This window comes from Chryseobacterium sp. Leaf404 (assembly GCF_001424145.1).
GTDB lineage: Bacteria > Bacteroidota > Bacteroidia > Flavobacteriales > Weeksellaceae > Chryseobacterium.
Window position 1 is genome coordinate 1 of sequence record NZ_LMQM01000010.1, and the last position, 57,671, is coordinate 57,671.

General features: G+C 35.7%; 52 protein-coding genes (1 of these 52 running past the window's edge). 43 read left to right on the forward strand and 9 right to left on the reverse strand.

From position 1 onward, the window contains the following. Positions 1–585 precede the first annotated feature (585 nt). From ASG31_RS05675 to ASG31_RS05790, 24 genes are all read left to right on the forward strand, one after another. Positions 586–2,547: a polysaccharide biosynthesis protein gene (locus ASG31_RS05675; RefSeq protein ID WP_056029065.1), complete on the forward strand. Its 1,962-nt coding sequence runs from the start codon at positions 586–588 to the stop codon at positions 2,545–2,547. A 91-nt stretch (positions 2,548–2,638) separates the two neighbouring features. Further along, positions 2,639–3,448 (forward strand): polysaccharide biosynthesis/export family protein, encoded by an 810-nt coding sequence (locus tag ASG31_RS05680; protein ID WP_056029067.1) that lies wholly within the window; start codon positions 2,639–2,641, stop codon positions 3,446–3,448. A gap of 69 nt (positions 3,449–3,517) precedes the next feature. Further along, positions 3,518–5,887 (forward strand): GumC family protein, encoded by a 2,370-nt coding sequence (locus tag ASG31_RS05685; protein ID WP_056029069.1) that lies wholly within the window; start codon positions 3,518–3,520, stop codon positions 5,885–5,887. 93 nt (positions 5,888–5,980) lie between these two features. Beyond that, positions 5,981–6,934, forward strand: a complete 954-nt coding sequence (locus ASG31_RS05690; RefSeq protein WP_056031283.1) for a GDP-L-fucose synthase family protein — start codon at positions 5,981–5,983, stop codon at positions 6,932–6,934. Between the two features lie 54 nt (positions 6,935–6,988). Beyond that, complete coding sequence (gene gmd, locus ASG31_RS05695; RefSeq protein WP_056031286.1) at positions 6,989–8,059, forward strand: GDP-mannose 4,6-dehydratase; 1,071 nt, start codon at positions 6,989–6,991, stop codon at positions 8,057–8,059. An 80-nt stretch (positions 8,060–8,139) separates the two neighbouring features. Beyond that, positions 8,140–9,189, forward strand: a complete 1,050-nt coding sequence (gene rfbB, locus ASG31_RS05700) for a dTDP-glucose 4,6-dehydratase (RefSeq protein WP_056029072.1) — start codon at positions 8,140–8,142, stop codon at positions 9,187–9,189. After that, entirely contained in the window at positions 9,189–9,746 is a 558-nt protein-coding gene (gene rfbC, locus ASG31_RS05705) for a dTDP-4-dehydrorhamnose 3,5-epimerase (RefSeq protein ID WP_056029074.1), read from the forward strand. The genes rfbB and rfbC overlap by 1 nt, the downstream gene beginning before the upstream one ends. A 7-nt stretch (positions 9,747–9,753) precedes the next feature. Next, positions 9,754–10,632 carry a glucose-1-phosphate thymidylyltransferase RfbA gene (gene rfbA / locus ASG31_RS05710; RefSeq protein WP_056031289.1) on the forward strand — a complete coding sequence of 293 codons (879 nt, stop codon included), beginning with the start codon at positions 9,754–9,756 and terminating at the stop codon, positions 10,630–10,632. A gap of 24 nt (positions 10,633–10,656) precedes the next feature. Next, positions 10,657–12,102: a lipopolysaccharide biosynthesis protein gene (locus tag ASG31_RS05715; RefSeq protein ID WP_056029076.1), complete on the forward strand. Its 1,446-nt coding sequence runs from the start codon at positions 10,657–10,659 to the stop codon at positions 12,100–12,102. Further along, complete coding sequence (locus ASG31_RS05720) at positions 12,086–13,168, forward strand: DegT/DnrJ/EryC1/StrS family aminotransferase (protein WP_056029079.1); 1,083 nt, start codon at positions 12,086–12,088, stop codon at positions 13,166–13,168. The genes ASG31_RS05715 and ASG31_RS05720 overlap by 17 nt, the downstream gene beginning before the upstream one ends. A 1-nt stretch (position 13,169) precedes the next feature. Continuing rightward, the gene (locus ASG31_RS05725) at positions 13,170–13,889 is read left to right on the forward strand and encodes a WbqC family protein (RefSeq protein WP_056029081.1); all 720 of its coding nucleotides are present in this window, start codon (positions 13,170–13,172) and stop codon (positions 13,887–13,889) included. Further along, positions 13,877–14,830, forward strand: a complete 954-nt coding sequence (locus tag ASG31_RS05730; RefSeq protein WP_056029083.1) for a hypothetical protein — start codon at positions 13,877–13,879, stop codon at positions 14,828–14,830. The genes ASG31_RS05725 and ASG31_RS05730 overlap by 13 nt, the downstream gene beginning before the upstream one ends. Then, a complete protein-coding gene (locus ASG31_RS05735) occupies positions 14,827–16,149 on the forward strand; it encodes a GNAT family N-acetyltransferase (protein WP_056029085.1) in 1,323 nt (440 codons plus the stop codon). Before ASG31_RS05730 ends, ASG31_RS05735 begins: the two co-directional genes overlap by 4 nt. Before the next feature lie 212 nt (positions 16,150–16,361). Then, entirely contained in the window at positions 16,362–17,270 is a 909-nt protein-coding gene (locus tag ASG31_RS05740) for a glycosyltransferase (RefSeq protein WP_056029087.1), read from the forward strand. A 190-nt stretch (positions 17,271–17,460) separates the two neighbouring features. Continuing rightward, positions 17,461–18,489, forward strand: coding sequence for an EpsG family protein (locus ASG31_RS05745; protein ID WP_056029089.1), 1,029 nt, complete (start codon positions 17,461–17,463; stop codon positions 18,487–18,489). Positions 18,490–18,499: 10 nt separating this feature from the next. Continuing rightward, a complete protein-coding gene (locus ASG31_RS05750) occupies positions 18,500–19,591 on the forward strand; it encodes a glycosyltransferase family 4 protein (protein WP_157844447.1) in 1,092 nt (363 codons plus the stop codon). Next, positions 19,592–20,386 (forward strand): glycosyltransferase family 2 protein, encoded by a 795-nt coding sequence (locus ASG31_RS05755; RefSeq protein ID WP_056029093.1) that lies wholly within the window; start codon positions 19,592–19,594, stop codon positions 20,384–20,386. A 1-nt stretch (position 20,387) separates the two neighbouring features. After that, entirely contained in the window at positions 20,388–20,963 is a 576-nt protein-coding gene (locus ASG31_RS05760; protein WP_056029095.1) for a DapH/DapD/GlmU-related protein, read from the forward strand. A 9-nt stretch (positions 20,964–20,972) separates the two neighbouring features. Beyond that, positions 20,973–22,106: an NAD-dependent epimerase/dehydratase family protein gene (locus ASG31_RS05765; RefSeq protein WP_056029098.1), complete on the forward strand. Its 1,134-nt coding sequence runs from the start codon at positions 20,973–20,975 to the stop codon at positions 22,104–22,106. Between the two features lie 52 nt (positions 22,107–22,158). Continuing rightward, positions 22,159–23,205, forward strand: a complete 1,047-nt coding sequence (locus ASG31_RS05770; protein WP_117585820.1) for a lipopolysaccharide biosynthesis protein — start codon at positions 22,159–22,161, stop codon at positions 23,203–23,205. Then, positions 23,202–24,098 (forward strand): NAD-dependent epimerase/dehydratase family protein, encoded by an 897-nt coding sequence (locus ASG31_RS05775; protein WP_185113197.1) that lies wholly within the window; start codon positions 23,202–23,204, stop codon positions 24,096–24,098. Before ASG31_RS05770 ends, ASG31_RS05775 begins: the two co-directional genes overlap by 4 nt. Positions 24,099–24,119: 21 nt before the next feature. Continuing rightward, the gene (locus tag ASG31_RS05780; RefSeq protein ID WP_056029102.1) at positions 24,120–24,671 is read left to right on the forward strand and encodes a sugar transferase; all 552 of its coding nucleotides are present in this window, start codon (positions 24,120–24,122) and stop codon (positions 24,669–24,671) included. Positions 24,672–24,734: 63 nt separating this feature from the next. Beyond that, positions 24,735–25,871, forward strand: a complete 1,137-nt coding sequence (locus ASG31_RS05785) for a DegT/DnrJ/EryC1/StrS family aminotransferase (protein ID WP_056029104.1) — start codon at positions 24,735–24,737, stop codon at positions 25,869–25,871. A 399-nt stretch (positions 25,872–26,270) separates the two neighbouring features. Further along, complete coding sequence (locus tag ASG31_RS05790) at positions 26,271–26,885, forward strand: DUF3575 domain-containing protein (RefSeq protein ID WP_056031295.1); 615 nt, start codon at positions 26,271–26,273, stop codon at positions 26,883–26,885. 197 nt (positions 26,886–27,082) lie between these two features. Here the strand turns inward: ASG31_RS05790 and ASG31_RS05795 are convergent, their stop codons facing one another. After that, positions 27,083–27,451, reverse strand: coding sequence for a hypothetical protein (locus ASG31_RS05795; RefSeq protein WP_056029106.1), 369 nt, complete (start codon positions 27,449–27,451; stop codon positions 27,083–27,085). Positions 27,452–27,855: 404 nt separating this feature from the next. Between ASG31_RS05795 and ASG31_RS05800 the strand changes: the two genes are divergently transcribed. The 19 genes from ASG31_RS05800 to ASG31_RS18860 all read left to right on the forward strand — a co-directional run bounded on the left by ASG31_RS05800 (position 27,856) and on the right by ASG31_RS18860 (position 47,905). Beyond that, positions 27,856–28,683, forward strand: coding sequence for a polysaccharide biosynthesis/export family protein (locus ASG31_RS05800; RefSeq protein ID WP_131725507.1), 828 nt, complete (start codon positions 27,856–27,858; stop codon positions 28,681–28,683). A gap of 108 nt (positions 28,684–28,791) precedes the next feature. Further along, positions 28,792–31,158 (forward strand): GumC family protein, encoded by a 2,367-nt coding sequence (locus tag ASG31_RS05805; RefSeq protein ID WP_056029110.1) that lies wholly within the window; start codon positions 28,792–28,794, stop codon positions 31,156–31,158. A 50-nt stretch (positions 31,159–31,208) separates the two neighbouring features. Beyond that, positions 31,209–32,507 carry a nucleotide sugar dehydrogenase gene (locus ASG31_RS05810; RefSeq protein ID WP_056029113.1) on the forward strand — a complete coding sequence of 433 codons (1,299 nt, stop codon included), beginning with the start codon at positions 31,209–31,211 and terminating at the stop codon, positions 32,505–32,507. A gap of 150 nt (positions 32,508–32,657) precedes the next feature. After that, positions 32,658–33,650: a mannose-1-phosphate guanylyltransferase gene (locus ASG31_RS05815; RefSeq protein ID WP_056029115.1), complete on the forward strand. Its 993-nt coding sequence runs from the start codon at positions 32,658–32,660 to the stop codon at positions 33,648–33,650. A gap of 260 nt (positions 33,651–33,910) precedes the next feature. Continuing rightward, positions 33,911–35,188: a flippase gene (locus ASG31_RS05820; protein WP_056029117.1), complete on the forward strand. Its 1,278-nt coding sequence runs from the start codon at positions 33,911–33,913 to the stop codon at positions 35,186–35,188. Between the two features lie 193 nt (positions 35,189–35,381). Then, positions 35,382–36,173: a hypothetical protein gene (locus ASG31_RS05825; protein WP_056029119.1), complete on the forward strand. Its 792-nt coding sequence runs from the start codon at positions 35,382–35,384 to the stop codon at positions 36,171–36,173. A 118-nt stretch (positions 36,174–36,291) separates the two neighbouring features. Continuing rightward, on the forward strand, positions 36,292–37,065 hold the full coding sequence (locus tag ASG31_RS05830; protein ID WP_056029121.1) for a glycosyltransferase family 2 protein: 774 nt from the start codon (positions 36,292–36,294) through the stop codon (positions 37,063–37,065). Beyond that, positions 37,055–38,248, forward strand: coding sequence for a hypothetical protein (locus tag ASG31_RS05835; RefSeq protein ID WP_056029123.1), 1,194 nt, complete (start codon positions 37,055–37,057; stop codon positions 38,246–38,248). Before ASG31_RS05830 ends, ASG31_RS05835 begins: the two co-directional genes overlap by 11 nt. A 66-nt stretch (positions 38,249–38,314) precedes the next feature. Beyond that, the gene (locus ASG31_RS05840) at positions 38,315–39,331 is read left to right on the forward strand and encodes a glycosyltransferase (protein ID WP_056029125.1); all 1,017 of its coding nucleotides are present in this window, start codon (positions 38,315–38,317) and stop codon (positions 39,329–39,331) included. 40 nt (positions 39,332–39,371) lie between these two features. Then, the gene (locus ASG31_RS05845) at positions 39,372–40,508 is read left to right on the forward strand and encodes an N-acetyl sugar amidotransferase (RefSeq protein WP_056029127.1); all 1,137 of its coding nucleotides are present in this window, start codon (positions 39,372–39,374) and stop codon (positions 40,506–40,508) included. Then, complete coding sequence (gene hisH / locus ASG31_RS05850; protein WP_056029129.1) at positions 40,505–41,119, forward strand: imidazole glycerol phosphate synthase subunit HisH; 615 nt, start codon at positions 40,505–40,507, stop codon at positions 41,117–41,119. The genes ASG31_RS05845 and hisH overlap by 4 nt, the downstream gene beginning before the upstream one ends. Positions 41,120–41,123: 4 nt before the next feature. After that, complete coding sequence (locus ASG31_RS05855) at positions 41,124–41,888, forward strand: AglZ/HisF2 family acetamidino modification protein (RefSeq protein ID WP_056029132.1); 765 nt, start codon at positions 41,124–41,126, stop codon at positions 41,886–41,888. Between the two features lie 2 nt (positions 41,889–41,890). After that, on the forward strand, positions 41,891–42,922 hold the full coding sequence (locus ASG31_RS05860) for a polysaccharide biosynthesis protein (protein ID WP_056029135.1): 1,032 nt from the start codon (positions 41,891–41,893) through the stop codon (positions 42,920–42,922). Positions 42,923–42,955: 33 nt separating this feature from the next. Beyond that, positions 42,956–44,077: a non-hydrolyzing UDP-N-acetylglucosamine 2-epimerase gene (gene wecB / locus ASG31_RS05865; protein ID WP_056029138.1), complete on the forward strand. Its 1,122-nt coding sequence runs from the start codon at positions 42,956–42,958 to the stop codon at positions 44,075–44,077. Beyond that, on the forward strand, positions 44,062–44,922 hold the full coding sequence (locus tag ASG31_RS05870) for a dTDP-4-dehydrorhamnose reductase family protein (protein WP_056029141.1): 861 nt from the start codon (positions 44,062–44,064) through the stop codon (positions 44,920–44,922). Before wecB ends, ASG31_RS05870 begins: the two co-directional genes overlap by 16 nt. Next, positions 44,922–46,133 (forward strand): glycosyltransferase family 4 protein, encoded by a 1,212-nt coding sequence (locus tag ASG31_RS05875; protein WP_056029144.1) that lies wholly within the window; start codon positions 44,922–44,924, stop codon positions 46,131–46,133. Before ASG31_RS05870 ends, ASG31_RS05875 begins: the two co-directional genes overlap by 1 nt. Then, positions 46,130–47,020, forward strand: coding sequence for an NAD-dependent epimerase/dehydratase family protein (locus ASG31_RS05880; RefSeq protein ID WP_056029147.1), 891 nt, complete (start codon positions 46,130–46,132; stop codon positions 47,018–47,020). The genes ASG31_RS05875 and ASG31_RS05880 overlap by 4 nt, the downstream gene beginning before the upstream one ends. A gap of 33 nt (positions 47,021–47,053) precedes the next feature. Continuing rightward, positions 47,054–47,608 (forward strand): sugar transferase, encoded by a 555-nt coding sequence (locus tag ASG31_RS05885; protein ID WP_056029150.1) that lies wholly within the window; start codon positions 47,054–47,056, stop codon positions 47,606–47,608. Positions 47,609–47,767: 159 nt separating this feature from the next. Continuing rightward, positions 47,768–47,905 (forward strand): hypothetical protein, encoded by a 138-nt coding sequence (locus tag ASG31_RS18860; RefSeq protein WP_262483840.1) that lies wholly within the window; start codon positions 47,768–47,770, stop codon positions 47,903–47,905. Positions 47,906–48,026: 121 nt separating this feature from the next. Here the strand turns inward: ASG31_RS18860 and ASG31_RS05890 are convergent, their stop codons facing one another. The 8 genes in view from ASG31_RS05890 to ASG31_RS05925 are tightly spaced (at most 38 nt apart) and all read right to left on the reverse strand, a layout consistent with a single transcriptional unit that may run on beyond the window. After that, complete coding sequence (locus ASG31_RS05890; RefSeq protein WP_056029154.1) at positions 48,027–49,295, reverse strand: ATP-binding protein; 1,269 nt, start codon at positions 49,293–49,295, stop codon at positions 48,027–48,029. Continuing rightward, positions 49,279–51,417 carry a DUF4157 domain-containing protein gene (locus tag ASG31_RS05895; protein ID WP_056029157.1) on the reverse strand — a complete coding sequence of 713 codons (2,139 nt, stop codon included), beginning with the start codon at positions 51,415–51,417 and terminating at the stop codon, positions 49,279–49,281. Before ASG31_RS05895 ends, ASG31_RS05890 begins: the two co-directional genes overlap by 17 nt. A gap of 38 nt (positions 51,418–51,455) precedes the next feature. Further along, on the reverse strand, positions 51,456–52,127 hold the full coding sequence (locus tag ASG31_RS05900; RefSeq protein WP_056029160.1) for a chitosanase: 672 nt from the start codon (positions 52,125–52,127) through the stop codon (positions 51,456–51,458). A 15-nt stretch (positions 52,128–52,142) separates the two neighbouring features. Continuing rightward, on the reverse strand, positions 52,143–52,964 hold the full coding sequence (locus tag ASG31_RS05905) for a peptidoglycan-binding domain-containing protein (RefSeq protein WP_056029163.1): 822 nt from the start codon (positions 52,962–52,964) through the stop codon (positions 52,143–52,145). A gap of 33 nt (positions 52,965–52,997) precedes the next feature. Next, positions 52,998–54,359, reverse strand: coding sequence for a contractile injection system tape measure protein (locus ASG31_RS05910; RefSeq protein ID WP_056029166.1), 1,362 nt, complete (start codon positions 54,357–54,359; stop codon positions 52,998–53,000). 3 nt (positions 54,360–54,362) lie between these two features. Next, positions 54,363–54,959 (reverse strand): hypothetical protein, encoded by a 597-nt coding sequence (locus ASG31_RS05915; protein ID WP_056029169.1) that lies wholly within the window; start codon positions 54,957–54,959, stop codon positions 54,363–54,365. Between the two features lie 18 nt (positions 54,960–54,977). Next, positions 54,978–57,434, reverse strand: coding sequence for a hypothetical protein (locus ASG31_RS05920; protein WP_056029172.1), 2,457 nt, complete (start codon positions 57,432–57,434; stop codon positions 54,978–54,980). Between the two features lie 10 nt (positions 57,435–57,444). Next, positions 57,445–57,671: the 3' end of a hypothetical protein gene (locus ASG31_RS05925; RefSeq protein WP_056029175.1), read on the reverse strand. 2,782 nt of this gene lie beyond the right edge of the window; 227 of the gene's 3,009 nt are visible here — the last part of the coding sequence; its start codon lies off the right edge, out of view — the gene reads right to left on this strand; its stop codon occupies positions 57,445–57,447.

Consider the following 57,671-nt stretch of genomic DNA (forward strand, 5'->3'; position numbering starts at 1 on the left):
AGAAGTTAAGCCCACCAGCGCCGATGGTACTGCGAAAGCGGGAGAGTAGGTCGCCGCCAGTTTTTATTCAAATCCTCAATCATTTATTTGATTGGGGATTTTTTGTGACCAAAACGCAAGAAGAGATTCAATATTCAAGATTTAAACAGATGATACGTGTATCTGCTGCAGGATAGGTGTTGCGGAGAGATATTTAAAATTCAAAATTCAAAATTTACAATTCAAGAGTTAAAACAGATGATACGTGTATCTGCTGCTGAAGGTAATGTTCCTAATGATGCTAATTCAGCAGGTATCTGTGACCCGTACTTTTTATATAAACTGTTTGATACCGAGCGTTTCAAAACTTTCTCTCGAAATTCAACATTAAAATTATACTGAAAAGAAAATGTTTTTTGACTGTAAAGTCATACAACTGAGAAAAATCATTAAAGTTTTACATTTAATTTTGTAATATGTATAAATTATTGATTATCAGTATTATTTAAAGCATTGCTTTTTAGAGCAAAATCAAACAAAAAATAGGAGAAACTGCAATAATATTCATACATTTGCCGCTTAACTAAAAGGAAAGAGAAAACTCTGATGAAAAATTTAAGCGATGGATTCAAAGCATTGTATAATGGTGATAATCTCTTGAAAATCACTCGGGTAAGATATATACCGAGATGGATGGTACTCTTTTTTGATATTGCCTTCGTCCTTTTTTCTGTATTGATTTCGTACTATTTCTTAACTCAATTACACGTAAAACTGAATTATCCGCACCTTTTGCCTCTTCAGGGGCTTATTATTGTTGTTGTAAATCTCATTTTTATGTTTATATTCCGTACCTACGCCGGAATAATCAGACATTCTACTTTTTTCGATTTTTCCAAAATCCTGCTTTCATCCGGAAGCACATTGATAACTCTCGTTATTTTCAATTATTTTTTCTACTTAATAAAAGGGAAGCCATTATATCTTTATCCTAATTTATTTTTATTCTTTTTCGTCTCTGTGTCTATCATGTTCTTCTTCAGAATGTTGACCAAAAGATTTTTCAGTCTGATGATAGAGTACAGAAGATCTCCTTCCAATCTGAATGTGGCGGTAATAGGAATTGAAGACGTTTCTGTAGCTCTTGCACGTGCAATTATGCATAATCCCAATTATCCTTACCGATTAGGCGGATTTGTTACCAACAGGACAGATTCCAAGCGGGCTGTATTACTGGGACATCATATTTACGGCAAAAATGAATTTTTCAACTCACCAAAACTTTTAAGGGAGTTCGATGCGGTGTTGATTATTAAGGAAATAATGAGCAAAAAAGAGCTGGAAGAATGGATGAATCTTTCTCTGGATAAAGGATTGAAGGTCTTGAAGGCACCTACCATTGGGAAAATGAGAGATCAGGATCTAGTGGGAGGAATCAGAAATCTTCAGATTGAAGATTTATTAAACAGAAGACCCATTAAGCTTGAAAATGAAGATGTAATGAAAAGACATTTTCATAAAAATGTGTTGATTACAGGAGGTGCAGGATCTATCGGGAGCGAAATTGTGCGTCAGGTTTCGGAATTCGCCCCTGCACTCATCGTTATTTTAGATCAGGCAGAATCTCCGCTTTATGAATTGGAAATGGAGCTTTCAGAAAAATTTCCAAATCAGAAATTTAAGTTTATATTGGCGGATATTTCCAATAGACACAGGCTCGAAAGGGTATTTGAAGAATACAGCTTTTCAATGGTCTATCATGCTGCAGCATACAAACATGTTCCGCTTATTGAAGATAACCCTCACGAAGCAATCTTCGTTAATATTTTGGGAACTAAGAATCTGGCATTGCTTTCAAAGAAATATAAAGTCAACCGTTTCGTAATGATTTCTACAGATAAGGCGGTAAATCCTACAAATGTAATGGGTGCCTCGAAAAGAGCTGCGGAACTTTTTGTTCAGTCTTTACAAAATACAGAAGGCAATACAACAAAATTCATTACAACGCGTTTTGGTAATGTTTTAGGCTCCAACGGCTCGGTTATTCCTCATTTTAAGAAGCAGATTCAGAAAGGTGGACCTGTTACAATTACACATCCCGACATCATCAGATATTTTATGACAATTCCAGAGGCTTGCGAACTCGTCTTACAGGCTGGAACTATGGGAGATGGAGGTGAAATTTATGTTTTTGATATGGGTGATCCTGTAAAAATTATAGATTTGGCAAGAAGGATGATTAAACTTTCCGGTTATATTCCGGATGAAGATATTAAAATTTCTTTCATTGGGCTTCGTCCGGGGGAAAAACTGTATGAGGAACTCCTGAGTGAGAATACCGTGAATATTCCTACTCACAATGAAAAAATTATGATCAGTAAAGATCTTTGCGAGGATTTTGAAACTGTAAATAAGTATTTTGAAAAAATTGTAAAATCTGCTGTGAAGAGAGACAAGTACGAAGTTGTGACCCTTTTAAAACAGTTGGTGCCAGAGTATATAAGTAATAATTCAGTTTTCGAAAAGTTGGATAAACCACGAAATGAGGAGTCACAAGATCAAAAATGATACTTATAGTGAATTTTAAATTCTATGATATTTAAACCACATACTTCAATTACTAAATAATAATCCTATTTTTGTGAAAATTTTAAACAGAATGAATTTCAGGAAATTCTTTTTTTATGCTTTTGCAGGTATTGTTATTTCATCATGCACTGCAAGGCAGGAAATCAATTATATGACCGACATTGATAATGTGGCACTTGATAATGCGATAAAAAACAGCCGCAGCACATTACAACCCGGTGACCAGCTGGTGGTGAATATTTCAGCGAGAGATCTTGATGCGGTTAAGCCCTTCAATCAGAATTACTCTTCATCTGCGACTGTAACTCAGTATTCTGTGCCAGGTTCGAACAGTTTACCGCAACAACTGCCGGTTTCAGGACCTACTTATTTGGTGGATACCGATTATAATATCACATTTCCCCAGTTAGGAAAAATCAGTACTAAAGGTGAGAATATAGAAACCTTTAGAGATAAAATGACCAGCTTGCTCAGTAAATACATCAAAGATCCTATTGTAGATGTAAAGCTTACTAATTTTAAAGTTTCTTTTGCCGGAGAAGTTGCAAGACCGGGTACTTATGTGATACCTGAGGGTAACACAAGTATTTTATCAGCACTGGCATTGGCAGGAGACGCTACGCCATACGGTATCAGACAGAATGTTTTACTGATCAGAAATGTAGACGGGCAGATTACCAAACATAGATTAGATCTTACAAAATCAGATTTCATCAATTCTCCTTACTACTATCTGAAACAGAATGACATCATCTACGTCCAGCCGAATGCCAACAGAGAAAAAGCAGCCAGGGTAGATCCAAATTTAGGACTGTACATTTCAGTTTCGTCTGTTGTAGCTTCATTGGTAATAGGAATTATTTCATTAACGAGAAGATAATTTAAGATAAATATTCGGTCAGATCCTGACTGGAAATCATTAGAATAACATCAAAGCAAAACATAAAGAGTGGATCAGAATTATTTAGAGGAACAAACGCAGGAAGAAACATTAGATTTGAGAGAGCAGTTCAGACCTTACCTTTTTAAATGGTATTGGTTTGTAGTAGGGGCAATTGCAGCGCTTGTGATTGCATGGTTTTTTTTAAGATATTCAGTGCCGGTGTACAGTACAGAATCAACGCTTCTCATCAAAGAAGTGAAAAAATCATCCGGTCAGCCTGAAATGTCTGTTCTTTCTGAGATCGGCGGTATTGGAAGCATGGGCGCAAACTCGGTTCTAAATGAAAAACAGATTTTAAAATCCACCAATTTAATGCTTTCTGTAGTAAAAGAATTAGGTTTAGAGACCAACATTTACTCTCAGGGAAAAATTAAAGAACTAGAACTGTATAAGGATTCAGCTCCGTTTACCGTAAGAGTGATCAGTGAGAAAAGGAAAGGTCAGTACCCTGGAAAACCGGTATTTGCAAAAATCGAGAAAAACGAAATTGTTCTGGAGTCTGAAAGTTTTAAAAAACCGATCAGAACACCTTTTAACAAAGCTTTATCTTTGCCGTTCGGTGTTGTAATGTTCCAGAGAAATACAGCTATAAACGAAGCATCAAATAACCGTTCACACATTTACAGATTAGGTTTTATGTCTGGTATGAACCGTGCAAAAGCCTATTCTGAAATGCTCGTTGTAGAAATAATTGAGAAGGAGACAACAGTTCTGAAAATGTCTATCAAGTATTCTGTAGCAGAAAAATCAGAGGATATTCTAAACAGGTTAGCTGTCAATTACAACAGAGAAGCTGTTTTGGATAAAAACTCGGAAGCACAGAAAACCGCTGAATTTATTGATGGCAGAGTTCGTTTGATTGGTGAAGAATTGGGCAGAGTAGAAGGTCAGAAAGAGGATTTTAAGGTTAAAAATAATATTGCAGATATTGGTACAGAGGCGGAACTTTCTCTGCAAACTTCTGCTAAAACCAGACAAAGCCAGATTGAAAATGAATCGCAGCTGGAAATTGTCAACAGTCTGCTGGGATATCTTAATACCCAAAATTCAAATCAGATTCTCCCTCTGAATATTGGTTTAAATGATTCTGAAACCTCCATGAATATGGGACTTTACAATCAGTTAATTACCGAGAGAGCAAGGCTTTTAGAAAGTTCAACCACATTAAACCCTGTAGTTCAGGATGTCACTAAACAGATAAGTAATCTACGTACTTCAATTGCGGGAAGCCTGAATAAAACGCGTACTGCACTGCAGATCAACAGAAATGCTATTCAGGGTGAGCAAAACAGACTGGCAGGGAGAATTTCCAAAGTCCCTTTTCAGGAAAAGATGTTCAGAAGTATTGAGAGACAGCAGACTATTAAAGAAGAACTGTATTTGTTACTGTTGCAGAAAAGAGAGGAAGCAGCTATATCTTTAGCCATTGCTGCGCCTAAAGCCAGAATTGTTGATTATGCTTTCACGGCACCTGCACCTGTATCTCCAAAGAGACAGATCATCTATCTCGGAGCTCTTATTCTTGGACTTTTAGTGCCATTCGCAGTCATTTATCTGAAATCACTTTTAAATAATAAAGTACGCTCTACCCAAGATTTGGATAAGCTCACAGGAAATAAACCTGTGATCGGGGAAATTCCATCCTTGGTAAAAGGAGAATCAGAACTGGTAAAAGTTAATGATCTTTCACCCATGGCCGAAGCGTTCAGAATTCTTATTACCAATATGGGATTCATGCTTCCTAAGAAAGATGAAGGCAAAGTGATCTTAGTGACTTCGACAGTAAAAGGTGAAGGGAAAACCTTCGTATCGGTAAATCTCGCTTTAACTTTAGCAACTCCAAGGATAAAAGTGATCATCATCGGTTCTGATATCAGAAATCCACAATTGCAGAGATATAATGAAGCGAGAAAAGGCCTTGCCGGAATTGCAGAGTTCATGTATGACAAAACAGTGAAGAAAGAAGATATCATTCATCAGACGTCTTTCAACCCGCACTGCGACGTCATCTATTCCGGAGCGATTACGCCAAACCCTACAGAGCTTTTATCAAACGGAAGATACCAGGAGCTGGTAGAAAGTCTAAAGGCAGACTACGACTATATTGTACTGGATACAGCGCCACTGATGCTGGTAACCGATTCATTGCTGATCGCAGATGTGGCAGATATGACTATATATGTTACAAGATCAAGATACACAGAAAAGAAACTTATAAGCTTTGCCAATACACAGGTAGAGCAGAATAAAATAAAAAATACAGGATTTGTCTTAAATGATGTAGACAACACCAACAGCAGCTATGGTTACGGTTATAAATATGGCTATGGCTACGGTGCTTCTGAAAAGGAAACCTGGAGAAATTGGTTTAAATAGATTAGAGTGATTTGGTTTAACTTTGCAGATCAGGAAAATGTTGTAGCGAATAGCGGTTCAATGATGAATTAGTTCTGAATTACTAAAAATATGATTACAAAAAAATCTAAAATATACATCGCAGGTCACCGTGGAATGGTAGGCTCAGCAATATGGAGACAGCTTTCAGATCAGGGCTACACCAATTTAATAGGCTTGACAAGTGCTGAACTGGATCTCAAAGATCAGCATGCGGTAAAGACTTTCTTTGACGAAAAGAAACCTGATGTCGTTATAGATGCAGCAGCAAGAGTAGGCGGTATTTTGGCGAACAACAGTTTTCCTTACCAGTTCTTAATGGAGAACATGCAGATTCAGAACAACCTGATTGATGCAGCATTGCAGAATGATGTGGAGAAATTTATTTTCCTGGGCTCATCATGCATCTATCCGAAACTGGCTCCTCAACCTTTAAAAGAAGAATACCTGTTAACAGATACACTGGAGCCTACCAATGAATGGTATGCAGTGGCGAAAATTACAGGAATCAAAACCTGTGAGGCCATTAGAAAACAGTTCGGCAAAGACTATGTTTCTTTAATGCCAACCAATCTGTACGGAACGCACGACAATTTCGACCTGAAAACGTCACACGTTCTCCCGGCAATGATCAGAAAGTTTCATGAAGCAAAAGAAAATGGCAATGTCGCAGTGACTTTATGGGGATCAGGTACACCGATGAGGGAATTCCTTTTCGTAGATGATATGGCAACATCTGTAATTTTTGCTTTGGAAAATGTACTTCCCGAACATTTGTATAATGTGGGAACGGGGGTAGATATGACCATCAGAGAACTGGCAGAGCTGATTCAGAAAGTGGTAGGCCATACAGGAGAAATCCTGTGGGATACTGAAAAACCTGATGGCACACCAAGAAAACTCATGGACGTCTCAAAAATGCACGATTTGGGATGGAAACACAAAGTAGAACTGGAACAAGGCATTACCAAAACCTACAATTGGTTTTTGGAAAACATTAACAACTTTAAGGAAGTAAAGATGAAGTAGATGAGTTTCTACAATCAATCATCAACCATCATTTATGAAAAATACATCGGAAAGATGAAAACAGCATTAATAACAGGGGTTACCGGACAGGACGGTTCTTATCTTGCTGAGCTTTTACTGGAGAAAGGATACAGAGTTCATGGGATCAAGAGAAGGGCCTCATCTTTTAATACACAGAGAATAGATCATCTCTATCAGGATCAACACGAGCAGAATGTAAATTTCACTCTGCACTACGGTGATTTAACTGATTCAATGAATATCATCAGAATCATACAGGAGGTACAGCCGGACGAGATTTACAATTTAGGAGCAATGTCTCACGTAAAGGTATCGTTTGATTCGCCCGAATATGTTGCGAACGTTGATGGCATTGGAACTCTAAGGATTCTTGAAGCGGTTCGTATTTTGGGATTGGAAAAGAAAACCAGAATTTATCAGGCCTCAACATCAGAATTATATGGTGGACTTCCTGAAAATAAAAATGCTGCAGGTTTTTATGATGAAAACTCGCCGTTTTATCCGCGTTCACCGTACGGAGCTGCAAAAATCTACGGTTTCTGGATTACCAAAAACTATCGTGAAGCGTATGGAATGTTTGCCTGCAACGGGATTCTGTTCAACCATGAATCGCCGAGAAGAGGGGAAACTTTCGTAACCCGTAAAATTACCATGGCTACAGCTGCCATTGCCAAAGGAAAGCAGGACTGCCTGTATTTAGGAAACTTGAATGCACTTCGTGACTGGGGACATGCCAAGGACTATGTAGAAGCCATGTGGAGAATCCTTCAGCAGGATAAACCTGAAGACTTTGTTATCGCTATGGGAGAAACCACTTCGGTTAGGGATTTTGTAAGAATGGCATTCTCTGAAATTGGAGTTGAATTATCTTTTGAAGGAGAGAATGAATCTGAAATTGCGAAAGTAGTTTCATGCAGCAATCCTTTATATCAGCTTGAAATTGGAAAAACAGTAGTTTCTGTAGATCCGGAATACTACCGTCCTACAGAAGTAGATTTGTTGATTGGTGACCCTACTAAATCTAAAACGCAGTTGGGATGGGTGCCGCAGTATGATTTGGCTGGATTGGTGAGAGAGATGATGGAGAGTGATTTGAGATTGTAATTAACGAATAATACTTATTTTAAAATATTAAAAATATTTACTGATTTATAGTCAGTTATTTATTGTCTAAAAGTTTTACAATGAAAAAAATACTGATAACAGGCGGTGCTGGTTTTATAGGCTCACATGTGGTGAGAGAATTTGTATTGAAATATCCAGAAGTTAAAATAATTAATCTCGATACTCTTACTTACGCTGGTAACCTGGAGAATTTAAAAGATATTGAAAATCATTCGAATTATCAGTTCATAAAAGCCGATATCGTAAATGAAAAACAGATTTCAGAAATATTTGAAGAACATTTACCTGATGGCGTCATTCACCTTGCTGCAGAATCGCATGTTGACCGCTCAATTACAAATCCGTTGGAATTTGTGATGACCAATGTAATCGGAACTGTAAATCTTTTAAATGCAGCAAATAAAATTTGGAAAAATAACTATGAGGGAAAAAGATTTCACCATGTGTCAACAGACGAGGTTTTCGGAACATTAGGGGAAGAAGGCTTCTTTACTGAAGAAACTTCTTATGAACCGCATTCTCCGTATTCTGCGTCTAAAGCGTCTTCAGATCATTTTGTGAGAGCTTATGCAGACACTTACGGGTTACCGGTTGTTATAACAAACTGTTCAAATAACTATGGGCCGAATCATTTTCCAGAAAAATTAATTCCTTTATGCCTTCATAATATTATTAATAATAAACCCCTACCCATTTATGGTGACGGAAAATTTACCAGAGACTGGCTTTTTGTCGTTGATCATGCAAAAGCAATTGACTTGGTTTTTCACAAAGGGAAAAATGGAGACTGTTACAATGTAGGAGGTTTTAATGAATGGCAGAATATAGATCTAATTAAAGAATTGTGTAGTCAAATGGATGAGAAGCTGGGGAATGAAGTTGGAACTTCTGAGCAACTTATTACATTTGTGAAAGATCGTCCAGGGCATGATTTAAGATATGCTATTGATGCAAATAAAATAAACAAGGAATTAGGATGGAAGCCAACCGTGACCTTTGAGCAAGGATTATCTAAAACAATAGATTGGTTTTTAGAAAATCAAGAGTGGCTGGAAAACGTTACTTCCGGGAATTATCAGAAATATTACGATACACAATACAAAGACTAATGAAAGCTACAGAAACAAAATTAAAAGGATGTTTTATTCTGGAACCGAGTAAATTTGGAGATAGTAGAGGATACTTCTTTGAAAGTTTTAATGCTAAAACCTTTAATAACCTTATCGGTGCAGAAGTAAATTTCGTACAGGATAATCAGTCATTTTCTTCGTTTGGTGTTCTGAGAGGTTTGCATGCGCAGGCTGGCGAGCACGCACAAGCAAAGCTCGTACGTGTGATTCAAGGGAAAGTATTGGATGTTGCAGTTGATGTACGTCCCGGATCAGAAACGTACGGTCAGTATGTAGCTGTTGAATTGTCTGAAGAAAATAATTTGCAGTTATTTATCCCGAGAGGATTTTTACATGGTTTTTCAGTTTTTTCAGAAAAGGCGACATTTTTTTATAAATGTGATAATAATTACAATAAAGACTCTGAGAATGGAGTAAATCCTCTGGATCTTGATTTAAAAATTGATTGGGGTATTCCTCACGAAAAAATGGTAATTTCAGACAAAGATATTAACGCTCAAATTTTTGAAGCTTTTAAAAGGAAAAACAACCAATAAGCAAATTATGAAAGGAATTATTCTTGCAGGTGGATCGGGTACACGTTTATATCCTCTGATAAAATCAGTTTCCAAGCAGATGATGGCAGTATACGATAAGCCAATTATATATTATCCTTTATCAGCACTGATGTTAGCGGGTATTTACGAAATTTTAATCATATCTACACCACACGATCTACCAAACTTTAAAAATCTTTTGGGAGATGGTAGTGATCTCGGTATCAGATTAGAATATGCCGAACAGCCCAACCCAGATGGGCTTGCACAAGCATTTATTATCGGAGAAAAGTTTATTAGATCAGACAGTGCCTGTCTTATTCTGGGTGATAATATCTTTCATGGGCATGGTCTCACTGAATTATTAAAAAAGGCAGTTAAGAATGTTGAAATTGAAAATAAAGCAACCGTTTTTGGCTACTACGTTCAGGATCCAGAACGCTGTGGTGTTGCAGAATTTGATAAATTAGGAAATGTAGTTTCTTTAGAAGAAAAGCCGGCAGACCCAAAAAGTAACTATGCCGTAGTTGGTCTGTATTTTTATCCAAATTCAGTTGTGGAAGTGGCAAAAGGAATTGAGCCCAGCGAAAGGGGCGAATTAGAGATTACGACAGTAAACCACGAATATCTTAAACAAAATAATTTAAAGGTTGAATTGATGGGACTCGGTTATGCTTGGCTGGATACTGGTACGCACGAATCGCTTCTTGAAGCATCAAATTTTATACAAACCATCGAAAAAAGACAAGGTCTTAAAGTAGCTTGTTTGGAAGAAATTGCATATGAAATGGGGTATATTTCAAGAGAAAAAGTGGTGGAGTTGGCAACGCCTTTGTGTAAAAATGAATACGGTAAGTATCTCTTACATCTTGCCAATAGAAAATAAAGCAGGGCTTTAATAAATATACTTATGTCGCTAAAAAAACAAGCCATTTCTGGAATGATTTGGACTTACTCTCAGCAGTTTGGTAGTCAGTTGATTACATTCGTAGTATCGCTTGTTTTAACAAGATTGATTCTTCCAGAAGAATTTGGTTTGATTGGGATGATTGCTATTTTTATGGGAATTGGTACGGCACTTTTTGACGGAGGTCTGACGAGTTCTTTGATTAGATCAAAAGATCTGAATCAGGATGATTATTCTACTGTTTTCTATTTTAATTTTGCAGGTAGTGTTATCATGTATTTAATTTTGTTTTTTATTGCTCCATTAATTGCTAAGTTTTATCATCAGCCTGCACTTATTAAGTTAACACGAGTATACGGAATAACTTTTATTTTAGCTGCTTTTGGTGCGGTACAAAATACCATTTTGACAAGTGAGTTAAAATTCAAAAAACAGGCGATGATTTCTCTTCCTGCGATAATAATAAGTAGTTCAGTTGGATTATGGATGGCCTATTATGATTATGGAGTTTGGAGTTTAGTGGGAACAGCTCTTATAAATGCGTTATTGACCAGTTTGTTTTTGTGGTTTAGTTCTTCATGGTATCCCACGATTACATTCAGTAAAGAAAAGTTTCGTAAACATTTTCATTATGGGTATAAACTAACACTTTCATCAGTGTTAGATATTATTTTCACGAATATATATCAAATCGTAATAGGACGATTTTATTCTGCTGCTCAGGTGGGATATTATACTCGTGCAAATACCTTAATGATGCTTCCTGTAGGAAACGTTTCAGCAGCTTTAAATAGGGTCGTATTTCCATTATTTGCGCAAGTACAAAACGATATTCCCAGATTTAAGAAAGCGTATAAACAAATTATGCAAATGGTTTTGTTCATTATAACGCCAGTCATCGTAATAATGGCATTTTTAGCAGAACCGCTCATTTTATTTCTTTTTGGACAAAACTGGCTGCCGGTAGTACCAATTTTTCAAATAATATGCTTTACAGGAATTTTGTATCCGATTCACCTCTATAATCTTTTGGTGTTGCAGGTTAAAGGACGTAGTGATTTGTTTTTGAAGCTTGAGGTCGCTAAGAAAATTCTTTTGTCAGTTATACTGGCAATATCTTTTTTCTTTGGATTTTATGCGTTACTTTGGGGACAGTTGATTTTTTCAATAGTAGCGTTAATAATTAATACACACTTCGCAGGAAATATGCTGATGTACAAAACTTCTGAGCAACTAAAAGATATTTTTCCTATATTTTTACTGATTATACCTATGGGATCAATATTGCTTATTTTTAACTATCTGTTAACTGAGTACAATCTGTTAATCCAACTTTTCGTTGGAGCATCAGCGGGTGCTATTTCTTATTTTGGTATAGCATGGCTATTTAAGTTTGAAACAATTAATGATATCAAAAACCTTATAAAAAAAAATGATACCAGTAACTAAACCTTTTCTTCCTAACATTGAAGAATATCAAAATTATTTGACGGGGATTTGGCAACGAAAATGGTTAACCAATATGGGGCCATTAGCAAGTGATTTAGAAATAAAACTTAAACAATATTTAGGGATTAACCATCTTCTTTTTGTAACGAACGGAACCGTTGCTTTGCAAATGGCCATAAAAGCTTTGGATCTAAAAGGAGAAATTATCACTACACCATTTTCTTTTGTTGCTACTACAAGCAGTATTGTTTGGGAAGGCTGTACCCCGATTTTTGTGGATATTGATAAAGAATCGTTAAATATAGACGCTTCTAAAATTGAGGCCAGTATTACTGAAAAAACAACTGCAATTTTAGCGACTCACGTTTATGGAAATCCATGTGATGTTGTAGCAATCGAAAAAATTGCCGCAAAACATGATCTAAAAGTGATTTATGATGGTGCACATGCGTTTGGAGTCACTATCCACGGTAAATCTATCTTTGAATACGGAGATATATCCACCTGTAGCCTTCATGCAACCAAACTGTATCACTCAATCGAAGGAGGTTTAGTCATTACCAAAAATGCAGAATTATTAAAAAAGTTAGCGTACATGCGTAACTTTGGATTTGATGGCCCAGAAGCTTTTGCAGAATTAGGAATTAATGGTAAAAATTCTGAATTTCATGCTGCGATGGGATTGGCAAATTATCCCCAAATTCAGACGATTCATGTAAAACGAAAAGAGTTAACAGAACAATATAATAAAAAATTAAAAAATTTAAAAGCGAAAAGGCCATCGTGGCATAGAGACGCTACGTTAAATTATGCATATTATCCTTTGGTTTTTGAAAGTAGCGAGTTGATGCTAAAATGTATGGAAGGTCTGAGAGGACATGAGATTTTTACACGCCGTTACTTTTATCCGTCATTGGCCAATACACTTCCTTATCTTGACAAAAAAAAATTTGAAGTAACGGATGATATCGCAGCAAGAGTTTTATGTTTGCCGCTTTACGTAGATTTAACTTATGAAGAAGTAGATTTAATTTGTAGATTATTATTAAGAATTCAAAACAATTAAGATGAAAATAGCAGTAATGCAACCTTATTTTTTTCCATATATAGGATATTTTTCGTTAATACATTCTGTTGAGCATTTCATGTTTTTTGATGATGTACAATACATAAAAAAATCCTGGATGTCCAGAAACCGATTGTTAAATATTGAAAAAGAGCAACCATATTTCGTTAGACCAACACTTATCAAGCCGGATTATAAAGCATTATTTACTACTGTGAAATTAGATAATTCTGATAATTGGAAAATCAAAATAATCGAACAGTTAAATGGGTACAAGAATAAAGCCCCTTTTTTCAATCAGGTCAAAGTATTGGTTGAAGAGATTTTAGAAAAAGATTGCGAGTATTTAACAACTTTTAATATTGATTCTACAATTACAATAAGCAAAGCACTAAGGTGCAAAACTAAGTTTGACAAATATACCGACCATAATTTTTGGTTTGATGTAAAGCCTGAGGAAGGAGACTGGGGAAGAGTAATAGCACATGAAATTGGCGCTACACACTATATAAATTCGCCGGGTGGTGAATCATTTATATTTCCCGAAAAATTCTCTGAATTAAATATAAAATTAGGATTTATTCAACCGCAGTTAAGACAGTATAATCAATTAACGAAGACATTTCTGCCAGGTCTTTCCATTATAGATGTGCTGTTATTCAATGGATTGGAAGAAACATCTGCAATGATTTCAGAATATAACATCGAATGGAAAAATTAAACCAAGCAATTGGTGGGTATTTTGAGCTGGACCTTAATGAAGGATCAGAATATTATCCTGATGCAATAGCTTTAAATACAGCTAGAAACGCTTTAGAATACATTTTGAAAGCTGAAAAATATGAAAAAGTCTTTATTCCGTTTTTTACATGCGACGTCGTCTTAGAGCCATTTCATAAATTAAATATCGATTTTGAATTTTATACGATCGATAATAATTTAGAACCGGTATTCGATTATGGAGTGCTCTCTGAAAATCAATGTTTTCTGTACACTAACTATTTTGGAATTAAAGATGCTTTTTGCGACGAACTGTCAAAAAAAATTAAAAATCTAATTGTTGACAATGCACAGGCTTTTTATGCGAAGCCGATAAAAAACGTTTCGACATTTTATTCTCCCAGAAAGTTTTTTGGGGTTAGTGATGGCTCATACCTTTACACTAGTAAAAAGTTAACTGATAGTTTTGAACAGGACATTTCCTTTGAGCGTATGTCACATTTGCTAACCAGAGCTGATACAAATGCAGAATATGGATACCAAAAATTTGTTGAAAATGACAGGATTTTAATAGGAGAACCTATAAAAAAAATGTCTGTACTTACAAAAAAAATATTGCAGTCGGTTGATTATGAGATCGCCAAGAATACGCGACTCGAAAATTTTAAATATTTGCACAAAGCGCTTAGAGACTTTAATTTACTTGATATCAATATTTCAAGTGAAAGTGTTCCCATGGTTTATCCGCTTTGGGCAAATAGCGGGTTGCGAAAGAAACTGTTGGAGAATCGAATATATGTGGCAAAGTATTGGCCCAATGTACATAATTGGTGTACTGCAGATAGTCTCGAATTTCAACTGACAGAGCATTTAATACACCTACCAATTGACCAGAGATATGGAAGGGAAGAGATGGATTTAATATTAAAAATTATAAGGTGAATATTTTAATAAGACCTTTGGAGGTCAAAGATGCTGCTGTATCATATAAATGGAGGAATGATGCTGATATTTGGAAATATACAGGCTCAAAACCAACTCTCGAAATAACAGAAATTATTGAAAGAGAATGGCTTATTAATACACTTCCGGATAAGACAAAATCAAGATTTGCTATAATAGTAGATGGTAATTATGTCGGAAACGTTCAACTAACAGATATTGTTTCTGAACAAAGTGCAGAATATCATATTTTTTTGGGCGAGAAAAATTTTTGGGGCAAAGGTGTGGCAGCAGAAGCAACGTATCAGATTCTTACCTATGCAAAAGAGTCGCTACGTCTTTCTGAGGTTTATCTGAATGTAAAAAGTGAAAATACAGCTGCAATTAAATCCTACAAAAAAAGTGGCTTTAAAATAATTGATGACGACAGTGAATCATTAAAAATGGTTTGTAAACTTGAGGAATTACCACCTCCGGTTGTAAGCATATTTTGTATGGTTTACAACCATGAAAAATTCTTAAAACAGACGTTGGACGGTTTTTTAATGCAAAACACCAATTTCAATACTTTAATAGTAATTGGTGAAGATTGTTCAACTGATAATTCAAGAAAAGTTCTTCTGGATTATTCAAATAAATATCCGGGAAAGTTTAAGATACTGTTGCATGACAAAAATATCGGAGCTAATGCAAATCAGCAGATTATTTTAGAAAATTGTAGAGGTAAATATGTTGCAATGTGTGAAGGAGATGATTACTGGACAGATCCGTTAAAACTGCAGAAGCAGATTGATTTTTTAGAAGAAAACTCCCAATATGTTATGTGCTTTCATAAAGTTAATGTTTTGAAAACCGATGGAGAAATAGTTGAAGATTTTTTGACTAAAGTTCCGGAAAAATACCAGGAAAGGGGGACACTTTTGGTAAAAGGAAATTATATACATACCCCGTCAGTTGTATTTAGGAATAATCTCATCAAGATCCCAGATATTTTTTATGAATCCCCGTTAGGTGATTTTTTAATATATGTTTTACTCACGGAATATGGGAAAATTGGTTATATACACGAGTCTATGGCGGTGTACCGGCATAATGTAGGCGTATTAAGAAAAACGGTTGATAATACTTTTAAGAATGCGCTGAAAATGAATCTAATCATGTTAAAGATTGTAGATAGCGAAGAAGATAATAAAATCGTAATAAAAAGAATTATAGATTTTGTTTTTCAATATATATTAAATTTACCATTGAATGTATTAAAAAACAATTTAAAAAACGTTCCGGTAAGGTTTCTCAGAAGATATTTAAAAAGACATTAAATTGAGGTATTAAAGAAGACGGTGAAGCGCTTTCAATACTTAAAAGTTCAAAAGTAATTCTTTTTGAGGCTTCTGTAAAAGAGAAAGTTTTGTTTTTAGTACCGTTAATGCGTTAATAAATTATCAGAGCTGATAAAAATCAAAAAAACTGATTGTAAACATCTCCAGAGAATTTGTAATCCGGGAATATATTACACTTTAAAAGATTAAATATGAAATTTGTTTTTGTTGTCCTACATTATTTAAGTTTTGAGGATACTTCTGAGTGCGTCAATTCAATTTTGACAAATGTAGAGTATTCAAATTATTCAATTGTTATTGTCGACAATGCCTCTCCTAATGACAGCAAATTTAGATTATCGCAGTTATATAATGGCAATATTAAGGTAACTTTATTAGAAAGTAATGATAACGTTGGTTTTGCAAAAGGCAACAATGTTGGCTTTCAGTATGCAAAGAATAAACTAGGGGCAGATTATATCATTTTAATAAATAATGATACTCTTATTGAACAGAAAGATTTTTTGAGCAATCTTATCAATATACACGAACGCACACATTTTAATATTCTAGGACCAGATATTGTTTCTACAAAAGATTTTTTACATCAAAATCCGCAAAGATTGGATGGCTTTTCGTATGCTGAATTAAAGTCTTTTATATTAAAATTGCAAATACTACGAGTTTTCAATTTTTTACGGGTAGAAAATTTATATGTAAAGATTAAGTCGTTGCTTCTGAGTAAAGAAGGAACTAATGGTTACGCAGGTGTTGACGATTGGAGACTAGAAAGGTTTAATGTGCAACTGCACGGTGCCTGTCTAATCTTTGATCCAATTTATGTGAAGAAATATAAGGGCTTGTATAGTGAAACATTCATGTATTGTGAAGAAGACATTCTAACCTTTGTAGCAGAAATTGAAAAGTTAAAAATTGTGTATTCGCCACATGCACAAATACTTCATAAAGAGGCATCTGCTACCGAAAAAACTTATGGTACAAATCGAAAAAAAAAAGCATTTATTTACAGAAATGTGCTGAGGTCTTTTAAGTTGCTTGTAAAACTAAGAGATGATAATTCTTTAGTGAGAGAAAATCTGATTGAGAAAAGTAGTAATTAAGTAATTTCTAAGAAGTTATTTAAAACTAAAATTTAGTACTTACCCACTATCTTAATTTACACTTTATATTTTATTTTAGATTAAAATAAGAAATTAGTATTATACTTTCTTTTTCCGATAAAAAACATCAGAATGGGTAAATATTTCAATCGGTTAAAAAAAAGATTGTGCATTAAAAGAAAATTAAATTATGATTTACATATTACTTGGATTAGTAATAATATTTATTGCGTATTTTGAAGTTTTCATTAAACAAAAATTCTCATCAAAGACGGTTTTAGGTTTTCTATGTGTGGTGCTGATATTATTCGCAGGATTAAGAAATAAAGTAGGCACAGACTGGAACTCGTATTACGAGTTTTATCAGTTGGGCGTTACTAATGTTGAAATCGGTTACGCAGAATTAAATAATTTTTTTCGGGGATTAGAAATTCATTATAACATATTTCTGATCATTCTAAATTCATTCTCGCTGTGGTTGATGTTTCAGTTTTTTAATAAAAATTCAGAATATAAAATAATTGCACTACTTATTTTCTTTTCTGATTTATTTCTATATTTTAATTTGAGTGGAATTCGTCAGGCAATTGCAACATCAATTACATGTTTTGCTTTTATCTATGCTAACAATCGTAAATACTACAGGTTTTTTATTTGTATTCTCATCGCCATGTTATTTCACTTGAGTGCCATTATATTTGCATTAGCATACTTTGTTCCCAGAACCAAATTAAAAATAAAACATTACGGAATTCTTTTAGTAGGTTTTTTAATGCTATCTCTTTCTTTTAGTTTTCTGACCGATTTCATAACTGCCAACACACAAAAAAATGCCGATGTCTATGTAAATGCTCTTGAAAATAGTTCAAATCTGCCAAAACTCTTTGCAATAGGTATATTAAAGCGCGTAGTTATAATTATTGTGGTTATTTACTTTTCTAAAAGTTTTTTTGTAAATAAATTTAGACATTATATTTTCAATATTTATTTATTTGGTTTCGCATTTTATTGCAGCACCTATTTAATATCACCAGACATCGGAGTTAGAATGAGTAGCTATTTTACTATTTTCGACACAATAGTTGCAGGAAATTTAATTATGGCACTCAAAAAAACCAGTGAAAGAATTATTATTGTTACTGTATTTTCTGCTATTGCTATTTATAAGCTGATGGGTTATATGGACAATGAATATTATATATATAATACAATTTTTTAAAAGAAGAAGTATGAAAATAATGTTTTATTTTAATTCAATGGCTCCGGCAGGCGGGATTGAGAGAGTGATATCGAAACATATTAAATTTTTAGCATTGGAGAACGAAGTTATTTTGTTGACAAATGATAGCAAACCCTCTTTTTACGATCTTCCAAATAATATTGTTCTCGATAATATAGAAGAAGTTTCGGAACTGAATATGAAATCTAGGGTTGCAAGATTCTATCAGATTTTTAAATCAATATTTCGTTCTTCATCTAAATTAAGAAATAAAATAAAATTACATAAGCCTGAAGTAATTTATGTAGCATCACCTTTAAACCTTTTGAAAATTTTTCTCGCAAATAAAAAATCTCATAATCTTTTGGTGACTGAACATGCATCGTTTAATGCTTATAATTTAATTTACAAATTAATTGTCAGGATATTATATGGAAAAGTTGGTCTTTTAACAGTACCTACTATAGATGATTCTAAGTTTTATGATTCAATAGGTATATCGAATATTTATCTTCCAAACCCACTGTCATTTTATCCGTCAAAGCATTCAACTCTTGATAGTAAAATAGTTTTGAACGTAGGCAGATTTACTGAAGATAAACAACACCATATTCTCATAAAATCATGGAAGCTAACAAATCAAAGGATTAATGGATGGAAATTACATATTTACGGTAAAGGAGAAAATGAGCAAGAAATAAAGAGATTAATAGAGGAATTGGATCTTGCTGAATCTGTATTTATTTTCCCACCAACTAAAGCAATTGAGGAAAAATTCATTGAGTCATCTATATTTGCACTTTCTTCAAGAACAGAGGGCTTTGGACTTGTATTGGCTGAAGCTATGGCCTGTGGAGTTCCATGTGTATCATTTGACTGCCCGACTGGGCCCAAAGATATAATTCTAAACGAAGTGAACGGCTTGCTCATCGAGCAAAATAATAAAAAATCATTTGCTGAAGCTTTAGATATTTTAATGAGTGATCGAGATTTACGGATAAAGTATGGAGCTCAAGCAAGACTAGACATTAAAAAGTTTGATGAAAAAATCGTTGGATATAAACTTAACGATTTAATTAATAAAAATTTTAAAAAAAATTAAGTGAAAATATCTGTAATAATACCTGTTTATAACGCGTCAAATACTGTCGAGAAAAGTATTTTATCTGTGTTGAATCAAACTTATCAAGGGGATTTAGAAATAATTGCAGTCAATGATGGGTCTAGAGATAACAGCTTGGCAATTTTAGAAAAACTGGAGTTAGGTTTAAAAAATTCTCGTTTTTCTTTTTTTATCGTTGATCAAGAAAATGGAGGAGTTTCAAAAGCAAGAAATGCAGGTATGAGAGTTTCTACTGGAGATTTTATTGCTTTATTAGACTCCGATGACGAGTGGCATCCAGAAAAATTAGAGAAGCAAATTGAAATATTTTTGCAAGGAAAAAATGTTGATTTTTTAGGATGTGGTAGAAATAATGAGGAACTGCGTATTTTTGGAAGAAAAATTACTTCACTACATAAAGCTACAGTAAAAGAATTATTAATAAAGATGTTTCCGCAAACCTCTACTGCTATATTTACTAGAGATGTTTATATGAGAAATGGCGGTTATAATGAAAATATGACGCATGGTGAAGATGGTGAATTTTGGATACGTATTTGCGCTAATTCTGATTTTTACTATTTACCCGAGTCGCTAGTTGTCACTGGTGACGGTAAGCCAAGTTTTGGCCATAGTGGTTTGTCCGCGAATCTAGAAGCAATGCAGGAAGGTAATGAGTATATAATTAAGTTAGCTCTTAAAAATAAGCTAATAGGTCATGGTTTTTATTCATTCTTATTGTTATTCTACAGAATTAAATATTATAGAAGAATTATTATCACTCAACTTAGATAAAATGTTATATAAAATTTATTGGGGAGTAGTAGCGTTATGCTATGCGCCATTCTTTAAAAAGTTTAGTTTTCCATCGCATATTGGTGTTCCAATATTCACATATGGTTTACGTAGTGTTTCAATTCATAAAAGAGTTAGAATTATGCCAGGCGTAAGGATTGAAACTCATAAAAATGGGACAATAGTTATTGAAGAAGATGTTTCAATAGGACAAAATTTTCATATAACATCAGCAGGTAACTTAACTGTGGGCAAGAATACAACAATCTCAGGAAATGTATTTGTGACCAATATAGATCATGAATATACTGAAATAAATGTCCATATTTTAGATCAGCCAATGATTATCAAAGAAACAAAAATTGGTTCGAACTGTTTTCTTGGATTTGGAGTTGCAATTCAGGCAGGAACAGTGTTAGGAAACCATTGTGTTGTGGGAGCAAGTTCTGTTGTTCGTGGGATCTTTCCTGACTATTCCGTTATTGTTGGCATACCTGCTCGAGTAGTTAAACGATACAATGTAGAAACCTTAAAGTGGGAAAAAACAAATGCTGACGGGTCATTCTTAAATATTTAAATAAACTTAATGAAAAACATACTTATTACCGGAGGAGCCGGCTTTATCGGTTCCAATTTGGCTTTAAAATTAATTACTAAAGGCTATACAGTTACCGTTTTAGATAATCTTTCACCACAGATTCATGGTGAAAATCCAAAAGAAACATCACCTTTATTTTTAAGCATCAAAGATAAAGTAAAATTCATCGAAGGTACCGTTACCAACATCGAAGATTGGAAAAAAGCTTTAGACGGTCAGGATGCTATCGTACATTACGCCGCTGAAACAGGAACCGGGCAATCGATGTATGAAGTACAGAAATATGTGGATGTGAATGTAAACGGAACTTCATTAATGCTTGATTTGCTGGTAAATGGCGAATATAATGTGAAAAAAGTAGTGGTGGCATCATCTCGCTCCATTTATGGGGAAGGAAAATACATCAGCACAGAATTAGGAGCTGTTTATCCCAAACACAGAGTTGCAGATGATATGGACAAAGGTGATTTTGAACCCAATTATGCAGGTGCATCTGAACTTACATTAGTTGCAACCGATGAAGATTCCAAAATTCATCCATCATCTGTGTACGGAATTACCAAGCAAAATCAGGAACAAATGGTTCTTACAGTTTGTCCGACAATTGGCATTGCGGGCGTAGCATTTCGTTATCAGAATGTTTACGGACCGGGACAGTCACTTAAAAATCCATATACGGGAATTCTCTCGATATTCTCTACTCAGATCAAAAACGGAAACGGGATCAATATTTTTGAAGACGGGAAAGAGAGTCGTGACTTTGTATTCATTGATGATGTTGTAGATGCTACAATTTTAGGATTGGAAAAGGAAGAAGCCAATAATCAGGTTTTTAATGTTGGTACGGGCATCGCAACAGACGTCATCACAGTTGCCAAGTCATTATCTAAAAACTACGGGGTTGAAGTTCCTATTACCATTTCTGGCAACTACAGATTGGGTGATATCCGTCATAATTTTGCTGATCTTACAAAAATCAATTCTGCACTGGGATTTTCACCAAAATTTAGTTTTGAAGAAGGCCTTCAACAATTTACAGATTGGGTAAACACTCAGGAAGTGCAGGAAGATAAATATCAAAAATCTATTGATGAGATGAAGGCTAAAGGTTTATACAAATAATTTTTGCATAAACTATCGTAACTTGATCAGATTAAATTAAATTGGAAAAAACGTGATTCTTAAAGATAAAATATCAGGAAAAAAAATACTTTTTTTCTCTGTACAGACTTTTAACCTCGAAAAAGAGATTAAAAATAAAATGGAAGAAAATGGAGCAATCGTTACCTACTATGATGAAAGGCCTTCGAACAGTAACTTTACAAAAGGAATTATTCGTTTGAAAAGAGATATTTACAAAAAAAAAATTGACAGTTATTATCAGGGCATTTTAGAGACAATAAAAGGTGAAACCTACGATTTCCTTTTTGTTAATCGGGGCGAAGTTGTAACCGAATATTTTTTAAAAGAATTCAGAAAACAACAACCATGTTGCGAAATGATTTTTTTTACCTGGGATTCTTTTACTAATCATACTCATCCTACAACTATCTTGCAGTATTTTGACAAGAGATTTACGTTTGACAGAGAAGACGCCGAAAAATTCAATATTGGTTTCAGGCCGTTGTTTTATTTAGACAAATACAAAAACATAAAAGAAGAGCAGATATCAAAACCAAAGTTTGATTTGTTATTTTTAGGAACAGCACATTCTGACCGTTATCTCATTAGTACGAAAGTTTCAGATTGGTGTGAAGAGAATGGCCTCAAGACATTTACTTATTACTATATGCACAGCAAAGCTGTATATTTATATCAAAAAACACTCGACAAAAGTTTCAAAGAATTTGATTATAAAAAACTTAGCTTCAAAAGCCTTTCTACCGATGAGATTGTTGCACTTTATCAGAACTCAAATGTAATTTTGGATATTAACCATCCTGGACAAAAGGGTCTTACAATGAGAACTTTTGAGGCAATTGGCGCAGGAAAAAAACTAATTACCACTAATTCGGAAGTTAAAAAATATCCGTTTTATAATCCGGCCAACTTTTATGTGATAGACAGAAATGATATTCAACTAGATGTTTCGTTTTTTCAATCAGATTATCAGCCAATTGATACAGATTTATACTTCAGAACTTCTATCGAAGGCTGGCTTTCAGATATTTTTCTGAAAGACGAAAAAAATGACTGGAAAAAAATAATGAATTCATTATGAAAATCACAATCACAGGATCCAGCGGTTTTGTCGGACAAAACCTTTTAACATACTTGGAGAGTGAAAATCACACAGTTCAATCATTATCGTTAAGAAATTCCTGGATTTTAGATAAGAATACCGATGCCGTCATTCACCTTGCAGGCAAGGCTCACGATACGGCAAATACTTCTGCAGCAGAAGATTATTTTAAAGTAAACACAGATTTAACCATTCAGCTTTTTGACGATTTTTTAAGTTCTGATTGTAGAGATTTTTTCTATTTCAGTTCTGTGAAAGCAACGGCAGATTCTGTCGATGGAGTTTTAGATGAAAATCACAACTCAGATCCAAAAACTCCTTACGGGAAATCAAAATTAGAGGCAGAAAACTATTTACGATCACGAAAATTACCTGAAAATAAAAGACTCTTCATCATTCGCCCATGTATGATTCATGGTCCCGGAAATAAAGGAAATCTTAATATTCTTTATAAAATTGTTGAAAAGGGAATTCCATGGCCACTGGCGGCTTTTGAGAATAATCGATCATTTTTAAGTATTGATAATCTCAATTTTTTGATAGGTCAGATGTTGGTTAATGAAGATTTACCATCCGGAATCTATAACTTTGCCGACGACAATGGTCTTTCTACTAACGATCTGATTAAAACTGTCAATAAGGCTCTCGATAAAAAATCAAGACTTTGGAAAATTTCAAAGCATTTAATCGAGAAAACTGCAATTCTGGGAGATAAATTGAAACTTCCGTTAAATTCGGAAAGACTTAAAAAGCTGACGGAATCTTACGAGGTAAGCAACCGAAAAATAAAATCTGCACTGGAAATTGAAAAACTTCCCCTTTCTGCAGAAGAAGGTCTTTTAAAAACCATCAAAAGTTTTAAAACAAAATAATTTAATATTTGAACTACGCATATGATACGCATATTTGATTTTCTTTTTTCATTCGTCGGACTTCTTTTTTTGTGGCCTGTTGGCGTAATCTTGTATATTATCGGCTTATTCGATACAGGATCCCCGATCTTTGTACAGGAAAGAGTAGGACGTTTTAAAAAACCTTTTAAGCTTTTGAAATTTCGTACAATGCCCGTAAACACAAAATCTGTTGCTACCCATCTTTCTAAAGATATCACAATCACAAAATTCGGAAGTTTCCTTCGTAAATCTAAGCTTGATGAATTGCCTCAGCTTGTGAATGTTTTACTTGGAGATATGAGCCTTGTAGGCCCAAGACCCAATTTGTATAATCAAACTGAACTGATTGAGCAAAGAGATAAAAGAGGCGTGTACAATGCAGTACCAGGAATTACAGGTTTAGCACAGATCAATGAGATTGACATGTCTACGCCGGTTGAATTGGCAGAGAAAGATGCAGAGATGCTTAAAAGTTTAACGATATCAGATTATTTTAGCTATATATTTTCAACAGTAGGAGGAAAAGGTCAGGGAGACAGAATAAAAAAATAGTTTTTTCTTTTTTTAAGCTATAAATATTTATTCCTTATTTTTGATTTTCAATCTACACTGTTGATGAAGAATAAAATTTGGCTTTCTCCACCTCACATGTCAGGCAATGAAATTTCTTTCATTGAAGATGCCTTAGAAAAGAACTGGGTGACTTCTATGGGGGAAAATATTGATGAATTTGAACAATCACTTTCACTATTTTTAAAAAATGATGTTAGAATTTGTGCTTTAAATTCTGCAACTTCTGCAATACATCTATCATTGATAATGCTGGGTGTACTTGCTGGTGATGAAGTGATAACATCCACTTTCAGTTTTTGCGCTTCTGCAAACCCAATTACTTACTGCGGTGCAACTCCAATTTTCATAGACTCAGAAAAAGAAACTTGGAATATGTGTCCGGTAGCTTTGGAAGAAGCGATTTCAGACAGAATCTCAAAAGGTAAAAAACCAAAAGCGATAATCGTAGTTCATCTTTATGGAATGCCTGCAAAAATGGATCAGATCATTTCAATTGCAGGGAAATATGAAATTGCTGTTATTGAAGACGCAGCTGAGGCATTAGGTTCACTTTACAAAGGAAAACCATGCGGTACCTTCGGACGCTTCGGTATTTTATCTTTTAATGGAAATAAAATCATTACGACTTCGGGTGGAGGAGCCTTGGTTTGTCATTCGCAGGAAGATAAAGACAAAGCGGTGTTCCTTTCCACTCAGGCGAGAGATAATGCTCCTCATTACCAACATTCGCAGATTGGGTACAATTACCGCATGAGCAACATTGTAGCAGGAATTGGCCGCGGACAGATGGAAGTTCTGAATGACAGAGTGGAAGCGCGCAGAAAAATGCATGATTTTTACGTAGACATCTTCAAAGATATTGATGGAGTGGTGGTCTTTTCTGAACCTTCAGAAGATTATTTTTCCAATCATTGGTTATCTGTCATCGAAATTGATGAAACTGTTGCCGGGAAAAACAGGGAAGGGCTTCGTCTGGCATTCCTTGAAGATCACATAGAATCCCGTCCGCTATGGAAGCCTATGCATTTGCAGCCGGTTTTCCAGGATTCACCTTTTTATGGGGGAAAAGTATCTGAAACCTTATTTGAAAACGGTTTGTGTTTGCCCTCAGGGTCTAACCTGAACGATGAGGAGCGAAACCGAATTGAAAAGGTAATCAGAACATTTTTTGAAATATAGAAGTTAAGTTTTTTCTTGCTAAGTTGTGCTGCAACCCCAGCGAACTAAGGTATAGCGTGACGGTTATTAGAGCCTTGTCAAAATGTTTTAAAAACAGATTTTTATTAACTTTTTTCTTTTCCTCAAATTTAAAGAGAGTAAAAAAGCTACAGAAATTCATTAAAATTACATGATTTGGGACTGGCGGAATTAATTTTCATCAGATTTAAAGAGACTCTTATTGAAAAATAAAGTATTTAAAAGGATAAGTCTACTATTGAGGAAAATTGTATATGTCTTTTCCCACATCTTTAAAAGTAAGTGAGATAATATAGTTTTCCACAATTTTCAGTATACGCCGTTCTGTAACAGTTGTTGATCATTTAATAAAATTGCATGACATCAGGATTAAAAACATCAATGAAAAACAAATTAGCAATCTTCATCATCATTATTCATTCGGTATTCCTGAAAGCCCAGACGGAAGTGAAAGTCAATACTTTATTTCTCCCGGTTGGAGTTGTAAATGCAGCGTCTGAACAGAAATTAACCAAACATATTACCGTACAGGAAGAACTTTTTATCTCCCCATGGAAATCTGTTTCCGGAAGACATCTGCAGATCTATATGGCAACTTTGGAGGGTAGGTATTACTTTACAGAATCCATGAAAAAATGGTATGTAGGTGCTTATTTCTCGGTGGCAAATTTTAATCTTCAAAAATGGAACTACTGGAACGATATGGTGGTTCTGGATGAAAATGATCAACCGGAAATTCTTGCAGATGGCTCCACACGCGTAACCAGTCGCTATCAAAAAGGATATTCTTTCATATTCGGAATCAGCGGAGGATATCACTTTATAATCAACCAAAAATTAGGTTTGGATATTTTTGCCGGGATCGGCTCATCACAAGGTCTGTATAAAGGTTATTTCAAAGACAATAATCAAAGGTACGATCAGCCACACGGCTGGAACAAAAGTGGTGAAATCATCCCAACAAGAGGAGGATTGATGCTCACCTACAAACTGTAAACTGCAGTTTTTCAGTTTCTGTCTCAATTCTTCCGGTTAAATGACTTTAATGGGGGAAAATTGCTGCCTCGTTTTCAGACAAATTTGAAAAGAATTCAGACAGTCTGATGAAAATCCATAATTGAATTACCGTGATTTAGAGTAAAATTGAAACTTTAAACGAATTATCTATTGACAGAATATTTTGACCGGAAAAACTACAATATAGAATTGATGTCATAATTTGCGATCAGAATCAAAAGCAGAAAATCGATGTAATTCTGCTCAACTTCTTTCGGATTAACCAGTCTTCTTCTGTATTCGTATGAGCGCAGCGATTTACTCAGCCGTGCGTACTCTGTAAATTTTCTGTCTCTGAGGATTACGCGCCCGTTTCCTGTTTTGCCTTTGATTAGTATATTATCCAAAGTCCGGACTTTGATAATGGTTTCAAGCAGTTTTAAAGGAGCATTTTGATTTTCATGATAACGCTCGATAATATTAATTTTGAACGTACTGAAGATTAGATTATGAAAAACGATATTATGTGTTGATCCTTCAGTGTTGAGTTCGAGTTTGTATTCCATAAAAATTTCAATATATAAGTCAACTTACAAATGCTATGCCTGTCATAAGATTTGTTATCCGCAAAATCCGCTGACTTTCAGTCATGTTCTGCATATCCTTTTTCAGGGAGTTTACTGTATAGCTGTTTCAAGTCATAAATATACTAAATTCCGCAGGATTTCACAGCCTGAAAGTCCTGATAGTTTAAAATTCCTGAGATTAGTATGAATATATTCAAAGTTTGACTGCTATTGAAATATGATTTTTAAATGTTAATACAAATCAAAAGTTATTTATTAATATTTTTGCACGGTTTCTATTTGGTTCAAAATTAAGAGACAGGCACTGTTTTATTTCCTGTGTAATAATATTAACAGTTAATTTAAGCCTCAGATTTTAATTTATAAATAATAATCCTATTTTTGTGAAAATTTTAAACAGAATGATTGGTAAAAAATTCTTTATCTATGGTTTTGCAGCTGTTGTGACGGCATCATGCACAGCAAAGCAGGAGATCAATTACATGACTGATATAGACAATGTAACATTGGATAATGCTGTAAAAAACAGCCGCAGTACTTTGCAGCCTGGCGATCAGTTGGTAGTGAATATTTCTGCGCGCGATCTGGATGCAGTGAAGCCATTCAACCAAAACTATTCTTCATCTGCTACAGTGACTCAGTATTCTGCTCCCAGCTCAAACAGCTTGCCGCAGCAGCTTCCTGTTTCAGGACCAACCTATTTAGTAGATACAGATTACAACATTACATTTCCTCAGATTGGTAAAATCAGCGTAAGACAGGAAAATATCGAAACATTCAGGGATAAAATGACAGACCTGCTCAGTAAATACATCAAAGATCCTATCGTAGACGTAAAACTTACAAATTTTAAGGTGTCTTTTGCAGGAGAGGTTGCAAGGCCGGGTACCTATGTAATTCCCGACGGCAGTACAAGTATTTTATCAGCACTGGCACTGGCAGGAGATACTACCCCGTATGGCATCAGAACGAATGTTTTGCTTATCAGAAATGTAGACGGTGAAATTACGAAAAACAGAATTGATCTTACCAAATCAGATTTCATTAATTCTCCGTATTTTTACCTCAAACAAAATGATATTATCTACGTTCAGCCGAACGCCAACAGAGAGAAAGCAGCCAGGGTAGACCCAAATTTAGGTTTATATATCTCGGTATCATCAGTCGTAGCCTCGCTGGTTATCGGTATCATTTCTTTAACAAGAAGATAAACAGTGATAAAGTCAATGCTTTTTTGCGCTTGGGATATGCAGGTCAGAATGTGTAAAGTGGCCAATCAGCGTATGAAAAAATTAAAGTCTAAATATTAAACATAAAGAGTGGATCAAAATAATTTGCCTCAACATACCCAAAAAGATTCGATCAATTTAAGAGAAATTCTGAAACCTTACCTTTTCAAATGGTATTGGTTTGTTTTGGGAGTTATTATTACAGTGATTATCGCGTGGTTTTATCTCAGATACAGCATGCCTGTTTATGAAACTGAAGCGACACTGCTTATAAAGGAGGTTAAAAAATCTTCCGCTGGAGCACCGGAAATGTCTGTAATTTCAGAAATCGGAGGTATAGGGAGTATGGGAACCAATTCCGTAGATAACGAAATTGAAATTCTCAAGTCTAAAAAGCTGATGATGTCTATTGTGAAAGAGCTTAGTCTTGAGACGAACATTTTTTCTCAGGGAAAGATAAAAGAATATGAGCTCTATCACAATCAGGCACCTTTTATTGTGCGTGTCATCAGTGAAAAGGAAAACGGATCATATCCTTCCAAAGAAGTAATTGCGAGGGTAGAAAATGGGAAGATTATTCTTGAATGTGAAGATTTTAAAAAAAATATTGTCACAGATTTTAATAAAACATTAAAAATGCCTTTCGGGGTTATTATGTTTCAGAAAAATCCGAGGTTTGATGTAAAATACTGGAATGGATCTACCTACCGCCTCGCTTTCTCCTCTGCAATCAACAGAACCCGTGATCTTTTAAACATGCTTACTGTAGAACTTGTGAAAGATGAAGCTACAGTTTTAAAAATTGTAATGAATTATCCTGTACCCAGAAAAGCAGAGGATATACTGAACAGGCTTGCTGTAAACTATAACAGGGAAGCTATTTTAGATAAAAATTCAGAAGCTCAGAAGACTGCAGAGTTTATCGATGGCAGAGTGAAGCTTATAGGAGAAGAGCTGGGAAGAGTTGAAAATCAAAAAGAAGATTTTAAAGAGAAGAATAATATTACAGATATTACTTCAGAAGCAGAGCTTTCTCTTAAAGCTGCTGTAGATACAAGACAGACTCAGCTGGAAACTGAATCTCAGCTGGAACTTGTTAATAGTCTTTCAAATTATCTCAATAAACAGGGATCGTACCAGATACTGCCCCTGAATGTTGGTTTGGAAGATTCCAAAACATCAGCTGAAATAGGAACATACAATCAGCTGATCGCTGAAAGAAACAGACTCCTGGAAGGTTCTACTACACTAAACCCAGTAGTTCAGGATGTTACGAAACAGATTTCTGGCTTGCGTTCTTCCATTTCTGAAAGTTTAAATAAAAGCCGTGTGGCACTGCAAATCAAAAGGAGTGCTATTTTAGGTGAGCAGAACAGATTATCTGGTAAGATTTCCAGAGTTCCGGTACAGGAAAAACTGTTCAGAAGTATTGAAAGGCAGCAAACGATTAAGGAGGAGCTGTACCTTCTGTTGCTTCAGAAAAGAGAAGAAGCGGCAATTTCACTTGCTATCGCAGCACCAAAAGCACGAATTGTTGATGATGCACTTACCTCACCCGGACCAGTTTCGCCAAAGAGAGAAATAATTTATCTGGGAGCTTTGTTTTTAGGTCTTATCATTCCTTTTCTGTTTATTTACATCAATGATCTGTTAAATGATAAAGTACTTTCTAAACACGATCTGGAAAAGCTTACAGCCGGGAAACCTGTAATTGGTGAACTTCCCACTCTTATCAAAGGAGAGCCGGAACTTGTACAGCTCAATGATCTTTCACCCATGGCAGAGGCTTTCAGAATTTTAATTACCAACATTAATTTTATGTTGCCGAAAAATAAGAAAGGCAATGTGGTTTTTGTCACTTCAACCGTGAAAGGAGAAGGGAAGACTTTTGCGTCAGTAAATCTTGCGCTTACTCTGGCTACGCCGAGAAAAAAAGTAATTATCATTGGTTCTGATATCAGAAACCCGCAGTTGCAGAGGTATAATGATTCAAGAAAAGGACTTACAGGTCTTTCTGAATTTATGTATGATGAAACAATGGTTAAAGAATCAATTATTCACCAAACTACTTTTAATCCTTACTGTGACGTCATTTACTCAGGAGCTATCACACCAAATCCTACAGAATTACTGTCAAACGGAAGATATGAAGAACTGATAGAGTCTTTGAAGCCAGATTACGATTACATTATTCTGGATACAGCACCACTGATGCTCGTTACAGATTCATTCCTGATTGCAGATGTAGCAGATATGACGGTGTATGTTACCCGTTCCAATTACACAGAAAGAGAGCTTATCAGTTTCGCCAATGAGCAGATCGAACAGAAGAAAATAAAAAATGTTGCATTTGTTCTCAATGATGTAAACAAGAAAAACAGTGGCTATGGAAATAAGTATGGCTACGGTTACGGTGCAAAACAAAAAAGAACCTGGAGAGACTGGTTCAGAAATTAATAGAATGATATAAGTTCTGTAACATTTTATAAATACAGAACTACATAAAAATGAGTATAAATCATAAAATTGCAGTCATTGGTCTTGGCTACGTGGGTCTACCTCTTGCAAGACTTCTAGCGACAAAATATGCTGTCGTAGGTTTTGATATCAACCAAGAAAGAGTTTCGGAACTTAATAACGGCAGAGATTCAACTTTAGAGATAGAGGAGGCTCTTCTCAATGCTGTTTTAACAAAAATAAATCCTTTTCAAAGCGAAACTGAAGGATTGCTCTGCAGTTCTGATATCAAAGATATTTCTGAGGCTACCGTTTACATCATCACGGTTCCCACACCGGTTGATAAGCACAACAGACCAGATCTTACGCCACTGTACAAATCTTCAGAAACTGTAGGGAAAGTTTTGAAAAAAGGCGACATCGTAATTTACGAATCTACCGTATATCCTGGAGTGACAGAAGAGGAATGCGTTCCTGTTTTAGAGAAAACTTCAGGACTTCAGTTTAATGAGGATTTCTTCGCAGGCTATTCACCGGAAAGAATTAATCCCGGCGACAAACTTCATACAGTAGAAAAAATATTGAAGGTGACATCTGGTTCTACGCCAGAAATCGGAAAAATTGTTGATGATTTATACAAATCTGTGATTACTGCGGGTACTCATCTCGCTCCCACCATCAAAGTGGCAGAAGCCTCTAAAGTGATTGAAAACTCACAGCGTGATGTAAACATTGCCTTTATGAACGAGCTTGCAAAAATATTCTCGCTGATGAATATTGATACCCACGACGTTTTGGAAGCTGCAGGAACGAAATGGAATTTTCTGAAATTTAAACCAGGCTTGGTAGGCGGTCACTGCATCGGTGTGGATCCTTTTTATCTGGCTCAGAAGGCGCAGGAGATTGGATACTATTCTGAACTTATTTTAAGTGCAAGAAGACTGAACGATTCTATGGGCTCTTTTGTAGCATCGCAGGTTATCAAATTAATGATACAGAAGGATATTAAAATAAAAGGAGCTAAGATTTTGAATTTAGGCATTACTTTTAAAGAAAATTGTCCCGACATCAGAAACTCTAAAGTAATCGACGTGATTGCAAATCTGGAAGAGTATGGATTTGATGTTCATACCTACGATCCCTGGGCAGATCATCAGGAGGTTTCTAAAGAGTATGGAATCAGTCTTATCTCTAAAATAAGCAGTTCTGAAAAATATGACGCTATCATTCTTACAGTTTCTCACAATGAATTTCAGGATTTAGACCTTAAAGGTCTTCTTACAGAAAACGGTATTATTTACGATGTAAAAGGTAGTTTAAGTAAAGAAATTGCAGACAGAAGACTGTAAAAAAACTTTAGGTTAATAAAACCTGACAATGTAATCCTATATTTGTACCATAAAAAAACACCAGATTTTTAGAAAAAAGACCTAAACTTTTTGCAGAAGAGATGTTTTATAATAAACTCAAAATGTAAAAAGTAAATATTTTGATAGAGCATGAAAATATACAACGTAATATTGTCAGGAGGGGTAGGAAGCAGGCTTTGGCCCCTTTCAAGAAAAAATCATCCCAAGCAGTTTCTCAAAGTTTTTGAAGGAAAATCTTTGTTTGAATTAACCGCTGAAAGAAATAAAAAAGTAGTGGATGAACTGATGGTAGTGGGGAATTCTGATCACATCGAGTGGAGCAGAGATTTACTGAAAGACATCGATCTTCCCAAAACATTTGTTACCGAAACCATCGCAAGGAATACGGCTGCAGCAATAGGATTTGCCGCTTTGGCAGTACAGCCGGATGATGTATTGATTATTACCCCTTCAGATCATCTGATTCAGAATCAGGAGGCTTACGAAAAGTCTTTGCTGGAAGCTGTAGAGCTGGCAAAAAGAGATTTCGTAGTGACCTTTGGCGTAGTGCCTACCAAGCCTGAAACGGGATACGGATATATAGAATATGAAGGTAAAGATGTGCTTTCATTCAGAGAAAAACCGAATACGGATACTGCCCAGGAATTTTTAGATAAAGGCACATTTTTGTGGAACTCAGGAATGTTCTGCTTTAAAGCAGGTGTACTCTTAGAAGAACTGAAGAAATACCAGCCGGAAGTCTATGAAAAATCTCTGGAAGCCTGGGAAAAATCTGAAAACAATCTGCTGGATGAAGAATCGTGTAAGCAGATCCCTTCAATCAGCATCGATTATGCTGTGATGGAGCGTTCCAGACAGATCAAGGTGGTTCCTGCCAATTTCAGATGGAATGACTTGGGCTCTTTTGAATCTCTGTACGACTATCTTCGCACGACGGGTCATCCCACAGATGAAAACGGAAATATGGTAATTGGTACGGAAATTTTCACAGCCTTTGTAGGAATGAAAAACTGCATTTTTGTGCACACACCGGATGCTTTACTGGTTTTACAGAAAGAAAAATCTCAGGATGTAAAAAAGATTTACAGCCAGCTGGAGAAATATCAGTCTACTTTAAGGTAAATGCTGTGAATTTTCAATCTGGAGATCTTCTATATAAAATAAACTGAGCACAGGGAACTGATTAAGAGAAAAAAAGATTCGCTTTTTGACGAACAAATCAATTTTCAAAGGATTTCAGAGACAGATTGGAGATTATTCAAATGATGAAAAAAGTTGGTTGGCAGCCAGAGTTTATTTTCAGACTAAGCTCAGGAAGGTGATTTGAAATGCAGTCTGTGAGCATATTTATTTTTCATTAAAAATAAAAACCAAAGTATATATTGGAATTTTTAAAAGACAAAATTTTAAGGCAGAATTTTTCATATCTGTTTATTTTACAAATTGCTAACTATATTATTCCTCTGTTTTTGTTTCCGTATCTGGGTAGAATTTTGGGGGCAGAAAATTTTGGAAAAATAATGTTTGCCCAGGCTTTTGTTGCATACTTCGTTTTACTTACAGACTTCGGCTTCAATGTTTCTTCCACTAAAAATGTTTCAGATTCTTTTAATAAGAAAGATAAAATAAGCAGAATTTTTTGGAATACTTTATTTGCAAAGATGCTCCTGCTGGGAATCAGCTGTCTGATTTTCATCATTATTATTTTTTCCTTCAGTAAATTTCGCTCTGAAAATATATTATATCTCATAAGTTTTGTAAGTGTTTTATCATCTGTTTTTTTGCCTTTGTGGCTGTTCCAGGGTTTAGAAAAAATGGGTGCTTTGGTTCTTGTTAACACAATTCCAAAAATTGTGATGTGCTTTGTGACGGTTTTAATTGTGAAGACTTCAGATGATTATGTTCTGGCTTTACTTATTCAGGTAATGGCTACTATGGCATCTTCGTTACTGAGCCTGATTATTGTATTTAAACTGAAACTTGTTTCTTTTGCAAAACCCACTCTGAAAGAAGCTCTGAAACAGATTCATGATGGATGGCATATTTTTGCCACCAGCCTGTCTACAAATTTATATACTACTACAAATACTGTAATTTTAGGATTAATTATTGGCAATGGTGCAGTAGGCATATACTCTGCGGGAGACAAGATTGTTCGCGCTGTCATCGGCCTTTTATCTTCCACCACGCAGGTGGTATTTCCCAGAGTGAATGCGTATTATCTGGAATCCAAACTAAAAAGTTTTTCTTTCAGCATACAAATGATCAGGGTAATGTCTGTGATCTGTGTTGTGATAGGATTTCTGCTTTATTTTTTTGCAGGTGAGATTATAGTGCTGGTTTTTAAAAATGGTGATTTTAATAAATCGGTAGATGTCTTAAAATACTCATGTCTTTTGCCGTTGTTCTCGATTATTAACGGGCTTATCGCTGTCAATATATTTATAACTTTTGGCTTTAAGAGTCAGCTCTTAAAAATTGTTTTCTTTGGTTGCCTGTTCAGTTTGGTTTGCATTACTCCAATGGTTTATTATCTTGAAGAAATAGGTGCAGTATTGTGCGCAGTTCTTACTGAGGTATTGATATTTTTTCTTTTACTGAAGTTTATGAAAACTGAAGTTTTTAAAAATAAGCTCTCAGGAGAAAATAATCTGTTTTAAAAAAGATCAAAAATATTTTAAATAAGGCAAAATTAGGCAGAAAAAAAGATTTGAACTGAAAAATGTGGAAATTCTAAATTGTTTTGGTAAAAAAATCTATGAACATCAAAAAGTTTAATAAGTAGGTAATTAGTATGATAACTGTAGAAATTGTAGAGGTTTTCCGTCAATCAAAAATTAAAAACATTCTCTCATGAGCTTGCTGATTATTACCGCTGCAATAGAAATCAGGAGAAATGATATTTACAGTCTGAATATCAAAGATACAGATGTGAGACTTCAGCAATATTTAGACGCTCTTACCTACGCTGTAAAAAATTACAAAAATGTAAGTGCTGTTATTTTTTGTGATAATACCAATTATATCTATGACTACAGTGATATAAAGAAGTTAGCAGAAGAAAATAACAAAAAACTTGAAATTTTATCATTTTTAGGCGATGTGCAGTCTGTTGTTGATTATGGTAAAGGATATGGCGAAGGTGAAATCATGCAGTACATATTTAAAAAAAGTGAACTGCTGTATGAATATGAATCTTTCTGTAAGCTCACGGGAAGACTTATTGTGAAAAATTTTAATGAGATCAATCTGCATAATGATGACAACAGATTTATTTATCATTCAGGAAAAATGTACGGAGCTGAGTATTCCTACGTAAGTACAGTGTTTTATAAAATAAACAGGAACACATATCTTAAGTATTTTATCAATGCACATCAAAACGTGAAAGACATGGAAAAGAAATATCTGGAAGTTATTTTCTTTCAGGTATTGATTAACAACTCAATAGAGAGCAGGTCTTTCAATACTTTCCCGGATATTTCGGGTTATTCCGGATCAACCGGAGATCAATATGATTTATCAGGTATAAAATTATTTATGGAGAAAACTTTTAATTTTTTTGGACTGCACAACATACAGTCAGGTACTTTTAAAAACATGATAATCAATTGTATCACGCTTGTTAAAAATGCTATTAAATAGAATAAAACGTATTTTCGGTTTTACGATGTGTTTTGATACCTTTAAATTTGAAGCCAGGATATAATTGAAATTTTTACAGTTAATTCTTAACTGATTTAATAATTATTACAGAAAGAAGATGAAAACCCCATTAATATCTATAATTACTGTTGTTTATAACGGTGAAAATACCATCAGGCAGACGATAGAAAGTGTTCTTAATCAGACTTACAAAAATATAGAGTATATAATAGTAGACGGAAAAAGCACAGATAAAACTTTAGATATTATAGATGATTATAAAGACAGGATTGCCCATGTCATCAGCGAGAAAGATAAAGGAATCTATGATGCTATGAATAAAGGAATTGCTCTTGCAAAAGGTAAAGTAATCGGGCTGATCAATGCAGACGATTATTATGAAAATGATGCTGTTGAGCACATAGCGCGTCATTACCAGCCAGGTATGGTAAATTACTATGGCGCCATGAGAAGTATTGATGAAGATGGTAAAACCTTTGTGTCACCGCCTGTGCAGCATCTTGATAAGCTGAAAAGAGGTATGGTTGTGAGCCATCCATCACTGTTTGTAAATAATGAAGTGTATGAAAAATATGGTGTGTTCTCTTTAGATTATAAGGTTGCTGCAGACTGGGATTTCACCCTGCGCTGTTTCATGAAAGGAGTAACATTTATAAAAATTGAAAAAATTATAAGCAATTTCCGTATTGGAGGAGTGAGTGGCGCACTTTCAAAAAAACATCTGAGAGAATTATCTGTTATCAGAAAAAAAAACGGTGCCGCAGGTACTGTAGATTTTTATTATTTGTACGACAGCTTAAGATTTTTTATATTCGGAAAGCACCTTTACAGATTATTTTTATTAAAGAAAAAAATTACAAATGCCAAGTAGAATATTCAGCTTTTTTTTTGTAATACTTTGGTTTTTACCTCCGGTATTTGCATATTTCCGTTTTGATTCCTATACGCTCTCTACTGTAGGAATTGTTCTGCTTTTTAATATTGTATATTACCTGTACGAAAAAAAGGTATTCATCACCAGAAAGTTTTTTTCAATTCTCACATTATCCTTAAGTTTCATACTTATTCATTCTTTTTTGGCTGCCGTATTTTTTTTTAAAGGCTATAATTTAGGCAGAAATCTCTCATCAATATTGATGCTGATGATACTTTTGGTAGGCGCCTTCAACTTTAGTAATGTCCTCCCACAGTTACCTAAAGATTTTTTAACCAGGATGATTACCAGGATTTTTTATGTCTATATCTTTTTAATTATCCTTTCTTTAATTGTCAATGTGGCTCCAACCCGTTACGCAAAACCTATTTTCCCATATTCAGAACCATCGCATCTTGCATTGTTTTTTGGTCCCGTGATCGCTTATCTGATCATCGTCAGTAAAAGTAGAATGAAAAGACTGCTGCTTATTTTCACAGGCGTATTGGTTGCATTAGTTATCAAAAACATGACGTTATTGGTAACTATGATTATCATCTCTGTATTTGTTTACAACATTTATGTAATCCCGATTTTGATTCTCAGCAGTGTGGGGCTCTTCTTTTTTTCAGATTTAGATTATTTTTCTGAACGTGTTGATTTTACAAACATGCACAAGACCAACAATCTCTCTACATTGGTTTACGTAAAAGGTTTTCAGCTGATAGATGAAGGATTGAAGGTCACCAAAGGTTGGGGCATTGGTTTTCAGCAGTTGGGGCATGTACCCCTCCGAACAGATATTGGAGATTATATGAAAGCCAAAATGAATGGCCTTGAACTGAATTCACAGGATGGAGGTTTCACTGCTGCAAAAGTGATAGCAGAACTGGGAATTGTAGGGGTTTTACTGTCTGTTATGTTCATTTACTACCTTTTAAAACAATGGAACCGGTACAGAAAAATATCCAAAACAGTAATCAGTTCTCACGAAGCATTATTTTTTGCAAGTATAATAACGGTATTTTCTGAATTTTTCTTTCGTGGTATAGGTTATTTTTCGGCTTCTATATTTCTTTTTATGGCAGTGTTGATGCTTAGAAAATCTGATTCAGAAATGCATATATCAAAGGAACTGTAACAGGCTTTCACTGTAAAATAACGAAAAACTACATTTTGCATAAATATAAAATCCAGAATTTTTGGTATGGAAAATAAACTGCTCATAGACGCAATCTACATCAACGACAGCGGAGGCAAAATTCTGCTGGACTATCTTTTGCTGGAACTCGAAAAATCCGGGAGAAAATGCATTTATCTCTTAGACAAAAGGGTAGAAGGGAATGTAGACTTTCTACAGAATACCGCAAATGAAGTCTATTTTTTGGAAGGCTCACTGTACAAAAGACATCTTTTTTACCTCAAGCATAAAGACAGATTTGCTTCTGTACTGTGTTTTGGTGATTTACCGCCAAGTGTAAAGCTTAAGGCTAAAGTTTTCACCTACCTACAGTCTGATTTATACATTAAAGTTCCGAAAGATTCTTCATTAAAGTTTAGATTTTTATTTTTCTTAAAACAGACTGTTCTCAGATTTCTTTGTAAAAACAGTGATTTTTGGATGCTGCAGACAGAAACAATCTCCAGAAATTTCAGAAATAAATTTAATGTTGCTGAAGATAAACTGATGTTGATGCCCTTTTATCCACCCTTTAGGAAAGAAAGAATAATGGTGAGAGAAAAAGACAGCTTTGTTTTTGTGAGCAATGCGGTGCCCCATAAAAACCACCTCAGACTCATCAATGCATTCTGTAAATTTTTTGATAATGAAAAAAGAGGGAAACTCACCGTAACCGTCGATCCAGTGTACCAAAATCTGATCAGTTTAATTCAGGAAAAACAAAACCTGGGATATCCTATTGTAAATCTGGGTTTTGTAGAAAGAGAAAAACTGGCAGAAGTTTACAGTGCATCAGAATTTCTGGTGTATCCATCACTGGCAGAAAGCTTCGGTCTTGCTATTTTAGAAGCTATAGACTGCGGCTGTAAGGTGATTGGCGCAGATCTGCCGTATTTGTATGCAGTATGTAAACCTTCTTTAACATTTAACCCTTTAGATGAAGATTCTATTGCAAAAACATTATCTTTATCGCTCAAAACCACTCTTCAGCCCTCATTGAGTAAGACAGAAAATGAAATTGAAAAATTATTAAAAACACTGTAAAAAAAATTATTAAATTGAGAATGTTTAGCCCTCACGATTAATGCACAGCCCAAAGATTTGTTCCCGAACCGTAATGGATGATACGGATCCTAAAATTGTTTTCAACGAAAAAGGTGAAAGCGATTACGTTACCAATTTTGAAGAAAATATTCTCCCTTCCTGGAATTATGGCGCTGGCAGTAAAGATTACATCATGAAGGTTGCAGAAAAAATCAGAAAAAGCAGGAAAAATAACAGCTATGACTGTATTATAGGGATCAGCGGGGGATTAGACAGTTCATATATGCTGTACATTGCAAAGGAAGTAATGGGCCTCAATCCGTTGGCATTTCACGTAGACGCCGGCTGGAATACCAGTCAGGCGGTATCCAATATAGAAAAATTAGTCAAAGGTTTAAAGATTGATCTGTATACAGAAGTGATCGATTGGGAAGAAATGAAAGATCTGCAGCTCGCATTTCTGAAATCTCAGATTCCGGATCAGGATCTGCCACAGGATATTGCATTTTTTTCGGCACTTTATAAATATGCAAGAAAAAATAATATCAAATATATTCTTACAGGTGCCAACTTCTCTACAGAATGCTGCAAAGAACCGGAAGACTGGGGAGCGTACGCAGGAATAGACAAGAGATTGATTACCGATATCCACAGAAAATTCGGGAAAAAGGAGCTTAAAAAATTTCCTGTAATCGATATTCTGGAATACAAAATTTTTTACAAATATTTTGTGGGAATGCATATATTCAATCCGCTCAATCATATCCGGTTTTTGAAAGAAGAAGCAGAAAATACTCTCGGAAGTAAATTTGGATGGGAAAAATTTGGGCATAAACACCACGAGTCGGTATTTACAAGATTTTTTGAAGACTATTGGCTTCCGAGGAAATTTGGTTTTGACAGAAGGAAAGTTCATTTTTCCAGTCTTATTCTCACAGGGCAAATGAGCCGCACAGAAGCACTCGAGCGTTTGAAGATTCCGGAAATATCAGAACCTGATGTCGCCAATGAATTTGAATACGTTGCCCACAAATTAGATTTATCAGTACAGGAATTACAGCACATTTTTAATGGTAAAAATAAAACCTTCAGAGATTATAAAAACAAAAGAAACTTTATAGGCCTGGGAGCAAAAGTGCTCAAAGGTTTAGGTTTAGAAAAGAGACTTTTCAGATGATTACAGTAGTTGATTATGGCATAGGAAACATCCGAGCTTTTGTAAATATATATGAAAAGCTGCAGATTTCTGTAAAAACTGCCAGAAATATTGAAGATTTAAAAGATGCAGAGAAGCTTATTTTACCGGGAGTAGGAAGCTTTGACTTTGCTATGGGAAATCTTGAAAATTCAGGAATGAAAGATGGGCTGAATCATTTGGTTCTCGAAAAAAAAGTTCCCGTTCTGGGTGTGTGTCTGGGAATGCAGCTGATGGCAGATGCCAGTGACGAAGGGAAATCCAAAGGTCTGGGATGGATAAAAGGACAGGTGAAAAAAATTGATGCAGCTAAAGTTCCGCATCAAAGTAAGCTGCCGCACATGGGCTGGAATGAAGTCTGTTTTACAAAAAAAAGCGTTCTGCTGGATGATGTAGAAAACAACAGTCTTTTCTACTTTCTGCACTCCTATTATTTGGATTGTTACCAGAAAGATAAGGTTTTGGGAGTTTCAGACTTTGCCGGAGAATTCGCTTCAGCAGTGCATCATGAGAATATTTATGGCACTCAGTTTCATCCAGAAAAAAGTCATTCCCGCGGAGAAAAATTATTGTTTAACTTTGCGAAACTGTAGTTAAATGATTAGACCAAGAATAATTCCGAGTTTACTGATACGAGAGAAAGGTCTTGTAAAAACAGTGAACTTTAAGAATGAAAAATATATTGGCGATCCGCTCAATGCAGTGCGTATTTTTAATGAAAAAGAAGCTGATGAAATTGTAATATTTGATATTGATGCTTCGGTAAAAAATACGGAACCCGATTTTAAACTCATCGGAAAAATAGCCAGACAGTCGCGAATGCCTGTTTGCTACGGTGGAGGCATAAAATCAGTAATCACAGCTCACAAAATACTTGAACTGGGAGTAGAAAAAATAGCACTCTCTTCATTATTTTTTGAGGATGTAGATGCTGTTGCAGAAATGGTCAGAACTTTAGGCTCACAAAGTGTAGTTTTGGTTTTAGACTTAAAGAAAAATAGCGAAGCCGGATATACTGTTTTTGTGCACAACGGGAATGTTAAGATTGAAGAAAGCATAATCTCAGTAATTTCACGGGCAGAAAAAACAGGAGTGGGTGAAATTATCATCAATTCTATCGATAGAGACGGAACAATGCAGGGCTATGACCAGGATTTATTGGAAAAAGTTCGGAAAGCAACTGATCTTCCACTCACTTTTCTGGGTGGAGCTGGCAGTTCAGATGATATAAAAAAAGTAATAAATAAACACGGAAATGTGGGGATAGCCGCAGGAAGCCTTTTTGTATACTGTGATACAAAAAAAGCTGTACTCATCAACTATCCGTCGCAGGAAGAAAAAAATAAATTATTCAAATATTAAACATGCAGATTACTAATAAAATATTGCTGATTACCGGTGGTACCGGATCTTTCGGAACTGCGGTGCTTAACAGATTTTTGTCTACTGATCATTTCAAAGAGATTCGTATTTTTTCCAGAGATGAGAAAAAACAGGATGATATGCGGAATTTCTACAAAAATGATAAAATCAAATATTTTATTGGCGATGTACGGGATTGCAACAGTCTGGATTATGCAATGAAGGATGTAGACTATGTTTTTCACGCTGCAGCATTGAAGCAGGTTCCGTCATGCGAGTTTTTTCCCATGCAGGCAGTAAAAACAAATGTGGAAGGCACTCAGAATGTAATCAGGGCAGCTTCCTCAAACGGAGTGAAAAAAGTGATCTGCCTGTCTACAGACAAAGCAGCTTATCCCATTAATGCCATGGGAATTTCAAAAGCAATGATGGAAAAAGTTGCGGTAGCTGAAGCCAGAAATCTGAAAGATACTGTAGTTTGCTTAACAAGATACGGGAATGTAATGGCGTCACGAGGTTCTGTAATTCCATTATTTCTTTCCCAAATTGAGAATAATGAAGATATTACGATCACCGATCCGGAAATGACCCGTTTTTTAATGTCTCTGGATGAGGCTGTAGAGCTGGTGCTATTCGCATTTGAAAACGGAAATGCCGGTGACCTGTTTGTAAATAAAGCTCCCGCAGCAACAATTGGTGATCTCGCACAGGCAGTTCTGGAACTGAAGAATGCACAAAATAGAGTGAAAATTATTGGTACCAGACATGGCGAAAAACTCTATGAAACACTTTGTACCCGTGAAGAAATGATGAATGCTGAAGATATGGGTGATTTTTACAGAATTCCCTCAGACAACAGAGATTTAAACTACGCAAAATATTTTTCCGAAGGTCTCAGAATAGAGACACCACTGGAAGATTACAACTCTCATAACACAAAAAGGGAAAATGTGGAAGGTGTAAAGAGATTATTAATGAAACTTGATCTTTTTAAATCCAAAAACCAAAGCAGTTCTGAACCACAGGTGTTTTAAAAAAAAGATTGTTGAAAGCATAAAATATAACAAATGAAGAAACTGAAGGTAGCTACAATTTTGGGTACCAGACCGGAAATTATAAGACTGGCAGAATGTATAAAAAAATGTGACATGTATTTTGATCACGTTCTCATTCATACAGGCCAAAACTATGATTATGAACTTAACGAAATCTTTTTTGAAGACCTTGAATTAAGAAAACCAGACTATTTTCTGAATGTCGCAGGTAGCCACCTGGGTGAAACCATCGGAAATGTAATTTCAAAATCATTCGAAATTTTAGCCAAGGAAATGCCGGATGCACTTTTGGTTTTAGGAGATACAAACAGTGTTTTAAGCACCATCGCAGCTAAAAGATTAAAAATCCCTATCTTCCACATGGAAGCAGGGAACAGATGTTTTGACCAGAATGTTCCCGAAGAAATCAACAGAAAGATTTCAGATCACATCAGTGATATTAATCTTACATACACAGAAAACAGCAGGAGATATCTTCTGAGCGAAGGCTTCAGAAAAGACCATGTTTTTGTTACCGGGTCACCACTAAGAGAGGTTTTAAACAAATATTCGGATAAAATTGAAAACTCCAACGTAGTTGAAGATTTATCTTTACAGGAAAATAATTTTATCGTGGTAAGTGCACACCGGGAAGAGAATATTGACCTTGACAATCATTTTGAAATACTGGCAGAGTCTATTAACGCAGTGGCGGAAAAATATCAGATGCCGGTGATCTTTTCCACACATCCCCGCACCAAAAACAGAATAGAAAAAAATAAGATACAGTTTCATCCACTGGTAAAAAATGTAGCACCGCTTGGCTTCTTTGATTACGTAAAATTACAGAGCAAATCATTTATCGTTCTTTCAGACAGCGGAACCATAAGTGAAGAAGCAGCAATGATGGGTTTTCCTGCAGTGAGTATCCGTACAAGTACAGAAAGACCTGAAGCGATTGATGCCGGTACAATTGTGCTGGGCGGAATTACCAAAGATCAGATGCTTAACGCTATCGAAATTTCAAAAGGTCTGCACGATCCGGAAATCACACTCCCATTTGAGTACAGTGTAAACAATACTTCAGATCGTGTAATCAAGGCTATACAAAGCTATTCTTCCATCGTTGATAAAGTAATATGGAACAAAAAATAAAAAAAATTCTTGTTTTAGGAGTCAAAGGAATGGCGGGTCACGTAATTTACAGTTACCTGTCTCAAAATCCTGCTTTAGATGTTTTTGGAATTGCCAGAAATAATTCTGATGACAAAAAACTTATCAACTTAGATGTTTCAAAAGCAGAAATTTTAGAAAAAACAGTAAAATCAGGTAATTTTGATGTCGTCATCAACTGCATCGGTATTTTAAACAAGGATGCTGAAGATCATCCTGCCAAAGCCATTTGGTACAACAGCTATTTTCCGCATTTTTTAGAGCAGATTACGGCAGATTCAGAAACCAGAATTTTTCACATCAGCACAGACTGCGTTTTTAACGGAAAAAAAGGTAACTATGCCGAAAATGATATGAAAGATGGTGAAGGTTTCTATGCACAGTCCAAAGCTTTAGGTGAAATTGAAAACAGTAAAGATCTTACACTCCGCACCTCAATTGTAGGGCCTGAGCTGAACAGAAACGGCATTGGTCTTTTCCATTGGCTGATGAATCAGAATGGCGAAATTAAAGGGTATACTTCTGCAATCTGGAGTGGTGTTACCACTTTAGAGCTGGCAAAAGCTGTTGAGTTTTTTATAGAAAACAAACACCGCGGCATTGCCCATCTTACAAACGGAATTCCCATCAATAAGTATGATCTGATTTCTTTATTCAAAGAGATTTGGAAAAAAGAGAATATCAATATTGTTCCTTTTGACGGGAAGAAAGTAGATAAATCTTTAAAAAAATCATTAGTTTTACCATACCATGTACCTGATTACAGAGAAATGCTTGAGGATCAGTATCTGTGGATGAAAGAACATGCTAATTTATATAACTATTAATGAGAATCCTGGTCATTTCTCAGTATTTCTGGCCTGAGAATTTTAAAATAAACGATCTCTGTCTCGGGCTCAGAGACCGTGGGCATCACATTGAAGTTCTCACAGCAATTCCCAATTATCCCACTGGAAAGTTTTTTGAAGGTTATTCTTTTTTTAAAGATAAAGATGAGGTATGGAATGATATTAAAATTCACAGAAGCAAAATTTTTTCCAGAGGCAGTGGCGGGATCAGATTAATGATCAACTATTTTTCATTCGTGTTTTTCGGAAGCTTTAAAGCTAAAAAATTAAAAAGAAATTTTGACTGTATCTTTGTTTATGAGCCTTCGCCCATCACAGTGGGAATTCCAGCGATTGTGGCTTCCAGAAAGCTTAAAATTCCATATTATTTCTGGGTTCAGGATTTGTGGCCGGAAAGTCTTACAGCAGCAGGGGGAATTCAGAACAAATATATTCTTGGGTTTTTTCACAAGATTACTCAGATTATATACAAAAATGCTGAAAAAGTTCTGGTGCAGTCGCAAGGCTTTAAAGACTACATTATCAATCAGAAGACAGACCCGGAAAAGATTATTTTTTATCCCAATTCCACTGAGAATTTTTATAAACCTATGCCTGCAGAGCCTGAATTTTCAGAAAAATTACCTTCAGGATTCCGAATCACCTTTGCAGGGAATTTAGGGGAAGCCCAGAGTCTGCTCACCGTTCTTAATGCAGCCAGAATTGTAAAAGAGAAAGGTTTTTCAGAAATAAAATGGGTATTCCTGGGCAATGGAAGGCAACGCCAACAGCTCGAGCAGTTTGTAAATGAGCACCATCTGAGCGATGTTGTCACTTTTCTGGGGGCATATCCTTCCGCAGATATGCCGGGATTTTTTGCGGCAAGCGATGTATTGATTTGCAGCCTTAAGAAAGATAAAATTTTTTCTCTTACCATTCCGTCAAAAATTCAGTCTTACCTGGCTTGTGGCAAACCCATTTTAGCATCATTGGATGGGGAAGGGGCAAAGATTGTAGAAAAAGCAGATGCGGGCTATGCATCACCGGCAGAAAATGCAGTGGAACTGGCAGAAAATGCGGTCAGAATTTATAAAATTTCAGAAAACGAAAGAAAACAAATGGGAAATAATGCCTTACAATATTACCGGAAAGAATTTGAACGGGAAATGCTTTTAGACAAACTTATTTTAATTTTAGAAGGTAAAGTATGAAAATAACCATCACAGGAATAACAGGCTTCGTCGGGAAAAATTTATCTGAATTTCTTACTGAAAATTCATGTGACGTAAGCGGGCTTTCTCTCAGGAGTAACTGGCTTTTTCCTCAGGATGCCAGTGCAGTTATTCATCTTGCAGGTAAAGCACACGACACAGCCAAAACTTCTGATGAACAGGAATATTTCAGGATTAATACAGATTTAAGCATTCAGCTTTTTGATCAGTTTATAAAGTCTGATGCGAAAGATTTTTTCTATTTCAGTTCTGTGAAAGCCACCGCGGATACCGTTGAGGGAATTTTGGATGAAAATCATATTTCAGATCCGAAAACTCCTTACGGCAAATCTAAAATGGAGGCAGAAAATTATGTTCTGAGTAAGACTTTACCAGCAGGCAAAAGACTATTCGTTATCCGCCCATGTATGATTCACGGGCCGGGAAATAAGGGCAATCTCAACTTACTGTATAAAGTGGTGGAAAAAGGCCTGCCCTGGCCGTTGGCTGCTTTTCATAACCAGAGATCATTTTTGAGTATTGATAATCTTAATTATTTAATGTTTGAAATGCTTAAAAATAACAATGTTACTTCAGGCATCTATAATTTTGCAGACGATGACAGTATTTCTACGAATGAACTGATTGAAGTAATTAACTCTGTGGTAGGCAAAAAACCAAAACTTTGGAATATTTCAAGAAATTTTATTGAAAAGACAGCTGCTTTCGGTGATAAATTTAAACTACCTTTGAATTCTGAAAGGTTAAAAAAATTAACAGAATCTTACGTTGTAAGTAATAAAAAGATAAAATACGCTTTAGGTATAGAATCTCTTCCCGTTAAAGTGAAAGAAGGTCTTCAAATCACGTTAAAAACGTTTGTGTAAAAAAGCTAAAAACCAATTCAATTAAAAAAAATTATGATTCGTGCAGTCGATTTCCTATTCGCATTTTTTGGTATCATTTTTCTTTGGCCAGTATTCTGCGTGATATTTATATTGTGCCTTTTTGATACGGGATCACCTGTCTTCATACAGGAAAGAGTAGGGAAACACAAAAAACCCTTTAAACTGATTAAGTTCAGAACAATGAATGTGAATACAAAATCTGTAGCCACACACCTTACCGATAAGGCCTCAGTTACAAAGCTCGGAGTCTTTCTGAGAAACTCAAAAATGGATGAACTGCCGCAACTGATCAACGTTCTGATGGGGAGTATGAGTATTGTGGGGCCAAGACCGAGCTTGTTCAGCCAGGATGAGGTAATTCTTGAACGCGATAAATTAGGGGTACATAATGTAACACCGGGTATCACAGGCCTGTCTCAGATTCAGGGTATAGATATGTCCAGACCTTATGAGCTGGCAGTTTCAGATGCGGAAATGATCAGAAATTTCAGTCTCCCAAACTATTTTAAATATATTTTCGCTACTGTAGGAGGTAAAGGGCAGGGCGACAGAATTGTTAAGAAGTGAAGCTCTACGATTTTCACTCCACAGTTTAGTTCCCGAAGTTTTTATCAACAGAAAGATCTATTTGTTTTGTACAATCTGTGTACTGCAAAAGCCTATGAAAACTACCAAATTAAAATTGTGAATTATTTTACATAAGTCTGTTTTATATGTTTCTGTTATATTTTATACCTAGATTTTTTAGGCAGATATTATGTGGGTCATTCTTGCGAGCCGATGGATGAAAGATTAAGAAAACACCTGTCGGATCACAAAGGATTTACAGCAATAGCAAAAGATTGGATTGTTGTATACATATAAAAAGTTCAGGATAAAAATTAAGCTTACAATAAAGAGCTGGAAATTAAATCCTGGAAAAGTAAAATGAAAATAAAAAAAATGATTGAGATGTCTGTATAGATCACCCTCCTAATCTAAATAACTAAAAACCGTTAAACTGCCTCTCCTCTTTTTCAAACTCATCCCTGATTCCTGCCAGGAGATTTTCTTTTGACAAGGTATCCTTCTTTTCTTCAATTGCTAAAAGTGATGCGTGAAGAACCGCGGATGCAATCTGGGCACCGGTAAGCTCATAATTTTTTGCAATATGACGTAAAAGTTCCGGCTGAACCGAAACTTTTTGGGGAACTGCATTTTGCCACAGTTTCAGACGCTCGTCCTGCGTAGGTTTTTGAAATTTAATTACAGAATTAAATCTTCTTAAAAAAGCTTCGTCAATATTATTTTTAAAATTGGTTGTCAGGATCACCAATCCATTAAACTGTTCAACTCTCTGTAAAAGATAACTCACTTCCTGATTGGCATACCGGTCATTGGAAGATTTGGCAGATGTACGTTTCCCAAACAGCGCATCGGCCTCGTCAAAAAGAAGAATCCAGTTTTTATTTTCGGCCTTGGCAAAAATTATGTCAAGATTTTTCTCGGTTTCCCCGATGTATTTTGAGACTACCTGCGACAAATCAATTCTGTAAACAGGCCTTCCTAAATCTTTTGCTAAAAGTGTTGCCGCAAGAGTTTTTCCTGTTCCTGAAGGTCCGTAAAAAAGCGTTCTGAAACCAGGCAGCGACTGTCTCTTCATGCCCCATTCATTCATAAGCGTTTGCTGATGTTTTACCCAAAGTTTGATATAATTTAACTGCCTTCTGACGTTTTCATTCACTATAAAATCCTTCCAGTACAACATCGTTTTAATTTCCTTTGCCGGAAAACTGCTGCTAAAAACAGGTTTTAATTTTTCACCAAAACACAGCAGATGAACAGTATCTTTAGACATTATTAATTTGCCGCCCATCAGAGGTTCTCCATCTTTTACCTCTTCTATCCCAAGAATATTTCCGTTATGAAACCAGTGATGATTATTGAAATACTGCTGTATCTTCAAACGTTGTTCAAGGTAATTTTTAGCTAAGAAATACTGCACAGTTTCGCCTGTAGGAAAAAATCCCCGGTTATTTGCTGATCTGGTTCCGCCCAATTCAGCCATATCGCCGCCTTCGGGATACAGTTCTCTGATTATTTCATCAAAAAACGACGGATAGACATGCGGTGTGAGTGCTGCCAGCAGTATAAAACCTTCTTCATGAGAAATTTCTCTGCCAAGAATATCCGAAAATGTTCCTTCAAAGGAAATGTCTTTTGTAGATTCAGATTTTAATTGTTTCGTGATGTAAATCCTAAGCAGATGGTTCATAAGCCTGATTTGTTAGATGCATAATAGCTTTAAAATTTCTCTGTCTGAACAGAACAGCAAAACGGTTGACCGCAATAATTTTTTCTTCGTCTGAAGCTGCCAGAGTATGTTGCAGAAAAGTGATTATTCTTTGCTTCATCAATGCCCAGTCATTTGGTGAATACTCTGTCTGGCGGATTTGTAAAACCACACCAATCATCGTACGGATTGTAAAATTGATGAGAGCGGGTTTAAAACAGTCTGGCAATATTGCCCAGTAAGGAGATAAAAGAATCAAAGGAAACATCCACGGATTCTGTGCTAAAGTATTCACCCGGTCTACCGCTTCATTAAAATTGGCAGCCTTCTTATTTAAATTCTGAATAATGTTTTCCATAATGACATTAGGTCCTGAAAGACGCGAAACTGCTCTGGCAACGGTCTGAAAAACGGCTGTAGATACAGACTGAACTGCATTGGTAAACACACTGAAAATTCCCGACTGAATTACTCTTCCCACCAATATCTGAAATGCGGACTGCAACGTGCCCAGCATTCCCTGCATCCAGCTTATTGCAGATGCAGATACGTTTTTAAAAACCTGCATTCCTCTTAAGACTGGTTGTAAAATGACTGAATTGAGCATATTTCTTGACCGAACCAAAATATTTGTGCCCCAGGAAGATGTTACAAACTGCAGTGCTCCATAAAAGGAAGCGGCAGAATTTGCCAGTATTTCGAGCGGATTTAATGATGAGAAAATACGGATTGTATTTTCGATTACCGAAGTAGCTATTCTTACAGGATTAAGTGCAGCAAGAATTCTGTTCCAGACAGGTGTGATTCTGGCAACTATCCAGAACCAAATGGATTCTGTACTCTGCCAGCTGATGTTGAATGTTCGGGAAATCCAGTTCCACGCAGCAGACAATCCTGTTCTGAGAGGTGAAATAAGACCCCAGGCAAGATTTACTTTTTCAGATAAGTAGGTGAAGGCCTCGCCGGCAAACAATCTGATTCCGTCAAGAGCGGGAACGGCAAAATGAGACCAGATGGAACCTAAATTTCTGTTGATATTATTAAAAGCAGTTCTCAATCTGGATACGGCATTACCCTTTAACTGTCTAATAAAATTTACGATTTTTTCTGCTCCCAGAGCAAAACTATTGCAAGCAGCACCGGAACTTCCCTGTAAAGTTTGAAAAATACCGTCAACAAATTCATTCAAGACACCGTAGAGCCCTTCGTGCTGCAACCTGCTGAAAAGTCCTCCGGTGATTCTGTCCAGTCCTCGTTCAATCATTTCTCGCACAGGACTTACAATATCTGTTCTTAAAAAACTCAGCAATCCGGGAGCGAGCGTGTTTATTATTGATTCTGCCCTTTCTTCTGCCCAGTCTGCAACCCTGCCGCCGATGCTGAGCAACGCCCCGCCCGTTCTGTCCCATACTGAAGAAGCGATTTCACCGATTCGGTCTAAAATTCCTCTCTGAATTTTGGGCTGATGGGTGCTTTTTACTCCGAGTTTTTTAATTTTTCCACCACTTTGCTGAAGCGTATGGGTAAGCTCATGTGCGAGTAAAAATTTTCCGGAATTTTGGGAAGGACTGTACTCTCCGTTTTTAAAATAAATATTATTTCCTACCGTAAAAGCTCTTGCATTAAGATTTTTACTCATGGCATCTGCACGGGAATCTGTATGAATTCTCACAGCAGAAAAATCTACCCCAAACCTGGTTTCCATAAAGTTTTTTGTGCCTTTATCCATCGTCTGGCCACTTCCCTGCGAGCTGTAGATTTGATTTTCTATGTGCGCCGGAGCTAAATTTGTATTTGGCTGAGCAGCACCTCCTGATGATTTTTTTCTCAACTTCTCTTCCTCTTCACAATGCGAACATTTTCTCTGAACTGCATTTACATTATTAACAATCATATCTGCAGGCTGCAAAAGAGACGATCTTTGAACCGAGAATGAAGAGGTGTTTACTATTTTTTCGGCAACAGAATCTGCTTCCGTCTCAAAAGAATCATGGGAGGAACCAATACTCAGTTTTTTTTGAATTACAGCAGGAAAAAAAGGTTTTGATTTTCCTGCAGAAACATTCTTAGAATTCTGTTCACTTATTTTCTGAGCCGAAATCATGGTTATTAATTTTAAAAAATAAAACAGATTATATGATTTTACACGGTTGTTCCGTTTGCATTTGTTGGTTTGGATAAATCCCAATTGCTGTTGGCAATCTGATCCAGGAAACATTTTGTTCTGTAGTTGGTTTTCCGCAAAAGCTGTTTAGAATGCGTTGTAAGCCATGCGTGCCGCGCTTCTGTATATTTTTTAATCCATTTTTTTTCGTCGCCTCCATTTACGGGAACATTTTCGGCAAATTTTTCCCGTATAAACGCCGGAACGCTACCGGAATGAATGTAGCTGTCATAGATCACAAGCAGACTCAATGCCTGCTTGAATTTGTTTTTCTCGAAAAAATGGAAAGCCGGTTGGTAATACAGCACCTCAAAAAAGTCGTCCTGAGATTTCCTCATCAAGGGATCCTGTTTCGCTGCTTTTTTGAGCAAACTTTTAAACGCAGCGTCATCTACCAAAGGTATTTTTCCAATTTTCGGGAGATAAATTTTAAATTCTCCTGCAAAAGCACCTTTGTTGGCAATATATTTTTCAATCAGAGCTTTCAGGTTGCCCTGTTCTGTAGTCTGGCTCCGTCCGTAAGTGATTTGTCTGGAACCGTTTTTTCCGTCCGGGTAGGTTGCAATCAAATCATATTTGCCTTCTTTGGTTCCGGTTTCAAATACATTGATGATTTGAATGATTTTGTTTTTCTGTGCAGCTGTAATCATAATTTTCAAATTTAATTATTTTGCCCAATTTTCTATACTGAAAACATCCAGAGGTGATTTTCTGAAGTTTCTGACTCTCTTGTAAACGCCATCACCGTTGCTGGATCCGTCATTATTTGTGTTTCCTTCAATGGTAATGAAGGTATCCCCGATAATATCAACAATAATTGCGGTATGTATCCAGTCAGACTGCGATTTCCTTACCAAAAGTACATCTCCTTTTTTTGCGAGACCAGAATTTATTCTTAATTTTTCGTTTCGTATCAATACATTTTTCTGAATACCGTGAGAGCCCACAGTATCGCAACTGTAACTTACGGGCATCATATCTGTGAAATTTTTGCCGTGCAGTGATGTTGCCTGATCCAGAATTGCCTGCACAAAACCCATACACCAAAGCCAGTTTGATCCTTCGTTACCGCCCATGTAGCTTCTTACCCACGGCCCGCAGTTGGTTTGCTGCTTGATAACGAGCTCAAAAGGGAATCCTTTTAAATGATGATGGGCAACCTCTGAAATTGTCTCTCTTAAATTTGCTTTTCTTGAGGCTGTTTCAAATGAACTTTTGATATTCAGGCATAATTTTGAAAACAGGGGAGGTGTAACAATTCCGTCTGCCGGTAAGCCTAAAAATTTCTGATAGTTTTTCACGGCAACTTCTGTGGCGGGTCCGTAATCTCCGTCAATTCCCGTCATAGTTCCTATTCCGCGATGCTGTCTTTCCTGAAGACAAAGCCACGACTGTATTTTTTCAACGTCTGCTTTTTTGTTTGCCAAACCTTTTCTCACAGTGGCTGCGCTAAGGCTTAATTCTTTTAAATACTGAGTTTTTTTCATGGTAATTTTATTCTGAGTTATTAGTTTTAAATATTAATTATTCCAGTGACAGAACATAATCTGCTCCATCCAAGGGGTTTTTACGTTAGTGACCGACCACGGAATCTTGTTGAGAAGAACATCAAATCCTTTTTCTTCGATGTAAAGTTCTGATGCGCGCTCCTTAAATTCCAACTTACCTTTTCGCTGCAGAAATGTTTCCCGAAGCGCGTCTGTAGAAGAATTCCCCATCACGCTCCAGTGCTGTATCGCTGCCTTCAGAAGATCTTCGCAGGCTTCTTTTTCGTCTTCATTTAAAGTGATATTGACGTTGATGACCTCATCAGAAGGCAATCCACAGAGCAGTTTATTCAAAGTCATCTCATGTTCCTCAAAAAACTCATTACCGTAAACTAAAAAATGCATCAGCAACACAGATCTGTGCGCATCTGCTACAGATTTCCACACATTGTTTTCAGTAAGGTTCAGCTGCCCGAAAAGTGATAAAAAAAATGGATGAAGAATCGTAAGTCCCGCATTTTCTACATAGATAAAATCTGCAATATCGGTTGCTGTTTCATCTGAAAAGTCGTCTTTTACATCAGAATTGATGTGGTTTTTCCAGTTTTTAAACAAATCTGATTTTTCATTTTTTTGGTTTTTATCTGAATCGAAAAATTCTGAAATTTTTTCTTCTCCCACATCCCAATATTTTTTTGCCGACAGCGCTGTAAAAGCAAAAGCATTCTGATTCTGCCTGATTTCATTTGACAACATCAACATCAGAAATTCTGAAAAGCGCTTTTTCTCTTCCGGATTATGTTTTTTCACAAGGTTTTCAGCCCCGGAAAAACTGTTATTCATATCTGAAAACCTGTAAACTTCGTATCTGAAAATTGCAGGCACAGAAAAAATCCACCGAAGAACAGCGTTATACTGATCTTTAAAACTTTCCATAATTTTCAGATAAAATATTTCAGAAATTTTAATTTGGCCAATTATTGATTTTACATCTGAAAAAACAGAATTATCTGAAATTCTGCCACTTTTTAAAAATTGCAGAAATAAATTTTCGGCAAAACCGGCAAGAGACAGTTTAGTAAACTCAGACTTTTCATCAGCATTTTCAGCAGTTGAATTTTGATGATGATGGTTCAGTTTAAAAAAGTATTCAATCTGATCAAGAGATTTTTTTACGGTTTCTTCTTTCCAGTTTTTTTCGGATATTTCAGAAATTTCTATTTCCAGATGATCAATGAGCCAGATTTGGTCTTTTTCTGAATACTGATCGAAAATTTTTCCCAGCTGGGGATAAAATTCTTTTTCTAAAACATAAGACAGATTTGCACTCACTTCCTTGCCCAGGTTTGCTGAGGAGCAGTTGATATCAAAAATATGTTGGCGGATGAGATGCATTTTTTACACTTTTCCTAAATAGAAATTTGGATAATGAAAGGTAACGGAGCTTACAGCGAAACCAGTTGCAATTCCCAGTTCGCTCCCATTTTTAATGTAATAAGTGTTGTTAAAATCGAAAACAATTCCTTTTTCACTGAAGAAAATGCTCGTACTTAATGGATAGTCGATCAAAGTCTCTCCTGTGGAAATTGTAAAAGGAATAAAAAATCTTACGTTTGGTGCATCAAAAGTGGTAATTGTTTTTAAATATTCCAGAATTTTTAAATCCTGCTGTTGGAAAGGGAAAATGAAAACATTGTTAGACATATTGCTCGTTGCATTATTATTTGTTTTTCTGATTTCCAGCCTGAAGGTAAAATTGAGATACTGCCCTTTGATACCTTTAATTGAATAATGTAAAGCGTTTTGCATCTGATCAAAAACCGGATTTTTATCTGTCCAGTAATGAAAAAAATCTACACCTGGATTCTGCGGAAAAGGCAGATTTTCTGTGTAATTTAAAATTTCGGTAAGTACATCCCGCACTTCCTGAGCGGTATTGTTACCTTTGTCTTGTATTGCAGCTATTTTTGCTTCTGCGGTCTGTCTGGTTGCCATGGTATTTTGCTTTTCGAGTTATCGGTTGGTATTAAAATCTTCACTGTTGAAATCGGGGTAATCAAAATCTCCGTTTTTTGGTTCAGGATCTGGTTCAGGTTCCGGTTCAGGCTCTTTTTCTCTGCCAAGTACAAAACTGATCGCATCGCCGTCACCACAGCAGATGTATGGAATATAGAAATCTGCGATCACGGTTTTATCTGCAATGCTGTCCTGAACGGGAAGCAGAATATTGGGATTGAAATAATAGGTCAGATATTTATTGAGATCTAAAGCAATCTCAGGATGATAGTAAGTGATGTAATTCTGCATTTTCTGCACAGAATTTTCTATAAAATTACTGTAATTCACATGTGTAGCTTTTGACTGTAGATTTCCCACCACAGTTACTTCATCCAAGGCAGCTGTACGATCTCGTACAGGCTCAGTATTTTTCAAATCTGTAAATCTGAAAGATCTTTTTTTGGCAGGGGGATTTTCTTTATAGACCAAAATAAAAGTTCCTCCACGTGTAACTCCCGCTTTATGATCAATCCCGGGATTTTTTTCTATAAATCTCTGTAAAGAAAGTCTTTTGCCCAGCTCTTTCCATTTTTCCTGTGTCGCCTGAAATAATGCTCTGAACTCGCCTTTTTCGCAAACCATAATCACCTCATCAAGATGATCAATCAAATCTTCATCAAATCTCACATCTTCCTTCCGTGCATTGAGAACAGCTTCCCTTAAAGTGACTGAAAGTTCTTCAATCTTCTCATAAACCGGGATAAACTGATGGTAAGTTTTGAGAAAAGAAGTGAGAGATTCGTTCATGAAATTTCTTCCCTTTTTTAAATACCGAACATACTGATCAAAAAATTTCTGATCTTTGATATACCTGTTCCCACGGATGGTTTCCTGATTAAATTCCAGCCATTCTATTATTTTTCCGATTACGTTTTCCCAGTTTCTGCGTACCAGATCATAATCAAGCTCCAAATAGCCCCAATCTGTGTCATCTGTTGCAAGATGAAGAGGAAGATCAGCAAACTGTACAGCATTGAGAGCCATCACTTTAAAAGGCAGCTGATGTGTCTGCTGAATTTTTAGAATTTCTGAAAGGGCATCCTGATAATTTTTTCCGATATGACCTTCAATCCGGAAGAAACTGTAATCTTCAAGCTCAAACAGAAGTGGTGTTTTCACTTCATTTTTTGAAGTGTACAGGTGATGAAGCGAATGATAAGAAAGTACAGAATCACTTTGCTTTTCCATGGTAAGTTTGGGATTCCAGTGATCACGGAGGGTGAGAATATCGTCATAGTAATAAGGCAGAGACTTCTCTGAAAGCTTGCTGCTGCCAAATTGGGAAGGTGTAATTCTGACCGGAAGATTTTTCCCAACTTTAAATGAACTGATGATGTGCGCAAGTTTTTCAAAAAGGATTTTGATTTCTTCTTTACTCTTCATGCTTTGTGAAGAATTTCCCGCAGCGAAAAACGGTGTTCTGTAAGATAAAGACTCTTCGTTATTTCCACCCAAAACAACATGAAAAGGGAACAAACCATCATCTGCACAACATATAGAAAAATCATTTTTGCTGTGAGCTTTAATCTCGCTGTAAGCTGAGATGATGTCTGAAATCCAATCCCAGAAGTACTGAACGTTGGTAGTGCCCTTGTAAGATTTCAGATTTTTTTCCAAAACAGATTTACAGTCGTTTAAAATATTCAGACTTTGCCCTGTAATTGCTTTGTATTCACTGTAAATCTTTGCAACAGCATCAGAAATATTTTTAAAAAACGCTGTGCTGAAAGGTGTTACGAAGTTTTCAAGAACTTTTTCAGGACTGAGAATATCATTAAAAGGAACATTATACCTTGGAAAAACAAGCGGGCTGAAGTTACAGGAAGGATATCTGGGGAAAAGCTGACTGCTGAAATCAGATTCAGATACCGCGATGGGACGAAGATTAAATTCCAGTCTCTTGCCTTTATCGTCACAGTTGGTAGTCACACAGTTTTTTTCGTCAACCAAAGTAATTTCGAGCAAAAGAATAATCAGTTTTTCATCAAAAAAATCATTCTGAATTATTATTTTCTCTTCATCAGAACTTTCGGAGGGCATAAGCTCGTAAATCTTTTTTAAAGCATGATAGTTTTTACTGTGTTTAAAAATATTGTCGAGATAGGCTTCCTCTTTGTAATCCGGCGTCAGAAAAAGGTCAGAAAGCTGAGTTTCTTTGTAATGCGTAAGCAGCTTCTCATTCCAGCTGATTTGAAAACCCAGTGATGTTACCGCAGAACCGCAGGAAATTTTAACCTGATTTTTTACAGGAAAATTGAGTTCAAGACCGCAGGAAATACCGATGCCCGTGAGGTTTTTTCTTGTAATTCTGTCCTGTTCTTCCAAATGACTTACCGCAAGATTGAGATCTTTCTGGCTAAGCACCTGATCGGCTTCAAAAACAGGATATGATGAGGTATTATACGCTTTCATGGTGGTGTTTTTATAAGGTTCCTAATGATGTACTTCCGAGTATGACCGGGTTTTTTGTTTCGCTGATATGGCAATCGTACAGATTTCCTTCAGGATAAATGGTATTGAGTTTTTTCAGTGCTTTTACCAAATCTCCAAGCTTTTTCACATAGTTTTTTTCGTCTTCCTGTTTCAGTTTGTGACTGCAGAATTTTTTTCGGTAATCTCTGTAGACTTCCAGCCAGCTTCTGTAGGTTT

What these genes read in the sequence shown, in the direction of transcription:
- ASG31_RS05810 (WP_056029113.1), top strand. Translation starts at nt 31,209, where the DNA reads ATGAGTATAAATCATAAAATTGCAGTCATTGGTCTTGGCTACGTGGGT.
- ASG31_RS05680 (WP_056029067.1), top strand. Translation starts at nt 2,639, where the DNA reads ATGAATTTCAGGAAATTCTTTTTTTATGCTTTTGCAGGTATTGTTATT.
- ASG31_RS05775 (WP_185113197.1), top strand. Translation starts at nt 23,202, where the DNA reads ATGAAAATCACAATCACAGGATCCAGCGGTTTTGTCGGACAAAACCTT.
- ASG31_RS05830 (WP_056029121.1), top strand. Translation starts at nt 36,292, where the DNA reads ATGAAAACCCCATTAATATCTATAATTACTGTTGTTTATAACGGTGAA.
- ASG31_RS05860 (WP_056029135.1), top strand. Translation starts at nt 41,891, where the DNA reads ATGCAGATTACTAATAAAATATTGCTGATTACCGGTGGTACCGGATCT.
- ASG31_RS05900 (WP_056029160.1), bottom strand. Translation starts at nt 52,127, where the DNA reads ATGATTACAGCTGCACAGAAAAACAAAATCATTCAAATCATCAATGTA.
- ASG31_RS05740 (WP_056029087.1), top strand. Translation starts at nt 16,362, where the DNA reads ATGAAATTTGTTTTTGTTGTCCTACATTATTTAAGTTTTGAGGATACT.
- ASG31_RS05840 (WP_056029125.1), top strand. Translation starts at nt 38,315, where the DNA reads ATGGAAAATAAACTGCTCATAGACGCAATCTACATCAACGACAGCGGA.
- ASG31_RS05765 (WP_056029098.1), top strand. Translation starts at nt 20,973, where the DNA reads ATGAAAAACATACTTATTACCGGAGGAGCCGGCTTTATCGGTTCCAAT.
- ASG31_RS05825 (WP_056029119.1), top strand. Translation starts at nt 35,382, where the DNA reads ATGAGCTTGCTGATTATTACCGCTGCAATAGAAATCAGGAGAAATGAT.
- ASG31_RS05880 (WP_056029147.1), top strand. Translation starts at nt 46,130, where the DNA reads ATGAAAATAACCATCACAGGAATAACAGGCTTCGTCGGGAAAAATTTA.
- wecB (WP_056029138.1), top strand. Translation starts at nt 42,956, where the DNA reads ATGAAGAAACTGAAGGTAGCTACAATTTTGGGTACCAGACCGGAAATT.
- ASG31_RS05725 (WP_056029081.1), top strand. Translation starts at nt 13,170, where the DNA reads ATGAAAATAGCAGTAATGCAACCTTATTTTTTTCCATATATAGGATAT.
- ASG31_RS05815 (WP_056029115.1), top strand. Translation starts at nt 32,658, where the DNA reads ATGAAAATATACAACGTAATATTGTCAGGAGGGGTAGGAAGCAGGCTT.
- ASG31_RS05885 (WP_056029150.1), top strand. Translation starts at nt 47,054, where the DNA reads ATGATTCGTGCAGTCGATTTCCTATTCGCATTTTTTGGTATCATTTTT.
- ASG31_RS05920 (WP_056029172.1), bottom strand. Translation starts at nt 57,434, where the DNA reads ATGAAAGCGTATAATACCTCATCATATCCTGTTTTTGAAGCCGATCAG.
- rfbB (WP_056029072.1), top strand. Translation starts at nt 8,140, where the DNA reads ATGAAAAAAATACTGATAACAGGCGGTGCTGGTTTTATAGGCTCACAT.
- ASG31_RS05895 (WP_056029157.1), bottom strand. Translation starts at nt 51,417, where the DNA reads ATGATTTCGGCTCAGAAAATAAGTGAACAGAATTCTAAGAATGTTTCT.
- ASG31_RS05675 (WP_056029065.1), top strand. Translation starts at nt 586, where the DNA reads ATGAAAAATTTAAGCGATGGATTCAAAGCATTGTATAATGGTGATAAT.
- ASG31_RS05720 (WP_056029079.1), top strand. Translation starts at nt 12,086, where the DNA reads ATGATACCAGTAACTAAACCTTTTCTTCCTAACATTGAAGAATATCAA.
- ASG31_RS05835 (WP_056029123.1), top strand. Translation starts at nt 37,055, where the DNA reads ATGCCAAGTAGAATATTCAGCTTTTTTTTTGTAATACTTTGGTTTTTA.
- ASG31_RS05905 (WP_056029163.1), bottom strand. Translation starts at nt 52,964, where the DNA reads ATGAAAAAAACTCAGTATTTAAAAGAATTAAGCCTTAGCGCAGCCACT.
- ASG31_RS05750 (WP_157844447.1), top strand. Translation starts at nt 18,500, where the DNA reads ATGAAAATAATGTTTTATTTTAATTCAATGGCTCCGGCAGGCGGGATT.
- ASG31_RS05785 (WP_056029104.1), top strand. Translation starts at nt 24,735, where the DNA reads ATGAAGAATAAAATTTGGCTTTCTCCACCTCACATGTCAGGCAATGAA.
- hisH (WP_056029129.1), top strand. Translation starts at nt 40,505, where the DNA reads ATGATTACAGTAGTTGATTATGGCATAGGAAACATCCGAGCTTTTGTA.
- ASG31_RS05890 (WP_056029154.1), bottom strand. Translation starts at nt 49,295, where the DNA reads ATGAACCATCTGCTTAGGATTTACATCACGAAACAATTAAAATCTGAA.
- ASG31_RS05870 (WP_056029141.1), top strand. Translation starts at nt 44,062, where the DNA reads ATGGAACAAAAAATAAAAAAAATTCTTGTTTTAGGAGTCAAAGGAATG.
- ASG31_RS05745 (WP_056029089.1), top strand. Translation starts at nt 17,461, where the DNA reads ATGATTTACATATTACTTGGATTAGTAATAATATTTATTGCGTATTTT.
- ASG31_RS05910 (WP_056029166.1), bottom strand. Translation starts at nt 54,359, where the DNA reads ATGCATCTCATCCGCCAACATATTTTTGATATCAACTGCTCCTCAGCA.
- ASG31_RS05715 (WP_056029076.1), top strand. Translation starts at nt 10,657, where the DNA reads ATGTCGCTAAAAAAACAAGCCATTTCTGGAATGATTTGGACTTACTCT.
- rfbA (WP_056031289.1), top strand. Translation starts at nt 9,754, where the DNA reads ATGAAAGGAATTATTCTTGCAGGTGGATCGGGTACACGTTTATATCCT.
- rfbC (WP_056029074.1), top strand. Translation starts at nt 9,189, where the DNA reads ATGAAAGCTACAGAAACAAAATTAAAAGGATGTTTTATTCTGGAACCG.
- ASG31_RS05790 (WP_056031295.1), top strand. Translation starts at nt 26,271, where the DNA reads ATGAAAAACAAATTAGCAATCTTCATCATCATTATTCATTCGGTATTC.
- ASG31_RS05915 (WP_056029169.1), bottom strand. Translation starts at nt 54,959, where the DNA reads ATGGCAACCAGACAGACCGCAGAAGCAAAAATAGCTGCAATACAAGAC.
- ASG31_RS05875 (WP_056029144.1), top strand. Translation starts at nt 44,922, where the DNA reads ATGAGAATCCTGGTCATTTCTCAGTATTTCTGGCCTGAGAATTTTAAA.
- ASG31_RS05845 (WP_056029127.1), top strand. Translation starts at nt 39,372, where the DNA reads ATGCACAGCCCAAAGATTTGTTCCCGAACCGTAATGGATGATACGGAT.
- gmd (WP_056031286.1), top strand. Translation starts at nt 6,989, where the DNA reads ATGAAAACAGCATTAATAACAGGGGTTACCGGACAGGACGGTTCTTAT.
- ASG31_RS05760 (WP_056029095.1), top strand. Translation starts at nt 20,388, where the DNA reads ATGTTATATAAAATTTATTGGGGAGTAGTAGCGTTATGCTATGCGCCA.
- ASG31_RS05855 (WP_056029132.1), top strand. Translation starts at nt 41,124, where the DNA reads ATGATTAGACCAAGAATAATTCCGAGTTTACTGATACGAGAGAAAGGT.
- ASG31_RS05780 (WP_056029102.1), top strand. Translation starts at nt 24,120, where the DNA reads ATGATACGCATATTTGATTTTCTTTTTTCATTCGTCGGACTTCTTTTT.
- ASG31_RS05730 (WP_056029083.1), top strand. Translation starts at nt 13,877, where the DNA reads ATGGAAAAATTAAACCAAGCAATTGGTGGGTATTTTGAGCTGGACCTT.
- ASG31_RS05795 (WP_056029106.1), bottom strand. Translation starts at nt 27,451, where the DNA reads ATGGAATACAAACTCGAACTCAACACTGAAGGATCAACACATAATATC.